The 57,671-nt window shown below is 33.3% G+C and carries 49 protein-coding genes and 1 tRNA gene (2 of these 50 cut by a window edge); 29 read left to right on the forward strand and 21 right to left on the reverse strand.

Annotated features, from left to right (window positions below; translation table 11 throughout):
• The 10 genes from IPO86_03615 to IPO86_03660 form a co-directional block, all read left to right on the forward strand.
• Positions 1 to 539, forward strand: the 3' portion of a protein-coding gene (locus tag IPO86_03615) for a hypothetical protein (GenBank protein MBK9727187.1). 151 nt of this gene lie to the left of the window's left edge; only the last 539 of its 690 coding nucleotides appear in the window; its start codon lies beyond the left edge, outside the window; the stop codon is at positions 537 to 539.
• 30 nt (positions 540 to 569) lie between these two features.
• Positions 570 to 1,460 (forward strand): C1 family peptidase, encoded by an 891-nt coding sequence (locus IPO86_03620; protein ID MBK9727188.1) that lies wholly within the window; start codon positions 570 to 572, stop codon positions 1,458 to 1,460.
• A 330-nt stretch (positions 1,461 to 1,790) separates the two neighbouring features.
• Entirely contained in the window at positions 1,791 to 4,925 is a 3,135-nt protein-coding gene (locus IPO86_03625; GenBank protein ID MBK9727189.1) for a CHAT domain-containing protein, read from the forward strand.
• Between the two features lie 279 nt (positions 4,926 to 5,204).
• Positions 5,205 to 5,867, forward strand: coding sequence for a PorT family protein (locus tag IPO86_03630; protein MBK9727190.1), 663 nt, complete (start codon positions 5,205 to 5,207; stop codon positions 5,865 to 5,867).
• Positions 5,868 to 5,965: 98 nt separating this feature from the next.
• Positions 5,966 to 6,379, forward strand: coding sequence for a hypothetical protein (locus tag IPO86_03635; protein ID MBK9727191.1), 414 nt, complete (start codon positions 5,966 to 5,968; stop codon positions 6,377 to 6,379).
• A 257-nt stretch (positions 6,380 to 6,636) separates the two neighbouring features.
• Entirely contained in the window at positions 6,637 to 8,580 is a 1,944-nt protein-coding gene (locus IPO86_03640) for a T9SS type A sorting domain-containing protein (GenBank protein MBK9727192.1), read from the forward strand.
• A gap of 68 nt (positions 8,581 to 8,648) precedes the next feature.
• Complete coding sequence (locus IPO86_03645; protein ID MBK9727193.1) at positions 8,649 to 8,987, forward strand: hypothetical protein; 339 nt, start codon at positions 8,649 to 8,651, stop codon at positions 8,985 to 8,987.
• 134 nt (positions 8,988 to 9,121) lie between these two features.
• On the forward strand, positions 9,122 to 9,697 hold the full coding sequence (locus IPO86_03650) for a DUF1566 domain-containing protein (protein MBK9727194.1): 576 nt from the start codon (positions 9,122 to 9,124) through the stop codon (positions 9,695 to 9,697).
• Positions 9,698 to 9,730: 33 nt separating this feature from the next.
• Complete coding sequence (locus tag IPO86_03655; GenBank protein ID MBK9727195.1) at positions 9,731 to 11,191, forward strand: ankyrin repeat domain-containing protein; 1,461 nt, start codon at positions 9,731 to 9,733, stop codon at positions 11,189 to 11,191.
• 39 nt (positions 11,192 to 11,230) lie between these two features.
• Positions 11,231 to 11,815, forward strand: coding sequence for a hypothetical protein (locus IPO86_03660; protein MBK9727196.1), 585 nt, complete (start codon positions 11,231 to 11,233; stop codon positions 11,813 to 11,815).
• 38 nt (positions 11,816 to 11,853) lie between these two features.
• Here IPO86_03660 and frr read toward each other — a convergent pair whose 3' ends face one another.
• The 3 genes from frr to serS all read right to left on the reverse strand — a co-directional run bounded on the left by frr (position 11,854) and on the right by serS (position 14,592).
• Positions 11,854 to 12,417 (reverse strand): ribosome recycling factor, encoded by a 564-nt coding sequence (gene frr, locus IPO86_03665; protein MBK9727197.1) that lies wholly within the window; start codon positions 12,415 to 12,417, stop codon positions 11,854 to 11,856.
• A gap of 43 nt (positions 12,418 to 12,460) precedes the next feature.
• A complete protein-coding gene (locus tag IPO86_03670; protein ID MBK9727198.1) occupies positions 12,461 to 13,141 on the reverse strand; it encodes a zinc metallopeptidase in 681 nt (226 codons plus the stop codon).
• A 140-nt stretch (positions 13,142 to 13,281) separates the two neighbouring features.
• A complete protein-coding gene (gene serS, locus IPO86_03675) occupies positions 13,282 to 14,592 on the reverse strand; it encodes a serine--tRNA ligase (protein ID MBK9727199.1) in 1,311 nt (436 codons plus the stop codon).
• Positions 14,593 to 14,875: 283 nt separating this feature from the next.
• On the opposite strand from serS, the gene rho reads away from it, so the two are divergent.
• The 3 genes from rho to rnpA all read left to right on the forward strand — a co-directional run bounded on the left by rho (position 14,876) and on the right by rnpA (position 17,321).
• Complete coding sequence (gene rho, locus IPO86_03680; GenBank protein MBK9727200.1) at positions 14,876 to 16,660, forward strand: transcription termination factor Rho; 1,785 nt, start codon at positions 14,876 to 14,878, stop codon at positions 16,658 to 16,660.
• 94 nt (positions 16,661 to 16,754) lie between these two features.
• A complete protein-coding gene (gene rpmH, locus IPO86_03685; protein MBK9727201.1) occupies positions 16,755 to 16,910 on the forward strand; it encodes a 50S ribosomal protein L34 in 156 nt (51 codons plus the stop codon).
• An 18-nt stretch (positions 16,911 to 16,928) separates the two neighbouring features.
• Entirely contained in the window at positions 16,929 to 17,321 is a 393-nt protein-coding gene (gene rnpA / locus IPO86_03690; protein ID MBK9727202.1) for a ribonuclease P protein component, read from the forward strand.
• A 139-nt stretch (positions 17,322 to 17,460) separates the two neighbouring features.
• Here the strand turns inward: rnpA and IPO86_03695 are convergent, their stop codons facing one another.
• The gene (locus tag IPO86_03695; GenBank protein MBK9727203.1) at positions 17,461 to 18,306 is read right to left on the reverse strand and encodes a GntR family transcriptional regulator; all 846 of its coding nucleotides are present in this window, start codon (positions 18,304 to 18,306) and stop codon (positions 17,461 to 17,463) included.
• A 366-nt stretch (positions 18,307 to 18,672) separates the two neighbouring features.
• Entirely contained in the window at positions 18,673 to 20,091 is a 1,419-nt protein-coding gene (locus IPO86_03700) for a hypothetical protein (GenBank protein MBK9727204.1), read from the reverse strand.
• A gap of 150 nt (positions 20,092 to 20,241) precedes the next feature.
• Here IPO86_03700 and IPO86_03705 point away from each other — a divergent pair, with 150 nt between their 5' ends.
• Positions 20,242 to 22,452, forward strand: coding sequence for a T9SS type A sorting domain-containing protein (locus IPO86_03705; GenBank protein MBK9727205.1), 2,211 nt, complete (start codon positions 20,242 to 20,244; stop codon positions 22,450 to 22,452).
• 855 nt (positions 22,453 to 23,307) lie between these two features.
• Here IPO86_03705 and IPO86_03710 read toward each other — a convergent pair.
• From IPO86_03710 to IPO86_03720, 3 genes are all read right to left on the reverse strand, one after another.
• Complete coding sequence (locus IPO86_03710) at positions 23,308 to 24,864, reverse strand: T9SS type A sorting domain-containing protein (GenBank protein ID MBK9727206.1); 1,557 nt, start codon at positions 24,862 to 24,864, stop codon at positions 23,308 to 23,310.
• 48 nt (positions 24,865 to 24,912) lie between these two features.
• Complete coding sequence (locus IPO86_03715) at positions 24,913 to 25,419, reverse strand: hypothetical protein (protein ID MBK9727207.1); 507 nt, start codon at positions 25,417 to 25,419, stop codon at positions 24,913 to 24,915.
• Positions 25,420 to 25,611: 192 nt separating this feature from the next.
• Complete coding sequence (locus IPO86_03720; GenBank protein ID MBK9727208.1) at positions 25,612 to 27,042, reverse strand: hypothetical protein; 1,431 nt, start codon at positions 27,040 to 27,042, stop codon at positions 25,612 to 25,614.
• 45 nt (positions 27,043 to 27,087) lie between these two features.
• Between IPO86_03720 and ftcD the strand changes: the two genes are divergently transcribed.
• The 8 genes from ftcD (at position 27,088) to IPO86_03760 (ending at position 37,494) form a co-directional block, all read left to right on the forward strand.
• Positions 27,088 to 28,776, forward strand: a complete 1,689-nt coding sequence (gene ftcD, locus IPO86_03725; GenBank protein MBK9727209.1) for a glutamate formimidoyltransferase — start codon at positions 27,088 to 27,090, stop codon at positions 28,774 to 28,776.
• Between the two features lie 33 nt (positions 28,777 to 28,809).
• Positions 28,810 to 30,486 carry an MFS transporter gene (locus IPO86_03730; GenBank protein ID MBK9727210.1) on the forward strand — a complete coding sequence of 559 codons (1,677 nt, stop codon included), beginning with the start codon at positions 28,810 to 28,812 and terminating at the stop codon, positions 30,484 to 30,486.
• Between the two features lie 35 nt (positions 30,487 to 30,521).
• Complete coding sequence (locus tag IPO86_03735) at positions 30,522 to 31,529, forward strand: outer membrane beta-barrel protein (protein ID MBK9727211.1); 1,008 nt, start codon at positions 30,522 to 30,524, stop codon at positions 31,527 to 31,529.
• Positions 31,530 to 31,814: 285 nt separating this feature from the next.
• Positions 31,815 to 32,300 carry a macro domain-containing protein gene (locus IPO86_03740; protein MBK9727212.1) on the forward strand — a complete coding sequence of 162 codons (486 nt, stop codon included), beginning with the start codon at positions 31,815 to 31,817 and terminating at the stop codon, positions 32,298 to 32,300.
• Positions 32,301 to 32,412: 112 nt separating this feature from the next.
• The gene (locus IPO86_03745) at positions 32,413 to 32,808 is read left to right on the forward strand and encodes a hypothetical protein (GenBank protein ID MBK9727213.1); all 396 of its coding nucleotides are present in this window, start codon (positions 32,413 to 32,415) and stop codon (positions 32,806 to 32,808) included.
• A 248-nt stretch (positions 32,809 to 33,056) separates the two neighbouring features.
• Positions 33,057 to 33,392, forward strand: coding sequence for a hypothetical protein (locus IPO86_03750; protein ID MBK9727214.1), 336 nt, complete (start codon positions 33,057 to 33,059; stop codon positions 33,390 to 33,392).
• Between the two features lie 164 nt (positions 33,393 to 33,556).
• Positions 33,557 to 36,493, forward strand: a complete 2,937-nt coding sequence (locus IPO86_03755; protein ID MBK9727215.1) for a DNA polymerase III subunit alpha — start codon at positions 33,557 to 33,559, stop codon at positions 36,491 to 36,493.
• 464 nt (positions 36,494 to 36,957) lie between these two features.
• Complete coding sequence (locus tag IPO86_03760) at positions 36,958 to 37,494, forward strand: GNAT family N-acetyltransferase (protein MBK9727216.1); 537 nt, start codon at positions 36,958 to 36,960, stop codon at positions 37,492 to 37,494.
• 130 nt (positions 37,495 to 37,624) lie between these two features.
• On the opposite strand, the gene IPO86_03765 is transcribed toward IPO86_03760, so the two are convergent.
• Together IPO86_03765 and IPO86_03770 are read right to left on the reverse strand one after the other, a co-directional pair.
• Positions 37,625 to 38,185, reverse strand: a complete 561-nt coding sequence (locus IPO86_03765) for a hypothetical protein (protein MBK9727217.1) — start codon at positions 38,183 to 38,185, stop codon at positions 37,625 to 37,627.
• A 10-nt stretch (positions 38,186 to 38,195) separates the two neighbouring features.
• Positions 38,196 to 39,056, reverse strand: coding sequence for a hypothetical protein (locus IPO86_03770; protein MBK9727218.1), 861 nt, complete (start codon positions 39,054 to 39,056; stop codon positions 38,196 to 38,198).
• A 228-nt stretch (positions 39,057 to 39,284) separates the two neighbouring features.
• On the opposite strand from IPO86_03770, the gene IPO86_03775 reads away from it, so the two are divergent.
• Together IPO86_03775 and IPO86_03780 are read left to right on the forward strand one after the other, a co-directional pair.
• Positions 39,285 to 39,695: an OsmC family protein gene (locus IPO86_03775; protein ID MBK9727219.1), complete on the forward strand. Its 411-nt coding sequence runs from the start codon at positions 39,285 to 39,287 to the stop codon at positions 39,693 to 39,695.
• A 27-nt stretch (positions 39,696 to 39,722) separates the two neighbouring features.
• Positions 39,723 to 40,922, forward strand: a complete 1,200-nt coding sequence (locus IPO86_03780; GenBank protein ID MBK9727220.1) for a hypothetical protein — start codon at positions 39,723 to 39,725, stop codon at positions 40,920 to 40,922.
• A 193-nt stretch (positions 40,923 to 41,115) separates the two neighbouring features.
• On the opposite strand, the gene IPO86_03785 is transcribed toward IPO86_03780, so the two are convergent.
• A complete protein-coding gene (locus IPO86_03785) occupies positions 41,116 to 41,802 on the reverse strand; it encodes an alpha/beta fold hydrolase (protein MBK9727221.1) in 687 nt (228 codons plus the stop codon).
• A gap of 137 nt (positions 41,803 to 41,939) precedes the next feature.
• Here IPO86_03785 and IPO86_03790 point away from each other — a divergent pair, with 137 nt between their 5' ends.
• Positions 41,940 to 42,869, forward strand: a complete 930-nt coding sequence (locus tag IPO86_03790) for an isoaspartyl peptidase/L-asparaginase (protein ID MBK9727222.1) — start codon at positions 41,940 to 41,942, stop codon at positions 42,867 to 42,869.
• 15 nt (positions 42,870 to 42,884) lie between these two features.
• Here IPO86_03790 and trmB read toward each other — a convergent pair whose 3' ends face one another.
• Entirely contained in the window at positions 42,885 to 43,580 is a 696-nt protein-coding gene (gene trmB / locus IPO86_03795) for a tRNA (guanosine(46)-N7)-methyltransferase TrmB (protein MBK9727223.1), read from the reverse strand.
• A gap of 10 nt (positions 43,581 to 43,590) precedes the next feature.
• Positions 43,591 to 44,400: an alpha/beta hydrolase gene (locus IPO86_03800; GenBank protein MBK9727224.1), complete on the reverse strand. Its 810-nt coding sequence runs from the start codon at positions 44,398 to 44,400 to the stop codon at positions 43,591 to 43,593.
• A gap of 264 nt (positions 44,401 to 44,664) precedes the next feature.
• On the opposite strand from IPO86_03800, the gene IPO86_03805 reads away from it, so the two are divergent.
• Complete coding sequence (locus tag IPO86_03805; GenBank protein MBK9727225.1) at positions 44,665 to 44,814, forward strand: hypothetical protein; 150 nt, start codon at positions 44,665 to 44,667, stop codon at positions 44,812 to 44,814.
• A 67-nt stretch (positions 44,815 to 44,881) separates the two neighbouring features.
• Here IPO86_03805 and IPO86_03810 read toward each other — a convergent pair.
• Positions 44,882 to 44,956: transfer RNA gene (locus IPO86_03810), tRNA-Val, on the reverse strand.
• 778 nt (positions 44,957 to 45,734) lie between these two features.
• Between IPO86_03810 and IPO86_03815 the strand changes: the two genes are divergently transcribed.
• Both IPO86_03815 and IPO86_03820 read left to right on the forward strand, forming a co-directional pair.
• Entirely contained in the window at positions 45,735 to 47,654 is a 1,920-nt protein-coding gene (locus IPO86_03815; protein MBK9727226.1) for a T9SS type A sorting domain-containing protein, read from the forward strand.
• Between the two features lie 238 nt (positions 47,655 to 47,892).
• Positions 47,893 to 48,237 carry an Hsp20/alpha crystallin family protein gene (locus IPO86_03820; GenBank protein MBK9727227.1) on the forward strand — a complete coding sequence of 115 codons (345 nt, stop codon included), beginning with the start codon at positions 47,893 to 47,895 and terminating at the stop codon, positions 48,235 to 48,237.
• Between the two features lie 156 nt (positions 48,238 to 48,393).
• On the opposite strand, the gene IPO86_03825 is transcribed toward IPO86_03820, so the two are convergent.
• The 5 genes from IPO86_03825 to IPO86_03845 form a co-directional block, all read right to left on the reverse strand.
• Positions 48,394 to 49,857: an aminoacyl-histidine dipeptidase gene (locus tag IPO86_03825; protein ID MBK9727228.1), complete on the reverse strand. Its 1,464-nt coding sequence runs from the start codon at positions 49,855 to 49,857 to the stop codon at positions 48,394 to 48,396.
• A 202-nt stretch (positions 49,858 to 50,059) separates the two neighbouring features.
• Positions 50,060 to 50,293 carry a (4Fe-4S)-binding protein gene (locus IPO86_03830; GenBank protein ID MBK9727229.1) on the reverse strand — a complete coding sequence of 78 codons (234 nt, stop codon included), beginning with the start codon at positions 50,291 to 50,293 and terminating at the stop codon, positions 50,060 to 50,062.
• Positions 50,294 to 50,346: 53 nt separating this feature from the next.
• Positions 50,347 to 51,219 (reverse strand): pirin family protein, encoded by an 873-nt coding sequence (locus IPO86_03835; GenBank protein ID MBK9727230.1) that lies wholly within the window; start codon positions 51,217 to 51,219, stop codon positions 50,347 to 50,349.
• 364 nt (positions 51,220 to 51,583) lie between these two features.
• Positions 51,584 to 51,790, reverse strand: coding sequence for a DUF2892 domain-containing protein (locus tag IPO86_03840; GenBank protein MBK9727231.1), 207 nt, complete (start codon positions 51,788 to 51,790; stop codon positions 51,584 to 51,586).
• A gap of 404 nt (positions 51,791 to 52,194) precedes the next feature.
• Entirely contained in the window at positions 52,195 to 53,682 is a 1,488-nt protein-coding gene (locus IPO86_03845; GenBank protein MBK9727232.1) for a catalase, read from the reverse strand.
• A gap of 100 nt (positions 53,683 to 53,782) precedes the next feature.
• Between IPO86_03845 and IPO86_03850 the strand changes: the two genes are divergently transcribed.
• A complete protein-coding gene (locus IPO86_03850; GenBank protein MBK9727233.1) occupies positions 53,783 to 54,718 on the forward strand; it encodes a LysR family transcriptional regulator in 936 nt (311 codons plus the stop codon).
• Positions 54,719 to 54,822: 104 nt separating this feature from the next.
• On the opposite strand, the gene IPO86_03855 is transcribed toward IPO86_03850, so the two are convergent.
• Entirely contained in the window at positions 54,823 to 57,330 is a 2,508-nt protein-coding gene (locus IPO86_03855; protein ID MBK9727234.1) for a cation-translocating P-type ATPase, read from the reverse strand.
• Between the two features lie 267 nt (positions 57,331 to 57,597).
• Positions 57,598 to 57,671, reverse strand: the final stretch of a protein-coding gene (locus IPO86_03860; protein MBK9727235.1) for a divalent metal cation transporter. The gene runs 1,195 nt beyond the window's last position; the window shows 74 of its 1,269 coding nt (coding positions 1,196–1,269); its start codon lies beyond the right edge, outside the window; the stop codon is at positions 57,598 to 57,600.

The raw sequence follows: 57,671 nt of genomic DNA on the forward strand, positions 1-57,671 counted from the left end.
AACACGCTGCAAAGAATGATATTCGTCAAAGAGCTGAAGCAGTCCGAAATGCATATCATAGTAGTAATGGATTTCAAAAACCCAGGTTTAATTGGTGGATGGTTGTTGGATTGTTTATGATTGCCGGACTTTTGTGGTTCGGTTATTGGTATTTTGGGAAATCTCAAATTGCTGAAACAGATAAAACAACGCCAGCAAAATCAACTCCTATTTTAGCAACTCAGACTCCCACAAATCAAGATGACAGTTTAAGTATGACTGGAGATAGCCCACTTTTTTCCAAGCTTGTCCAATTTGTAAATAATGATGGAAAGGCCATAGGGGAAAGTATTCAAGTTAACATCTTTCGTGACAACTCCTTGAAGCAAATCCATTTCCTTTACCAGAATGAATTACTCAATCTTTATTTACCTGCAGGAATTGAATTTCCGTTACCACCCATGCTAATTGGGCAAGGCAACGATCGATTTTTAAAAATTTCTAATGAAGAATATCTCTTGATCGATAGTGGAGCCTTGCAAATGTTAAATCATCAATAAATTTACTGACAAGAAATTATTTTGATTCAAATGAGAAAAGTCAAATTCCTGTTTTTAATATTATTAATACTTCAAATTGATGTGTTATTATCACAGGAAATAACGATGTCATTTGGCCTTGAAGAAAGTGATACGAATTACATTTCATTTGGACAAATAGATACGTCTGATTTAAATAGAGATGGAGAAGCTCATTTACCATCTGTTGTTAATTATCGCAATAAAATTTCAGTCCAGGTTTTTGATCAGGGCTTTGTTCCAGCTTGTGTAGGTTATGCCATTGCTTCTGCTGTTACCATTCGAATGAATTTATACTGTAATGTAAACTGCAGTTGTAAAAAAACGCAGCCTCCTTTTTCTGCAGCGTATCTCTATAATCAAATTTCGGGAGGAAAGCTTTGTGGCATATCTTTAGCACGAGCACTCGATACTTTAGAAAAACAAGGTATTTGTCCTGAACGAAACTTTCAAAACGACCGGTATTCAGCTTCCAAGCAACCCGATCGATCCGTTCGCAATACTGCAAGCAAGTTTAATTTTTGGAAAGGAGAACGCATTTTTTTCTTGCCATATGAATTACAAAATAATGATGAAAGGTATGTTTTAGTGTTGAAAATACTTAAAGCCTATATCTTTAAATCCAAACCTATAATTGTTGGTTTGCGTTGTCCCGAAGATTTCAAAACCTTTAAAGGCAAAGTTTATAAACCAGGCACATTGCCCGTCAATGCCAATCATGCTGCATTGGTTGTAGGCTATGATGATGAAACTAAAACAATCGAAATTCTCAATTCCTTTGGAGAAGATTGGGGTGATGATGGTTTTGCCAGAATTGGTTATGAAGATTTTTGTGAAATGGTGCGATATGGATATGTGACGAGATTGAATGGAGACATTGGTGATTCGTGTAGAATGAAATGATATATACTTTTTACAAATTCGCACTTTGTAGAAAAAAAATTCATCTTTTTCTTATAATTTGTACTTTGCGTTTTGTAATTATAAATTTTTTTGCATGGATTACTATTTTTGACTTTAGATGTAAAAAAAATAGAGTTCAAATAATCCAAGTTATTTTACGAGAAAAATATTTTTTATCATGATTTTAAAAAATCTAATCTTGTATTTAGGTTAATGCAGCAATTAATTTCCATTCATTTAAATGAGTTCGGCAATTTTAAACTTAAAATTTGCTGCAACCAAATTATCTTTTTATTTTTGTTAAGAAACCTCCAAAACAATTTCTTTAGTATGAAAATATGGGTTATATTAGTCACTTTAATTATTGGAATATCACTTAACATAAATGGTCAGAAAATAGATACAGCACTTCTTATTAATGACTTAGACAGTTTGTATGATTTGGCTGACGAACTTCAAAAAAATGGAAAGGCATTGGAAGCTTTACCAATTGCAAAAAATGCTGCCAATGAGACTGCACAAAAATTGGGAAAATTTCATCCTAAATATAGTCCCTTACTAAATTTGGTTGCAGTCTGCCATTATCGTTTAGGTCAATTAAATGAGGTTGAACCATTATTTATTGAAAATTTGGAAATTCAAGAGCGGATATCTGGTAAACAAAATGCATTTTATGCAATGTATCTAAATAATCTCGGTGTACTTTATCTTGATTTAAGGAAATTCGAAAAAGCTGAAGTTAATTTGATAGGGTCAAAGATAATTAGGCAAGATCTTTTAGGTAAAAAAAATTTAGATTACATTGGATCACTTAAGAATCTTGGCGCGTTGTATGATGCAACTGGAGACTATAATAAAGCAGAAGCTTATTATTTAGAAGGACTATCAATTTTGGCAGATTCATTAAAAATGAAAAACAAAGAATATGTATCTTTCTTAGGTAATTTAGAAAATTTGTATTCCCACATGGGATTATATTCTGAAGTTGAAAAAATTTGTATTCAAGACTCTTCAATTCGTTTTGATTTATACGGAAATAATCACCCCGAATTTTATAGATCTCTAAAGACTTTGGCAAATACATACACTGACCAGGGTAATTTTTATGAAGCAGAAAAACTGATTATTAGAATTATTAATTTCCAAAAAAAACAATTTGGAAGTCAACATCCAAATTATGCTGGGGCACTTATGAATTTAAGTGTCTTATATTCAAATATGTTATTACATGAAAGCGCAGAACCAATTTATAATGAAGTCAAGGAGATTTACTTTAAAGTCTTTGGCGCTATGAGCTCTAAATATGCAGATTGCTTAAATAATTTAGGTATTTTATATTTAAAGACAAATCGATTAAAGCAATCAAAATTATTTCTTGAAAAAAGCATAAACATTAGGGCCAAAATTTTTGGTAAATTAAGTCTAGAATATGCAAAAAGTTTGAAAACGTTAGCAAATACTTTTCTAGAATTAAAGGATTATAGACGTGCAAAAAGCAATTATATTAAAGCGTTGAGCATAGAAAAGAAAGTTTTGGGAATTAATCATCTTGACTATGCATCTACTCTTGGCAATTTAGGAACATTATATTTACGACTGGGTAAATTTAAAGAAGCAGAACAATTCTTTTTACAAAGTAAAAATATTAAAAAAGAGATGCTAGGAACGCATCATTATAGTTATATAATAAGCTTAATTAATTTGAGTGCCTTATATCAATATTCTGAAAATTTTCAAAAATCAGATTCATTCTCACTTTATGCTTCAACAGAAATCAATTGGCTTTTCACCCATGCAGTTCGATTTCTTTCAGAAAAAGAACTGTATAATTTCAAACAATTTTTTATAAATGAACTTGATAATCAACTATCATATGCTCTTTTTAGATCAAAAAATATTGAGCAACTTTCACCAATCATTCTTGATAACATACTTTTTTATAAAGGTTTAGATCTTCAAAAATACATTTTTAATAGAAACAGAGCTCAATTAAATCCTTCAACGGCTAAGATATTAGATCGAATCACTTTTTGTCATCATAGGCTTTATAATGAATATGTTAAACCTATTACTTCTAGAGATTCTAATTCCTTAGCAAATTTAGAACAGGAAACAAATGACCTTGAAAAACTACTTGCCCGAGAACTCGTGGATCTTGGAGAAGTGAATAAGTCTCCAAGATGGCAAGAGATTCAAAACAAACTTAAGGACGATCAGTCAACTATTGAATTTATTCGGTTCGAAAAGACTTTTCCTAAAACAACCGACAGCATATATTATGCAGCTCTCATCCTTCGCCCAGATTATGTCCATCCCTATTTCGTCCCCCTCTTTGAAGAAAGAAAACTAACTCAATTACTAGATTGTAAAGGTCTTGATATTAACGAATGCTTATCTAGAACTTTTCCAAATTCGAAAACTTCTTCACTTTACAATCTTATAATCCAACCGTTGGAACCTTATTTAATTGGAGTAAAAACTTTAATATTCTCCCCTGCAGGACTATTGTATAAGATTAATTTAGGAGCTTTTGGTTTTAATGGCGATAGTATTTTATCCCAAAAATATAAGCTAGTACAACTTGGTAGTACCCGTCAATTGATCGGTCGGGACTCCATCTATGCGGATAGTACTCAATCAACTGCATACCTATTCGGTGGAATTCAGTATGAAATGGACAGCACCGCAATCTCTAATGCAAATGCTAAGCTGGATACAGTTGTCGCTTTTGCTACCAGGGGATCGTCAGAATTGCAATTTAGATTCGCTGATTCAACATTGCAGTTTAAAGGATTCAATTATCTCCAGGGGACTGCAGAAGAAATAAATAACATTCAAGCGCTCATCCGAAAACAAGGCTTAAGTGTAAACACTTTTTCTGGATTCGAAGCAACTGAAGAAGCTTTCAAACTTATCGGATTAAATTCTAAACCGCCAAGAATTTTGCATCTGGCTACACACGGTTTTTTCTTTCCTGATCAAATAAATAAAAATGACGGGCGCCTCGCAGAAAATGATCAACCTGTTTTCAAAATGAGTGATCATCCAATGATTCGTTCTGGATTGATTATGGCTGGAGGTAATCAAGCCTGGAAATCAGTGATCCCAAATAATTCAAGGATGGAAGATGGCATACTCACAGCCTATGAAATAAGCCAGAGCAATTTACGTGGGACAGAACTTGTTGTTTTATCTGCCTGCGAAACCGGGCTTGGTGAGATAGAGTCAAACGAAGGAGTATATGGACTGCAGCGTGCTTTCAAAATAGCCGGGGTGAGATACCTCATGATGTCACTATGGTCAGTACCCGACCAAGCTACCCAAGAATTTATGACCTTATTTTATCAAAAATGGCTTTCCGAAAAACTACTTCTGCCAGATGCTTTTAGAAACACTCAATTGGATATGAGAATAAAATATCCCTCCAAGCCATTAAACTGGGCGGGATGGGTGCTAGTGGAATAGTTGAATTTAGTCTTCATCATCACTACAATTAATTTAGGGACCACCATCTGATGATTATTCCTAAGGTCTAGTCATTTACACTTTGGTTAATTTCTTTCTAAGTGTCTTTTCCCGGGGAAACTCAGGATGCTTTTTTATTTTAATAAAAGCAGGTTTACCTTTTTTACTTATCTCCGATAATTAAGTATCAGGTATAGAAAATTCTCATTCTAATCTTTTAAAAATTAAATGAAATTATTCAAACTGAAATTTTTTTCTTAACCATTAAAATTTTAAAACATGAAAAACTTAATCCTTTACACAATTCTTTTCACAAGTTGTCTGATAACACCTGAATTGAAATCACAAAGCAATGTGGGTATCGCAGTTGGTTATACGAGTATGCATTGGAATATACCTCATACTGGCGCGTATCAAGAACTCGGTAACTGGACATCAACAGGCGGCTGGGCTATTTCAATTCCCTTTGAGCATGCTTTATCAAAAACACTAGCTTTTCAAACTGAATTTACATGGATCCAAAAAGGAGCTGAAGTAAATTCAACTGAATACATATCTAGAACTCTTGTAAATAGCAATGTCTCCATAACTATAAATTATATTGAAATACCGATGTTGCTAAAAGCATCTATTCCATTGCATAAAATGGATTTACAATTCCTAGGAGGAGGGTATGCCGCAATAGGTATTAGTGCCAAAATGAAAGCAACTGCGGCAGCAGGAACGCAGACTGCGAGCGCTACTCAGGATTTGGATTTCGAGGAGAACATGATGAATCGATTTGATGCCGGTTTGCTTATAGGCACAGGAATTCAATTCTCGAATAAATTCTTTATTCAAGCGAAATACAATTTAGGCTTATCAAATATTGATCACAGTGGTGACCCGAATTCTGCGATCTATAACAGAGGTCTTGTTTTTTCAATGGGTACATTCTTTTAGAAAAATTATCATATGAATATTAACCTTAAGAAGTCGAATACATCAAAATCTTTCAAACATTAAAAAATTATTTTCTAATCCATTCAAAATTAAAAAAAATGAAAAACTTATTTCTTACGCTCAGTATTCTATTTTCAATCCATACATTGGATTCCTTAGTAGCACAAACGCAGTTGCTCAAACCTATTGAAATTAAAAAGAACAAATTTTACCAAGAAGGAATCCGTTTGAAACCCGGCAAACCTCTCGAATTTGCTTTAATGAAAGCAAATAACAAAGAGATCAATGACTTATTCAGGAAAGGAAAAAATACCCAAACATTAGGAACTATTATTGAAAGTCTTGGCCTTTTAGTAATGGGCGTTGGGCTTTTATCTGGAGGTGATTCTGTTGGAAGTTATGCATTGGGAGGTTCAGCTATCCTGCTAACAGGCGTGGTTGTTTCTTTACCTGGGTTCTCGAAGAAAAAGAAAGCTGTGGTGAAATACAATGAAGTCATTGCTAAAATGTAATAATGGATTTTAGAAGCTTTAAATCAAATGATTGTATAGCTTGCATCTGGACTGAAGACTACTCATGTAAGCTATCCTTCAATTTCAATTTATATTGAGTATTGACAAATAATTTTCAATCCTCAGCCAATTTGATTACATTTGATTTTAAAGGAATTACCAAAAACCTTTTGATTATTTTCAAGATATTTGCCTTATTAGTTATTTTGAAAAATTTAATTAAAACATTGCTATTCTCTACTTTAAACCTTTAAAAAATGAAAAATAAACTTTACCTAATTCTGTTATACTCTTTTTTTCTTATTGGACCTGCTATTACACAATCAATCCCGATCAATTATTCTGATTGCTTGACTGGAAAAATCACTTCCCCTTCTCAAATAATAGTATATACTTTACCGAATGTGGAGATAGGAGATAGTATAATTGTTAGAGTTTCCAGCCTGCAAATTTCATCTATATCTCCATGTGTCAAAATGTATTTTCCAGGAAATATCATCCCAGACACGAGAGGATGTGCTACTAATTCACAAAACAAAGAAATTGTATATTTTGCAACTTCTAAAGGGACATATACAATCACTGTAGAGGATAATGTTCATTTCTTTACTGGAGAATTTAAAATTTATGTTGAAAGAACTAGTATGCCTGTTGGTGCAATTAATATAAAATGTGGAATTCCCGTAGTCTCAAAATTTGACTGCCATCCAGAAATGCTAGTTTGGAATTTTGGCGCCATGCCAAATTCACTAATCGCTATTAATGCCACAGGTTCTCCTGTTTCGGCGTGCATTATAGTAAGAGACCATCTAGGTAAAATTGTAGCTTCGGATGTAGGAATTCACACGAATGCTACTCTTTCTTTTAATACAACAAGTACATATGAATGCTACTCAGTATTTGTGTTTGACTATAATTCGCATACAACCGGGAATGTAACTTTGACTGTAGCTTCTATTATTGGAGGTTGCACCAGCGTAAACATTGAATCCAATTTGAATAAAAGTTCTTTTTGCACAGGCGAAAATATCACTTTGACAGCAATGATCCCAACTACGATCCCTAATGCCACTTATTCCTGGACTGGACCAAAGAATTTTAAATCCAATAAAAAAACAATAAATATTAATAATGCGATGCCTGGGCAATCTGGTACATATACCGTAATTGTAGATGATCCAACTAATTGTTCGAGCTCAGATAGTGTTTCTATTGTAATAAATAATCGTCCAACAATTATACCAAGTGTTGATCCAGTCAAAGCAATGGTTTGTGCTGGTGATAGTATCAAGCTTAATGTCAATACCAATGCAACAATTCCGATTTATATTTGGAATGGACCTAATGAATATTTAAGTTCCATACAATCTCCGTTAATTTTAGTGCCCGACACATCGAAATCGGGACGATGGGAATATTTGGTTACTGTTACTGATGACTCCACACATTGCTCAAGTACAGATACCATTTCTGTTCAAATAAATACCAAGCCTTCCGCGAATATTACATCCCCGGCAACTGGAGTAATTTGTAAGGGAGAAACGCTACTGTTGAATGTTGAAACAAATACTTCGGCAAATTCATTTTCATGGATCGGGCCAAATTTATTCACATCTATAATTCAAAATCCAAGTATAACTAATGTGGATAATTCAAATCAAGGAAATTATTTTGTAACAGTAACCGATACGAATGGCTGTCATCGAAACGACACAGTTGATGTAAGCATAGAAGAAATAGTCCTTCAGGCAATACCTATAAATGATGGCATTATAGCATCAGCATCAGGAGGTGCCCGTCCATATACCTACACCCTTTTTCCAGGTGGTCAGACAGATACCACTGGTGTTTTTACAAAATTGAATCCCGGTATATACACGATTTCAGTTTCTGATAAGTTTAATTGCAATGACTCTATAACTTTAAATATAGTTGTCGGTACTGTTAATCCTAAAACAGAATGGAGTTTATCGATATCTCCTAATCCTAGTAATGGCTTGTTTCAAATATTGCGCAAAGAAAACAACAAAAAAGAATTGCATTTAACTGTCTTTGATGCATATGGAAAGATGATTACTAGCTTTATTATAAATAACGAATTGAAAACTTTGGATTTGAGCAATCAATCAAATGGAGTTTATATGATTCGTATTTCAGACGGCGACAAAGTTGGAGCAATGAAAGTTTCAATTGTGAAATGAATTTTAGAAATTAACCAGATCATTCATCAAATGCACAACCTTATCTATATCTAATAAATATTAATAAAATGAAAATTTCAATCTTTATCTTTTTTCTTTTGATAATTACTGGATGCAGTAAAGACAATGACTCAAATTCAAACTGCGAAACAGTATTCAACCCCAATGGCCCGGCCTTTATTAAAGTAATTAATAATCGATCAGAAACTGTTCAAGTCTATTTTGGTGATTTCAATTTATCAATAGGCGCGCAGCTTAGAAGTGGTGTTTGTGAAATTTATGGCGTCCCTGTAAAAAACCGTGCGGTTGAAATTTCCACACTCGATGGTACTAAATCCAAAGACATATTTGTGGATGCAAAAGAAGGAGAGACGACAACAATTACTGTAGGGGCTGATTTTTTTTGAAAAATAATATTAATAAAATGCTAATTGGATAAAATATTTTATTACAAAATTTCAAGTATACTTTAAATGTATTTTTCCATGAATGGAGCAATGACCATAAAAAAAATTGAGTCCTTAAATAAAATTATTATCAAATGAAAAACAAAAATTTGTTGTACATATTGCCATTGATGTGTTTTACATTAACGCTAATCAATAGTTGTAAAAAAGATGACATATCCTCTTCATTAATTATTGGCCAAAGTTATCAAGGTGGCAAAATCGCCTATATTTTACAACCAGGAGATTCTAATTATATCCATAATACACAACATGGATTAATTGCAGCTCCAAACGATCACAGTAGTGACATTCAATGGTATGATAAACATATATACAACCATATTGGTACAACATCATCGAAAATAGGCACTGGAAGTGCAAATACAAATACTATTGTAAATCTTCAAGGTGAAGGCACCTATGCAGCTAAGTTGTGTTTAGATTTAGTTTTGAATGGTTACGACGACTGGTATTTACCAAGTTATTATGAATTAACCACGCTAAACTCCAATAAGCTTAAAATAGGAAATTTTGACCCTTTTGGATACTATTGGAGTTCAACAGAAAACAATGAGTACTATGCTTGGGGATTTGACTTTGATTTAGGTAAGAATCATATTAATCTAAAAGACGGATTTGGAAAAGTACGAGCTATTCGTTCTTTCTAAAAAGTTGAATATTAATAATAATATAATTAACTTATGCCTCAGTTTAAATTTCTTAGTTATTTTTTATTGTATTTAATTTTCACTATTCCACATGGAAATTCACAGGATAATCCATTAATTGAGGCATTCAAAAAAAACAACTACGACCAAGTCAGGCAATTATTAAATGAAAATAAATATATAAATGTTCCTGATCCTTATAATAATTGGACCCCGATTTTTTATGCTACCACTCAAGCTGGTTTGGAATCATATTTAAAATCGGAAAAGAAAAATAAGAATTCTGAAGGTCAAAGTTTTATTGAATATAAACAGCAATTTCATGAAATAGTAAATATGCTCTTAGAAAAAGGTGCCAGGATAAACGTGTTTGATAAAATTGGAAAAAGTCCACTCTACTATGCAGTATTTAATGATGATAGTATTCTTGTAAATCAATTTTTGGATAAAGGTGTGGGAATTGAAGATTCTGAAGAGTTATTTCTGTTAGCTTCAAAATACGGATTTATTAGGATTGTATCTAATTTGCTAGAAAATAAATTGGATCCATGTGATGCCAATAAAGAGGGGTTTGGGGCTTTACATCTTGCAGCAATGAATGGGAAATTAAATACTTTTAGCATATTGTCGTCCAACACCACAAACATTGATTGTAAAACAAAGCCATCTTCAGGTTATTTTTCAGAACTCACTTCATTGCAACTTGCTTGTATGAATGGCCAGGTTCAAGTCATTCCCAATCTTTTATCAAAAGGAGCATTATTAGAAGTAAAAATGAAGGATGGCAAGAATTTGCTCCATTTAGCAGCTATGGGTGCTAGATTCGAAGTGTCCAGTTATTCCAAAAAGGGTGAAATAGAAATGGAAGATATTGTACTTGGGGGCAATATTAATTTAGTCCAATTCATAGATTCAGTCAAACCTAATTTACATGAATACGACCAGATCGGAGCCAACCCATTACATTATGCATGCTATTACAGGAAGTTGCCGCTTGCTGTAGAATTATTTAATCAAGGAGAATTGCCAGTGATTATCAAATCAACTTGCGAGCATTCATTTGCCTCAGCCTTATCACAAATTCTTTTTAAAATAGAAAAAGATACGAACTCATTTGTGAAAAGTGAATTTGATATCGCCAAGAATTTGATTTTGATTGCGAAAAAGAAATATCAGGATAGCTTAACCAAAGTGAATAATAAAATTGTGAGTAGCGATTTACTCAATATTCTTACCGTGGCTTTGACATTTGCCGGAGGTGGTTTGATAGGTTTGGCTTTAACTTATGGTGATATATTCTCTGAAATTGAGTGCCCAGTTATTCATTCTTATGATTTAAAAAGTATTAAAAAATATCTAAAAGCTCAAATAACGATTTGTGATAACTTTTTAGTCTTAATGGACGACAAGGATGCCATTCAAAACAAAAATATATTTTATGAAAAATTAATTTCAATTCTCAATGTAAAAGAATTAATGAGTAAGGAGCAATAAACATTCACAATTTACAATAGTCAATTAAAAAAAACAATTATGAAAAAATCAATCGTATCTGCATTCTTTTTACTATTAACATCTGGTTTTATAAATTCACAGTCGGCCGTTATCCTGGATAAAGCACAAATAAATTTTCCAGTTCAGGATAAATTATCCGCAGTTGTTTTTATTCCAATTGAAACGTTTTCAATAGATGCAAAAGATCATCTTGAAGAAACAAATTGGGACTTTGATTATTATAATGTAACAAAAGAACAGATTCGGATTCTGTGCAGGTCACTTTTCTTAGAAGCAAAATTTGAAGCTATACAAAGCGACTCTAGTAATGCTTCCTCTTATACATTAAGTTTCGGTATGGAGGGCACAACGACAGGAAAAATAAGTACTGCCTATAGCGATGTTACAACAAATCTAGAGTTGACCTGGAAGTTGGCGTCCAACAAAGATTCAAAAATACTTTTTAGAGAGAAAATTACCGGATCATTTACTAACAAAATTGGTAATTTATTTAATGGGAAGAAAAATGCAAGAAAAAGAATGGAAGGAGCACTAACTGATGCTTTTCTTAAATCATATACTTTATTATATACAAAGATTAGTGAAATTCAAAAACAAGAATGATCTATAATTATACTTCACAACGGCAATAACGAGAATTTTTAAACCGTCATTATTTCTTTATCTTTTAGTTCCACAATTTTATCAATTTTGGAACTATAATCGTTGACAGAATTTTGAATTTCTTGTTCTTTACGTTTTGCAATATCTTCAGCAAGTCCGTTTTTTTGTTCCTTTTTAATAGTGTCAAGTATTTTATGTCGGGTTGCTCGCACACTTACTTTGGCTTCTTCACCATAATGTTTGATTTGTTTGACATATTCTTTTCTTCGTTCTTCTGTTAAAGGTGGAATGGAGATGCGTATTAATTCTCCGTCGTTTTGTGGAGTAAGTCCTAAATTGGATGCAAAGATTGCTTGTTCAATGTCTCCAATAATTTTCTTTTCCCAAGGTTGAATTGCAATGGTACGGGAATCAGACAAACTGAGATTTGCAACTTGAGTAATGGGTACCGGGGAGCCATAATAATTAACCAAAATTCCATCTAAAACAGAAGTAGATGCCTTTCCAGTTCTGACTTTTGATAATTCTTTATGTAAATGATCGATCGCTCGGTCAAAATCTTCTTTTGCTTTTTTAAATTGTAATTCTAGTTCTGCCGACATAAAAGCCTTATTAATAGTTATATATAATACAGTTTACGCTAAATTAGTCCCTGTTGATCCCTACGTAGCGCAAAACTAAATAAATCAGCATAACTAATGAAGATAAAGCTGCAGATACATAAGTGAGTCCTGCCCAGGTAAGTGCATCTTTTGCCCCATCATATTCAGCACCAGAAACAATTCCCCGTTCATTAATCCAGACTAATGCACGTTTAGAAGCATCAAATTCGACAGGTAATGTGATAAAACTAAATAAAGTGGTGACTGCAAAAACGATAATCGTGATCAATAATAAAGAAGGAAAGGTATTTGCTAACATAAATGCAGCAATCAATAAAAACTGCTGAGCCATGGAAGCAACCTTTACGACGGGCACCAATCGGGACCTTAATTGTAACATAGCGTAGGCAGTATCATGTTGAACAGCATGTCCGCATTCATGAGCAGCAACCGCTGCAGAAGCAACACTTCTTCCATGATAAACATCGTGACTTAGGTTTACCGTTTTGTCTAAAGGATTATAATGATCACTTAAAAAACCATTGGATTCCAATACCTTGACTTCATGGATACCGTAATAATTTAACATTTCTTCTGCTATTTCCTTACCCGATTTATTAGAGCGAAGACCCATCAAAGAATAGGTTTTAAACTTAGACTGTAAACGGTTTGAAACAAACATCCCAATCAGCGATAAAACAATCGTGAGTATATAGTAAATCATGTAATCTGCATTAAATATCATAGTAATAGTTTTTGTAAATAAGACTAACAGTAAAAATGGAAAAGAGATTCAAAAATAGGAATTAAAATTTTCTTAAAAAATAGTAAAGTTTAATTTGAAAAAAACAGGGATTCAACTATTTAAAGACTTCTGGATTGGAAAAAACGAGTTTCCTTGATGAATTCAAAACCAGTATAAGGTCTGAGTGCTTCCGGAATGCGGATACCTTCCGGAGTTTGATGGTTTTCAAGTAAAGCGGCTACAATACGCGCTAAGGCAAGTGCACTTCCATTTAAAGTGTGCGTAAATGCAGAATCCCCTTTTTCATTTTTAAAACGAAGTTTTAAACGGTTTGCCTGGAAACTTTCAAAATTAGAAACCGAACTGACTTCCAACCATCGTTGTTGTGCGGCGGAATACACTTCAAAATCATAGGTCATCGCTGCTGTAAAGCCCATGTCACCACCACATAATCGGAGGATTCTATAAGGGAGTTCTAATTTCAGGAGCAAGCTTTCAACGTGTTGGATCATTTCATCGAGCACGGCATACGAATTGTCGGGATGCTCAATTCTAACTAATTCAACTTTGTCAAACTGATGTACTCGGTTTAAGCCTTTCACATGTGCACCATACGAACCCGCTTCCCGCCTAAAGCAAGGGGTATATGCACAAAGTTTAAAAGAGAAATCCTGGGATTTTAAAAGGATATCTCTATAAATATTAGTAACCGGTACTTCCGCTGTTGGAATTAGGTATAGATTATCTTTTTCAGCAAAATACATCTGCCCTTCTTTATCTGGCAATTGGCCAGTTGCCCGAGCAGAATCGGCATTGACTAAAAGGGGTGCTTGAATTTCTTCATATCCAGCTTTGGAAGCTTCATCCAGGAAAAAATTAATTAAAGCGCGCTGCAATTTAGCACCTTGATTCCTGTATAATATGAATCCGGAACCTGCAATTTTTACGCCTAGTTCCATATCAAAAAGATCGTATTTTTTAGCCAACTCCCAATGAGGCAGTGCATCTTTTGGCAATTCAGGAAGTGCTTGAACCCAAGGTTTATAAACCAGATTGTCTTCAGCGGATGTTCCTTCAGGTACCAAATGAAATGGAATATTTGGAAGCTGAATCAGTTTTTCTTCAAGTTGGACTTTAGCCAAAGCTAGCTGATCTTCCAGTATCTTATTTTGTTCCTTTAAATCTGCAACGCCTTGTTTTAAGGCTTCTGCAGCCGATACTTGCCCTGATTTAAACAAATCACCAATCTCTTTAGCCAATTGGTTTAATTTCGCTAAATTATCATCGACAAGACCTTGGGTGGCTTTCCGGGTGTCATCTAAGGCAATTATTTCCGGAACCAGGGAAATGAGATCTTTTGATAAATTTCGTTTCTTGTAACCTTCAATAACCCTTTCGGTTTCATTTCTTAGAATCCTGAGTTCTACCATATTATAAATCTTCTGTTGGGCAATGTTACATCAAGAACTGGAAATTTTTAAAAAAAAGATGAAAAATCAATTTGAGATATCATATATTTGCATGGCAAAACCGAATGGTTTTCAAATCTATCGCATCTCCAGAGTTTTTCCTGTTAGTCTATTTCAAATAAATATTCAGATCTAATTTGATATATAGATTGACTGAAACTCTGAAAATCGAACCGTATTAGAACCCGTTTTTATTTCAAATCTTTAATTTTTGACCCTTTTTCCATCCGTCCAATTTTAGTTTATGTACGATATTTTGCAATTAAATGATATGCTGGTTCCAGAACTTAGGGAATTAGCTGAAAAGAATGGCGTAGTAAATCCTAAAAAACTTAGTAAACAGGATTTAATCTATAAAATTTTAGATCAGCAAGCTCTAAATAAAAGCTCAGAAACTGCTGATGAAACCAAAGAAGGAGCGCCTAATGTAGGAGATAAAACACCTGCTTATGATATTTTGGAAGATGAAAATAACGTGCGACATCGCCGAAGACGAGTCGTTAAAGCTGCAGATCAGAATGAAGAAGCAGAGCTGGTTCAAGATTCAAAAATAGAAAAAATGGAGGCTGAAGCTCCAATCACAGAAGCTGAAGTAATACCAGAAGTGGTTGCAGAAACTTCAGAAAAAATTGCAGAAATGCCACAAGAAGATACACGTCAAAGGTTTCAACCAAGAGATCGCAGACAAAGTGGAGGTGATTTTAGACCAAATCCAAACCCGAATAGAAGATATAATCCAAATCAAAACCCAAATCAGAATCCGAATTCAAACCAAAATCTAAATCCAAACCCGAATCCAAATCGGGAACCTGGAAATCAAGAGGAAAGAACAGAAACACCAGGACAAGAAGTGGAAGAAAATTTCGAACAACCAAGACGTCCGGAACCTTTATTTATTGTTGAATTAGAAGGGGTTATTGAAGGTGCAGGTGTTTTAGAAATGATGCCGGATGGTTACGGTTTTTTAAGAAGTTCGGATTACAATTATCTTTCTTCTCCTGATGATATTTATGTGTCGCCATCTCAAATAAAATTATTTGGATTAAAAACCGGAGATACCGTTGTCGGACCAATTCGCCCACCAAAAGAAGGAGAAAAATATTTTGCTTTATTAAAAGTTTCAAGAATCAATGGATTAGAGCCTGCTATGATCCGGGATCGGGTACCTTTTGATTATTTGACACCATTGTTTCCAAATGAGAAATTTAAATTGACTACGAGTCCTGCAGGTAGAGATTATGGAAACCGAATGATCGATTTATTTACACCCATCGGTAAAGGACAGAGGGGATTGATTGTTGCACAACCGAAAACCGGAAAAACCTTCTTATTAAAAGATATTGCCAATGCAATTTCTACAAATCATCCGGAATGTTTTTTATTGATTTTATTAATTGATGAAAGGCCAGAAGAGGTTACAGATATGAGGAGAAGCGTGAATGCAGAAGTGATTGCTTCGACTTTTGATGAACCAGCTGATAATCATGTACGCGTTGCAAATATCGTCTTAGAGAAAGCAAAGCGAATGGTAGAATGTGGACATGACGTAGTCATTCTGTTGGATTCCATTACCCGTTTAGCCAGAGCATATAATACAGTAGCTCCATCTTCAGGTAAAGTATTATCAGGAGGGGTGGAAGCAAATGCTTTACAAAAACCAAAGAAATTTTTTGGAGCTGCCCGGAAAATTGAAAATGGAGGATCCCTTACTATTATAGCGACTGCTTTAATTGATACGGGTTCCAAAATGGATGGGGTTATCTTCGAAGAATTTAAAGGTACTGGTAATATGGAATTACAACTCGACAGAACCTTATCCAATAAACGTTTATATCCATCCATTGATCTAACGAAATCCAGTACCAGAAGGGAAGACTTACTTTTAGATGATCAAATCATCCAGAAAATGTTTGTATTGAGAAATCATTTGGCTGATATGAAACCTGAGGAAGCCGTAGAATTTGTGAAAAAGCATATGGTAGGTACTACTACTAATGAAGAGTTCTTGATTTCTATGAATAGTCGATAATCCTTTGAAAATTAAAAAGCAAAAGATTTTGAATAAATAAAATAAAATGTATCTTTGCAGTCCTTTTTAATAAGGCATTGAAAATCATCTTGTTATGAAACGTACCTTTCAACCTTCCAGAAGAAAAAGAGCCAACAAACATGGCTTTAGATCCCGTATGAAAAGCAAAAATGGAAGAAAAATTCTTGCTCGCAGAAGATCTAGAGGCAGACTTCGTTTGAGCGTTTCAGATGAAGGCGTAAGCAAATAGGCCATTTTTCGCTGAAATGTGAGCCCTAATAATAAATTTCCAGCCAGGCTCCGGATTAAATCCAGAAAACAAATTGAACTCCTTTTTGAGAACAAGCTATCTTTATTTGCCCATCCATTTCTATTAAAGTATCATTTTACTAAATTGGAAGGAGATCAATTAGCAGCTCCAAAATTTGCAGTTTCCGTTCCTAAGAGAGCTTTTAAAAAAGCACATGATCGCAATTTATTGAAACGGCGTATTCGCGAGGCATACAGACTACATTGGAAATTGTATTTACCTGAAATGAGTAACTATGAGGCTTTATTCATGTTTATTTATATAGGAAAAACTATTGCCGATTATCAGGAGATCGAGCACGGACTTATTCAGGTTTTTAAGAAGTTAGAAAAGTTAAATGATGGAACTTGAATCCAAGGAATCTTTATTGTTTTAAATGTGCCAGGCTTTGTAAAAATTAATTATTCAGAAATTTTAGAATCTAATTCTAAACGTTAAACTATTTAGAACATTTTATTCTTGGCCCTGATTCTTTTAGATGCGTTCCTTTTTATTTGCCTTTACCAGCCACTAAACGTATGCCATCTACTTCCAATTGAATACTCCGTTTTTTATATAAATCGCCAATTGCTTTTTTAAATGTTTTTTTACTAATACCTAATTGATCATAAATTAAATCTGCCTCACTCTTATCGGTGAGTGCTAAAAATCCATTATTATTTGTTAATTTTTCTAAGATCATTTGTGCGATATCTGGTATTTTTTGATGTCCACTACTTTGCAGACTTAAATCAATTTTTCCATCCGGGCGAATTTTTTTAATATAGCCAGTACATTTCATCCCAACATCAAGCCTGGTAAATACTTCATCTTTATACAAAATACCAGTATAGGTATTATTGATTATTGCTTTATAACCTAATTCTGTAATATGGTAAATAAGTAAATTGACTTGTTCATTAATGTCGAGATTGGGTATGCTCGTATTAAAATACTTATCTATTTTATTCGAAGCAAATATCCGGTCTGATTCAGGATCCACCAGTACATAGACTACATACCAACGACCTTCTTCCATATCTTTTCGTTGTTCGCGAAAAGGGACCATCAAATCCTTATTTACACCCCATTCTAAAAAAGCACCAACATTATTTACAGAGTTACATTTCATAAATGCAAATTCTCCAACTTGGGCTAAAGGAATTTCGGTAGTTCCGATAATTCGATCTTCAGAATCAAAATAGATAAAAGCATCTATATCATCGTTAGGCATAGCATCTATAGGAACATAACGCTTAGGCATGAGAATTTCACCGTAGCTACCACCATCTAAGTAAATTCCAAAATCTACTTTTTTAACGATTCGCAATGTATTAAACTTGCCTATTTGTATCATATAGCAAAGATGGTGTCTTTTTTTATTAGTTTCGAATGAATGCGGGTGTTTTTATAGGATAATACCTATTTGCAATTTAGTTGCTCGATTCGTTTATACTAAATAGAAATGAAAAAGAATGCCTTTTTCTTTATTTATAAGAGGTGAAAATTATTTTTATTCCAATTCTAAATTTTAATTCAAAGCAACAAATCTGAGTTATTGTAAAACAATTGAACAAATTTTAAAACTATTTTAAGCAGGATATTCATTGCATAGATTTGAAATCAATTAATTTTTTAAATTGTTTTCTATTATAATTTTTGGTTTCCTTCAAATAGATCAAGGCGTTTAGACATTGATTTTAATTAAAAAATAATTTAGAGTTTAATTCCCGGTGCTCTTTATTCGATCCACCATATTATACAACCATGTTTTTTCTATTAATCGGTTATCAGCCCGGATGTCGATGAGCCATTTTTCTTGTTCTGTTTTAGTAAGTTGGCGAGTAGAAAATAGTCGATTTGCAGTATTTAAAAAGTTGGTATAATATTCCCGATGATATCCAAGTTTTTTAGATCGTTTAATTAAATTTCTGGTAGCCTGAATTTGATTATGCATCAATTCATCCTCCTTGATTTCATAATAAATTTTAATCATTTCAACCCGTGCATTTAATTCGATGAGTGGATCTTTAAATACACTGGTATTTAATAAATAAAGAGCCTTTGAATATTCTTTTTGTTCTTTGTAAATTTTAGCAAGGTTAAAGCTATAGATGGTATTTCGCTCTTTTGGATTTACAAGATTTTTGTATTCTTCCAATAATTTTATTGCTAATTTTAAATCATCCATTCGAATACAAAGGGCAATAATGTTTTTATAAGTTAAGGAGCTCATCACCCCGTAATCCAACAACCAACCAGATTTTACACAATGTTGAAATAGTTCCAGTGTTTGTTTAAAAAAACTTGTATTATTTTGGTTGATCTTACGGATACAATAATTTAATGCAGTAAGATAAATTTCCCGGCCCCTTTCGAAATCAAAATCAACTTCATATTGCTGAATCCTCTTTAAGTATTCCACAAAATATTCTTCTTTTTCTGGATGTTGATACATTTTTAAAGCCAGCAGGTAAATTTGTACTTCCGGATATTTTGACCAATTCTTGGATTCGGCATATTCTACCCAGGAGTTAATTAATGGATATTCTAAAGTGGTGGCACCAATGGATTCATGGGAAAGTTGTTCAAGATAGATTCGTAAGCGTTTAAGCATAGATGAAATTTCAAGAATTTCAGAGCTTTCGGCAAAATCAAAATAACTAAAACGATTTTTAAAAGATTCATAAGACAAGAGCTCCATATCTACCTGATACCTCAATTCGAATAGGTCGGGATTCCATTCCTTTTTATTTAGGATTTGTTGTCTGAAAGCAGTTGCTTGATTTTCAAAAAGATTAATATGTTTTGCTTTGCGCAGAAACCGAATAAAGGAGAGTTCGCGTTCTAATTCTGAGTTTTGTTTTTCTTCAACATAAATATAGTTTTTCAAATGTTTTAAGAGCTCAGAGAATAGCAAGCGCAGTTTAACATCTTCAAAAGTTAGTTTTGGATAGAGAAATTGAAACAAGTTATTTTTCAATTCTTCTATATCCTCATCGATCATTTCATCTATTTTTTCAAGGCTTTTTAGTAGTTTAGGCTTGGTATTAAATAAAGGAGATGCTAAATATTTCTTAAAACCTTGTTTTTGACGAGGGATTAGTGTTAAATAAAGATCAATGAATTGAGGATTTTTCATAATATATACTACAATATAAAATTATAATATGTTGATAGTCACATATATAAAATTATTTATTACAAATTACAAGCTACAAATTACAAATTTTTTATTTCCCAAGCGGTTATTAGCGAAATACATTTGTATTGTAAAATTAAGGCCAGAGCCATGAATAGATTTATCAGAAACGGAATGCTAGCCTTTGTAACCCTCTTTTGGGTCTTAGGTTTTGTATCATCCGTCCAAGCACAAAATGCAGTTACCATGTACCTGGTAGATCAGGGATGGGTAGGAGATACCAATATTATTGAATTGCGTTGTACGCAATTTCAGAACATATCGGCTATGCAGTTTTCATTAAAAGAAGAAAATAATCTTGGCCGTTTTATTTCCATGGATCAAATAAATATACCAAATTTTTCAGTTGGCAGTAATACTTTTTACAATACCAGTAACAGTACCTTAACGGTAACCTGGGATGTTCCGTTTATATTTGGTTTAAGCATTCCAGACGGACAAGTGTTATTCCGTTTTAGATGGCAATCGAATCCAGCTTTAAAGCATTGTTATAAAATGGTGGAATCTCCAACTCCGGTTGAAATTATTGATGCCGCTACAAACACACTCAATGTTAAATTATTTTCTTCTTGTGATCCATTTCTTGCGATCCCAAGTTTTTTCAATGCATACTATGATATTAATAAGTCCTGTACCTATGAAACCCAGGAACCCATTTTTTCGCACTATACTATAATTGATAGTTTCAATAATCAGGTATTTATTTATAAAAATCCGCAGCAATTATTTTATTCAAAATCAGAATTTGGATTGCATCATTTTTCTGTAATTCCTGAAACGCCTGTTTGGTCGGCATGCAATCAGAATCAAATCCAGTTAATCGATTCTACTACTAAGTTTTTAAGTTTTAATTATGGTATTCAATCTATTATTTCATGCCCTCTGTTACAGGTAGAAATTCAAACCCCTGTGGTGCGAAGGTGTATAGATTACCAGTATTACATACAGTATAGCAATAAAGGTACGATCCCGGAATTAAATACAAAAATAAGGATTAAGTTAGATCCTTATATGCAATTTATTAGTTCCAGTATCCCGGTTTCTTTAGTTCAATTGCCCTATGTTGAATTTAATGTTGGAAATTTGGATGTGTTTCAATCTGGTAATTTTTCAATTACTGTAAATATTGATTGTGCTACTACACAAGTTGGCCAAACGCATTGTGTTTCAGCTGAAATTTTACCAAAATATGATTGTTTTACATCTCCAAATTGGTCTGGTGCCAGTATTAAATTGGATGCTCGTTGTGAGAATGGGAAAGCAAAATTCAGGATTCAAAATACAGGCGCGCAGAATATGTTAGAATCTACACAGTATTGGATTGTAGAAGACGATATTATGCCTGGATTAAAAAAGGATATAAAATTAAATGCGGGACAATTTCAGGATTTTGAATATCCTGCAAATGGAACCTGTTATCGTTTGATAGCAGATCAGGTAAAAAATCACCCAGGCCATTCCCAACCGACACTTGCCTTAGAAGCCTGTGGAAGAAATACTTCTGGTACATTTAGTACCGGCTATTTTTTAATGTTTGCAGAAGATGAAGAAGATCCCAATATTGCCATTGACTGCCAGGCTTCCAGAGGTTCATTTGATCCAAATGATAAAATTGGTATGCCATTAGGTTATGGTCCTGAACAATTTGTGGATTTACAAAGATCCATTGATTATAAAATTCGATTCCAGAATACTGGAAATGACACTGCGTTTAGAGTTGTAATTGTTGATACTTTGAGTGAATGGATGGATTTAAGAAGTTTAAAGATTCTGGATGCATCTCATCCTTTTAGTTTTAGTTTGATAAATCGGGTATTGAGCTTCCGCTTTGACCCGATTTATCTTCCTTACAAATCCATTGATGAAGAAAAATCAAATGGTTATGTAAATTATTCAATTCAAAGTAAAGTAAATGCACCCTTGAAATCAAAAATTCTAAATGAAGCCTCTATTTATTTTGATTTTAATGCGCCGATCCTTACAAATACCACCATACACACACTGGCCAAAGATTTTATTATAGTATCTGTAGAGCCAGCCGATCCTGAAAACACGATTGTGAACATTTATCCAAATCCGGGGACCGATTTTATTACGATAGAATCTGAACACCTGTCTCCGGAAAAGGATTTCATACTTTATGATCTTTTAGGTCATGAAGTTATGCATCAAAAATTATTTGAAAAATTTAGTAAGATTAAGCTTTCTAAATATTTAAAATCCGGAATTTATTTGATAAAAATTGTGGATTCAAAAAATACCATCTTTAATAGCAGAATTGAGATCTGCACTAAAAATTAAGGGCTGGCAAAGAACGCTTACGCTGTGCCTGTAAACCTTGTGACGAGGTAAGATTTCTAATCCCGGTATTTCGAATTTGGAGTATCGGGATTTTGTTTGGAGCAGTGCTTAGAGATAGTTTGTGAATGTTTTTAATTGAATTGTAATAAACATTCCGAATTGAATGTACGCAGAAATAAATTGGAGGTTTTTATATTAAATGTTAGTTTGGATTTGAATTGGAGTTATCTTATAATATTGGAATTTTAATTATGAATACTTTAGTTTTTATTATTAACAAATAAATTTTTGTAAACTATAATTAATGCTATTTGGAAATAAATAGAACATTCTGAAAAGCATCTATTTTTCAAAGCTGTATGTATTGAACTATGGGAATTCCTACATATTGTGAACGGAGCCGGTCGATTTAACTATTGACCGGTTTTTTAATTTTATGGAATTGAGTTTTGAAAAGTGTTTTGAAAATTTGTAAAGGATAAAATTAAATTCATAGTCATTAATAGGTCCCTAATGAACCCCCAACCCCTTAAAGGGGGATTTAATTTTTACTTTATTTTTTTGATCCTTTTTACTAGAAAAGTGTGAGTAGTTAAAATTTAACCCAGGAGTAAAAATTTGAATTTATTACAAATCAAAAGCCCCCTGCCTACCGCAGGCAGGCTTTCAAGGGGAATGGGGTTCAGATGCACATGGGCTGGGAATTAGACTTCATTTAGAATTGCTTATTCTAATTTTTGAATTTGGACCACTCCTCAACTTTTTATCCTGACCCATTTAATTTCTTTTAGCTATTAAATAAATGGAGAATATAAAAACTATTTTTTAGTTTTCCTACCCTATCGAATTCAATACCTATAATTTTTGTATCAGTAACTTTTGAGTCCAGCTACCTACTTTAGTTTTGAGTTGAATCATATATACTCCATTTTCAAGTTTAGGAGTTTTTATTGTTAGAATATGTTGTCCTTGAAGATACATTTGCTTATCAACCAAACAAACAATGGATTTACCCATAAGATCTAATAAATTTATTTGAATTTGTTGATCCCCATTCAAAACAAATGGAATATTTAATTCGTCCGTAACCGGATTTGGAAATATAGGATTTAATTCTGTTTTGATATTTACATTGGAAGCACCATAACCCGTAATATCTTCATCCGCTAATAAAATACTTTCATCTCCTGCTTGATAAAGCACATACGATAAAGGAAGATAAAACATTTCATCTTTGGTACTTTCACCCCAGGTTATTGCTCTGGGCGGAGAATATGGATTCACTGGATTATCAACGGTATTGTCGTATGTTGCAAATGCATGGATTTCTGAACCAGTCGGTAATACAATTAACTTTTGAAAATAATAACCTCCTTGCCAATTAAAATCCCAATCTCCAATTTTTATTAATGGAATTTTAGTGCCATTTGGTAATAAAGCATACACTTCCCAATCTTTCCCAAGCATATGGCAATGTGGCCAAATTCCTAAAAGACTTACTTGCGTTGGAATTTTATAGACCGCATGGAATTGTTTCACTGTATTTGCAGGTATGATAAAGGGTCCATTTACCAAATCTGTTGGCAATAGGATTTTGCTATAAACGGTTCTTTTGGAAGCTTGCTTTGCAAAAAATAAATTTACAGAAGAACTGTCCTCCTGATCAACTGAACTCGGTGCAAAATGCATTTGTAATACTAAGTCAGAACCTTTTGGTATTTTTTGAGACATACCATTATTGTATTGATTTGGTTTTTGACCAGGCACATAACCTGGTAATTGTTCGCCAAAAGTTATAGCGGATCCTCCTGAATATCCATATTCCGGAGTTTTGGCATCTTCTGCGCGTGCTTTACCTGAATTATCAGCCCAAAATAAAGTATGGTGTACAATCTTTGGGTTACCAGGTCTCATTTCGAGTGCTACAAGTTCTTTATCTTCAGTCAAATTGGTGGGGAGGACAAAATATCTATATTCATCATAACCCGTCCCAAGATGTGTGTACTTTTGAGTAAAAGACACTACCAAATCCGGAGTCCCAATTTGAGAACCTTTGGGAAAATTAGGAAAAGCAGGTTCTTTTGAAACATCTCCACGCGGCATTCCAGCATCTACCCATTTTCCAATATCTGAAATTTCTTCATCAGACAGGAAATTTTCATGTTGAAAATTTCGATAGCCAGGGTCTGGTTTCCAGGGTGGCATGTATCTTATTTCTGTTACATATTTAATGGAAGCTGCCCGATCCTTAACTTCTTCGTAATTCGTTAAAGGAAAAGGACCTATTTCGCCGGGTCGATGGCAATTGCTACAATGCGTATAAATAAGACTCGCAATTTTATCAGAATAATTTTGCGATTGTAAAGTAAATGTAAAGATTAAAACAAGCAATAAAAGGTAAAAATATTTCATATTATTTTGCATTTCGAATACTAAGGTAAGGCTATAAAATTACAATTTTTATAATCGGGTTAAATAACAACCGAAGGCTTCTGTTTTTCTTGGTAGGATCGTTTCTGCTTTTTGAATTTTAAGCAAACAATCTCTCAGATCATATTCAGTAGCTTTTGATCGTCTTTTACCTATGGCTGCAAATAGATTATCAATCCGACCCTGATAGATAATTTTGTCTGTTTTCTCTGCGTATACGACAACTTCTGGCATCACGGTAATATCAAATTTTTTGGCCATCAACTGTTGCGCGTCCAACATGCAATCCATTCCCGGTTTATATATCCTAACAAATTCATTTACAAGTGTTTGCTCTGAGGATGGATTTGGAAAGTAGGCTTTAAAGTGAATACTATCACATTCAAACTCCTTTATTAATTTCCGGATTTCCGGAATATATGCTTTGCTTATTTTACAATCCTCTAACAAAAAGAAATAAACCTTAAATGGGCTCTGACCATAAAGTTTTATAAATATCGACAAGGATACAATGATAAAAGCTAAAATCCGGATCATGAAATGGTAATCATCTAGTTTAGACTTATGATATTATTTAAAGTTTAATTTAGAAAAGCCGGAATTCTTTATTGTTTTGAAAACTTCAATATATAAGTAAAAATCAAAGGATCCCTTTTTAATACAAAGTATCCTGGAAGTTCCTATTTTTAATTTACAAATGAAGATCCCAAAAAAATGGATACCTTAAAATTAATCAAAGATAATTTTAACTAAATTCAACTTTCCATTATTTTCACTGGGTACTAATACACTTTGAGCATCTAATTCGATTGCATCTTTAAAGCGTAAATTCAAATTTTTATAACTCGTATTTAGGATACTCTTTCGAATATGATCACCATTTGGTTTTAATAAATATTCTGAAACTGTTCCTTCCGAACTGATCGCATCATTAAATAATATTCGCAAAATAGCATTTGTGCGGAAAATAAAAAACGAACTAAATAAACCCTCGTCATCTTGAGAATATTGACGTTTATGAAGGACTCTGTCCCAATTCAATTTGCCATTTTTATCAAAAGAAGCAATTACAATATCATCAAAATAATAATCAAACCATTTTGATGCATACGCTCCTGTTGGATCTGAAGAACTAAAATAAGGACGTCTGCTTAATTCTTTTGTATTTTCATAAAAAATCAAACAGCCACTATCTTTGCTAAATTCAATTTGACGGGTATTCAATTCACTATTTGATAAAATCGATTTTTTACTATTTCCATTCCACTCTTTTAATAATTCAGTGCTAAATGGAACAAAGGCCGGTTCAGATAAACTATAATCTGGTTTCAAATAGCAAATTACATATCCTTTTGGCGTTTGATTATTTTTATCTGAATACAATCCGCCAATACTTAAATATTTTGTTACATCATCAATTTTCGCATAACCATTCATAAAATAGATATCTTCAAAAGGCAGGATGACATTCGGAAATTTAATTCCTAGTAAGTCAATTTTACTAACGATCGTTTGGTTTTTTTTCTTGCTGAATGTGGATTCATTGAGTCTTCCAAATACATAAATAATTCCTTCATTGCTAAGTTCTACTTCGTGAATACTGATATTATCATCTTTAGCAATTTTAGCCAGACTGATGGCATAGTAAACGGAGTCTTGAAGTCTATTATACAGGAGTAGATGTTTTTCATTATTCAAATCATTGAAGCCAATGGCAATCCAATTTTTATCAGTGGAATTCTGAATTTTTAAATTTTCATTTATAGAAACAGTAACACCTTCAAAAAGAGGCCGATGATTCAGAATTTCAGCTTGAGCATTATAGGTAATTTTATTTAAATTGTATTCTTCATCAGTTTTTGAAACATAAAAAATATCGATGTCATTTTGATTTTCGAAGAAATCCAGGAGTCTCCATTTTTTTCCTGGTAATTCAATATTTTTTTCTATACTCCATTCAAAATTTTGGAAAAGTGTTTGAAAACTAATTTTAAATGACTTATCTCTTAATAAAGAAAAGCTGCCATTTGGATGTGCAAGTACAAAATATGAAAAATCATTTTTGATAGATATATCGGGCGAGATTAAAATGGATTGTGTTGATAATCTCGTTAAGATGAAGAGTGAAAGGACTATAAAAGAAATTTTCTTGATAGGCATATTAAAAAATAAGCGATTATTTTCGCACATAATTACGAAGAACGAATGAAAGCTCAAAGAATTATTGAATGTGTACCCAATTTTAGTGAGGGTAGAAACGAATTAATTATTCAAGCCATTGCTTCCGAAATAGAACGAACGGAAGGTGTTAAACTATTGCATGTGGACCCAGGGAAATCGACCAATCGGACAGTAATTAGTTTCGCAGGTGAGCCAGAAGCTGTGATTGAAGCTGCTTTTAGGGCTATTTCAATGGCAGCTCAGAAGATCGATATGCGAACCCATCAAGGCGCTCATCCCAGGATGGGAGCTACCGATGTTTGTCCTTTAATACCAATTTCAGGAATCAGTATGGAAGAAACCATAGGATATGCCAAAAAATTAGCAGAACGCGTCGGGGATGCATTGGAAATACCTGTATACTTATATGAAGCTTCAGCTACTGTAGATGCCCGCAGAAATTTAGCCGATATTCGCAGTGGAGAATATGAAGGTTTTGAAGAAAAGATGAAGCTTCCGGAGTGGCAACCTGATTTTGGTCCTGTAAAATTTAATCAACAGGCAGGTGCTACGGTTATTGGTGCGCGGGATTTTTTAATTGCTTACAATGTAAATCTGAATACCAAATCTGTAAAACTGGCCAACGAAATTGCCTTTGATATTCGAGAAAATGGTCGCCCGGTAAAGGATTTAATTACCGGAAAATTAGTAAAAAATGAGGCTGGAGAAATAGTTCGAAGTCCGGGAAGCTGTAAAGCATTAAAAGCAATTGGATGGTATATTGAGGAATATGGATTGGCACAAGTTTCTATGAATCTTACCAATATGAATGAAACTCCATTGCATATTGCATTTGAAGCATGCAGAAAAGCTGCTGAAACCTATGGTTTGTTAGTAACCGGTTCAGAATTGGTAGGCTTGGTACCAAAGCGGGCATTGATTGAAGCGGGTCAATATTTTTTAAGAAAACAACAAAGATCATTGGGGATCAGTGAAAAAGAATGCATTCAATTGGCCATTCAATCTTTAGGATTAAATGCTTTATCTACATTTGATCCGCAGAAAAGAATTATAGAGTATATGCTAGAAGAAAAATCAACTAAACTTATAAATTTAAGCCTTCTTGACTTTGCAGAAGAAACGGCTTCGGAAAGCCCAGCTCCAGGAGGTGGCTCTGTATCGGCTGCTGTTGGAGCATTCGGCGCTTCTTTAGGAGCTATGGTGGCAAATTTGACTGCCCATAAAAAAGGTTATGAAGATCAATTTGAATTCTTTTCAGAAACCGCTTTAAAAACCCAAGCTAAAATCGCGGAATTATTATATTTAGTAGATGAAGATACAAAAGCTTTTAATGCGATTATGGATGCATTTCGATTGCCAAAATCAAGTCTTGAAGAAAAAGCAAATCGGAAGAAGGCGATTCGGAAAGCAAATCTTTATGCAATTGAAATTCCTTTAAAAACAATGGAAGTTGCAGCATCTTGTGTACCTTACATGAAGGCCATGGCGGAGCGCGGTAATCCAAATTCAATAAGCGATGCTGGTGTTGGTGCAATTTGTATTCAGGCTGCTGTATGCGGGGCTGGGTTAAATGTCCAGATAAATGCAGCTGGATTAGAAGATGGAGATAAAAAATCAAAATATTTGGAAAAGGCATTAAAAATTGAATTGGAAACGATTGCTGAAGTTCAAAAAATTCTCATTTATATTAAAAATAGCATTCAAACAAAATAAGTAGATTTAAACTTCTTAAACGAAAACAAACAAATGAATCAAACCACTAAAATTCAAACAAATTATGGGGCTTTAAGTACCCTAATAACGGTATTTTTTTTCTGGGGATTTATTGCATCCGGAAATGGTGTATTTATACCTTTTTGTAAAAATTATTTTAGCCTGGATCAATTTCAAAGTCAGTTAGTTGACTTTGCTTTTTATGGTGCCTATTATATTGGTGCGTTATTTTTATTCGTCTTTAGTGCATTTAAATCAAAAGATCTGGTTTCAAGCTGGGGATATAAAAAAAGTATTGTTTATGGATTGTTATTTTCATTGTTGGGTGCCATTGCCATGATTATTTCTGTTAAAACCGGATCAAAAGAAAACGGTTTTGTGTTTTTTCTGATTTCATTTTTCATTTTAGCCCTTGGTTTTTCATTACAACAAACTGCTGCCAATCCTTTTGCTATTACATTAGGCGATCCTTCTACAGGATCCCATCGGGTAAATTTAGGGGGAGGTATTAATTCCTTTGGCACAGCGATTGGCCCTATAGTAGTGGCACTTGCATTATTTGGCGCCACACATTACGATGATACAGCAATCCAATCTTTAAGTTTAGATCGGGTGACTGGTTTATATATGGGTGTCGGACTCTTATTTTTAATGGCGGCCTTATTGTTTGCTTTTTCTAAAAAAGTTCCGGATGGAATTAATCTTGCAGTCATTGAACCGGAACGCAAAGCAGTAATAACCATGGTTTTGATCACCATTGGATTAATTGCTTGCTTTGTGCCTGTATTTAATAGTTATCGAAATGTTTCTGATACCATTTCAGCGGAAGCATTGCAAGCTATCGAATGGAAACGAATGATCTGGTTGATTTTGGCTTTGTTAGTCGTTATCATTGGCTTATCCTATGCATATTTAAGATCGCGAAAAAACACAATAGGTTGGGGTGCGTTACAATATCCGCAATTGATTTTAGGGATGTTTGCCATTTTTGTATATGTAGGCGTGGAAGTGACCATCCAAAGTAATCTGGGTGGATTGCTTAAAACACCCGCGTATGGGAGTTTGCAGACTTCGGCTATTACACCTTATATTTCCATGTTTTGGGGTAGTTTAATGATCGGCAGATGGACTGGTGCAATTCCGGTTTTTAATCCGGGATCAACCTGGAAGCGTATCCTAATGATCCTAATACCCTTACTGGCATTCGGCATTGTAATTTTAGTCAATACGATAGCTGCTAAAGATATGAGTCCGTTATATTATTATGGATTTTGTGTAGTCGTTTTAATTTTTGCATTTTTTCTTGCTGGAGATAAACCCGTATTTACATTGATGCTGTTTAGTTCTTTAGCTATGGTGTCTATGATTATTGGATTAATGACAACAGGTACTATTTCTATCTATGCATTTCTTAGCGGTGGTTTGTTTTGTTCAATTATGTGGCCCTGTATTTTTTCTTTATCCATTGCTGGATTGGGTAAATATGAAACGCAAGGTGCAGCATTTTTGATTATGATGATTTTAGGAGGAGCTATCATTCCACCACTTCAAGGTAAATTAGCCGATCTGGCAAGTGTAGGTATTCATAAATCATATTGGATAACGGTTGTGTGTTTTGCTTATTTAACATTTTTCGCATGGGCTGTTAAATCTATTTTAAGAAAACAAGGAATTGATTATGATCAACAAATTAGCAGCAGCCATTCATAGGAAATTCATACCTTTAAGGCAATAAAATAGTTTATATGAAAATGATCGTTCGACTTTTTTTACTACTTACCTGTAGTTCTTTATTTGGTCAAAATCCGGTACAATCTTTAAAGGTAGCTAATAAAGACCTTTACAATCTATCAGATAGTTTACAAATGATTGAGCAATTATTAAGTAATGGCCGAATAGATACCGCAAGTTTTATAGAGCTGAATGCAGAAATTCTTAATCAATTAAGTGCTTTGGCATATTCAAATTTTGACAATTATGCACGTGCTGAATATTTTAATCCCGCAGAAAGTTCCGACCAAAGTATGGGCGAAAATACAGGTGAATTGTCATTTAATATGGATAGCATACCGGAAGAAAATCAAACTACGGAGATGCCAGAATTTACGCCTCCTTCAAATCCAATTAATTTAATTACCGGCGCAGGAAGAAGAACTAGTTTTAAATTGCGATATGGCTTATTTTGGAATGGCTTAGCAGAAAATAATACAGTAGCATCTGTAAGTTATCCAGAATTTAAAATTGGGAAATCATTTAATTGGTTTGGTGAGTTTGATATTTTATTACAAACCAAATTGGGTAAAAACAGAGGTCCATTTTCAATATATTATGGTATTGGCTTCGACCGTAGACATTTTACACAGGATGGAAAGGTACAAGTGCTCAGTTTGCAAAATGATTTACCAACTTTTAATTTGATTGATAGTATTGAAACCTCAACATTGCATATCGGGTATTTTAAATTTCCAGTAGGGTTGCAGTATAAAGGAAAATCATTTGTATTCAATGTTGGAGCTTATTTTGGTTTTTTAACGCAACATGAACAATCCTTAGAATACAAAACACCCTTAGGCGAAGAAGCAGAATTATTTTTGGATAAGAATTATAACTTTGAGAAAACAATGTATGGCGTGAGTGCATCGATTGGTTATAAAAGAGTTCATTTGGCATTTAATTATGATTTAAGTAAACTTTTTAAAAATTCTGATATCTATGATTACAATCCCTGGAGAGTTGGAATTATGATATTTTAGTTATTACAATTGGAATATCGAATGCGTATTAGATGCAATTTTAGAATTGTATTTCCAAAGTATATATAGTCATAGTACTTTTCTAAAGAATTTCGTTTTTTTTAATTTTCTTATTAATTTAGATCAGGAATTTCTTTCATCTGATTTTATGGATTGTTTTATTTATCCTTTTCAAGGAATCAAAATAAATAGAATGTAATTGAATGATTCATATCATTTGTTTTCATGATTCGGATCAACGTAATTGTGTTATTTAATTTGAAATCTTGTGGAAAATATGAATTTATGATTAAAGAAGTTGAAGGCGATATCTTATTAAGTAAAGCCGATGCGATAGCACATGGTGTTGCGCCAATGGATCATTTTGATAGCGGGCTTGCATTAAGTATGCGGGAGAACTATCCATCTATGTATAAGGATTTTAGGCATTTTTGTCAAACCTTTCATCCGAAGCCAGGTGAAGTATGGTATTGGCGAAGTGCAGATCAGCATAAAATTTTTAATTTGATGACACAAGAAGCGCCACAAAGCGCATCTGGCCATCCAGGCAAAGCCTCCGTTGTTTCTTTACGACATTGTTTAAAAAATCTTGTAAAACAACTTGAAGTTGAGCAAATAAAGAGTTTAGCAATTAGCAAATTATCAACAGGTGTTGGTGGATTAGATTGGAAAGAAGTTAGACCAATCCTTGAAGAAATTCTGGGTCCCATTGATATCCCTGTTTTTGTATACAGTACTTATAAAAAGGATTTTGCTGCAATTGAACTTTAATTTTTTGCAGTTTGATCATCATTTTTAAATAATTTGATAAGAATTCCAGGTTTATTTTAATAAAATCTGGAATTCTTTGTCAATTGTCAAATGCGCATTAATTTAGCTTCTGATGAAAAAACCGGAATCGTTTTACGAAAAATTAGCCTATTTATTTTATGCAGTCGCGGATGCGGATGGCAATGTTACGGAACGCGAATTGGAAACCTTGCATGAAGAGGTCAATCAGATTTGGAAATCAGTGGATGATCCTGTAGATGAGTTCAATACGGATTTAGCATTTGAAATAGAAGCCGTTTTTGAATGGTTAGAAGATAATGATTACTCCTATAAAGATGCTTATAATGAGTTTATAGATTACGCTAAGGAACATAAGCATTTATTTGATACAGAAACGCAATCCAAAATTCGACATACCTGTAATGGTATCGCCAGTGTTTTTAAGAGTATCAATCACAAAGAAGAAAATCTACTTCATAAATTGGATGATTTTTTAAATACTTTATAATAAGTATCCTTTCATTTATTTCATTTTTTGTTTAATGGGTTCTTTAAGGAACCATGGAGTGTCGGTATATTCGACCAATCGAATATTTTTTCTACTTGATTATCAAATCATTAGCGCAGTTTACAAAAAATAAATTTGCAATAGACGAAAATACGTTATACATTTGACGAATAAACCGACATTTATATACATATGGGTTTGTGTTGTTAGGTCGCGTAATTGAATTGTAAAAATTTAAATAATTGAAAATGTATAGAATTAAACATTTTGAAGGTCATAAAAGCTGGAATTTAGCTCGAAAACTACCTATTTTAGGAATTCGCCTGGTCCAAATTTCTGAATTAGGACTTTCGTTTTCTAATTTCAAACAATGGAAACACAATTCAACATCTATTGTGAATTTACTAGTGGATGGATTTTTCAGGTTTTCGAAACGGGAGTTTTTTGAATTTTCAGAATTATCAAATAATTCATTCTCAACAGCAAAATGGAGGACATATATTGGACAAGATCTGCCGGTACCTTCAACAAAACAGACGTATGATTTCCGTCAATTTATGAATAGTAACAGCTATAAATTTTAAGCTGTTGATGACCTTTCGTTCGGCAATCTATGATCCTGATTTCAATTTAATTATCGGAAGCATATTTAGTATAGAAAAGATGGTGTTTAAATATTGATTATGCTTTAGATAGTATTTACGACAAAAAGGATTCTATTAAACCTAAGCAGCCAGAAGCCATTTAAATGTTTCTCTCCGTCCACTCTTACTTTTCTCTTCGCTACGGAACCTTATCTCCGGAGCAGCTTGCCGAAGAGGCGGCCCGGTTGGGGATTGCAGTGTTGCCTTTAACAGATATTAATAATTGTTCGGCGGCATATGCATTTGCAGGAGCGTGTGAGAAACTAGGAATCAAGCCGGTTTATGGATTGGAATTCAGACAAGATCACAAGCATCGATTTACAGCTTTAGCCCGAAATGCGGAAGGTATTCGGGAAATCAATGAACTGTTGACCCGCTGTTCTTTTGAAAAGCTAGAAATCCCTGAGCGAGCTCCTGAATGGCAGCATTGTTTTGTCATATACCGGAAGCTATCGTGTCCCATAGAACATCTCAAATCCTTTGAATATATAGGAATTAAGCCTGCGGAAGTTCCTGCCCTCTTTTCTTCCCCCTTGCGTCCTCATTTGGATAAACTCGTAGTTTTCAGCCCAGTTAGTTTTCTTAACGGGCAGGGCTTTCGCATCCATAAGTTGCTTCGTTGCATTGACCTTAACATCATGCTCGGTCAACTAGAACCTACCGATTGCGCAGATCCGGACGAATTATTTCTCAGTCCGGACGCAATCCGGGAGGCCTTTTCTCAGTATCCAAAAATTATAGCTAATACAGAAGCTATTCTTGATCAATGTGTTTTCGAAATGCCATCTCACGACGATAACAATCGCAAATCATTTACGGGTAAATCAGAAGGAGACTATAAACTCCTTGCAAAACTAGCATTTCAAGGTTGCCGCCGTCGCTATGGAATTCATAATGATCGGGCCATGGATCGGGTGCGAAAAGAATTACAGGTAATCCACAGACTCGGATTTAGTGCCTATTTTTTAATAACCTGGGACATTGTTCGGTATGCGCAAAGTGCAGCTTATTATCATGTAGGTCGTGGAAGCGGTGCCAATTCCATTGTCGCTTTCTGCCTATATATTACGGATGTCGATCCACTTGAACTCGATCTCTATTTCGAACGATTTATTAATCCACATCGTACCAGTCCGCCGGATTTTGATATTGATTTTTCCTGGAGTGAACGCGATGATGTTACGGAATATATTTTTGAACGATACGGACGAGAATACACTGCATTACTTGCTACCTACAATACCTTCAAAGGAAAATCTATCATCCGCGAATTAGGAAAAGTATTTGGATTACCAAAAGCAGATATAGATTTGATTGTAGATCAACCGAAAGCCAGTCACAAACATCATGCGTATGCAAAGCATATTTTTAATTATGGAAAAGCGATTGAAAAATTTCCAAATTATCTTTCCATACATGCTGGTGGTATAATTATTTCTGAGCGACCACTGAGCTATCATACCGCTTTATTGCAAATGCCAAAAGGATTTCCGATTACTTATTTTGATATGTATGGGGCCGAAGATTTACGTTTTCACAAGTATGATATTTTGAGTCAACGCGGATTAGGCCATATTAAAGATTCCGTAGATCTGATCCGAAAAAATCAAGGAAAAAGTATTGAAATCCATGACATTAAAGCCATCAAGAATAATGAACGCGTTCGTAAACAATTGCGCTCCGGTCATTGTATTGGTTGTTTTTATATTGAATCTCCTGCGATGCGAGGATTGCTTAATAAATTGCGTTGTGAAACCTATGTACACTTAGTAGCAGCCAGTAGTATTATTCGTCCCGGAGTAGCGCAATCTGGTATGATGCGAGAATATATCGAACGATTTCATCAACCTGAAAAAGTAAATTATCTGCATCCTGTTTTTAAAGAAAATTTACAGGAAACATTTGGAGTCATGGTATATCAGGAGGATGTTATGAAAATTGTGCATCACTTTGCAGGATTGGACCTCGATGAATCGGATGTATTGCGCCGCATTATGACCGGGAAAAGAAAAAGTTCGGATACCTTTCGCAATCTAATGGAAAAATATTTTCGCAATTGTAAAGCACGTGGTTATTCAGATGAACTTACACAGGAAGTATGGAGACAAATTGAGAGTTTTAGTGGTTATTCATTTTGTAAAGCACACTCGGCTTCTTTTGCAGTAGAATCATTTCAAAGTTTGTACCTCAAAGCCCATCATCCACTGGAATTTATGGTTGCAGTGATTAATAATTTTGGTGGATTTTATAATACGGAAATATATGTTCATGAGGCGCGTATGTGTGGAGCTCAAATTGAAGCTCCCTGTGTGAATAACAGTCAGTATCTCACAGATATTAAGCTTACTACAATCTGGATAGGTTTTATTCATGTTCAATCGCTGGAACAAACTATTGGAAAACGAATCGTTCGGGAACGAGAACAGAACGGACCGTATCTCGATCTTGAAAACTTTATACAACGGGTGCCTATGGGTCGGGAGCAATTGCAATTATTAATTCGAATCGGAGCTTTGCGTTTTACTGGAATGACCAAAGGCGAGTTGATGTGGGAGAAAAATTCAGTTCCTGAAATGGGTAAACATCATGCGTTGGTATCTTATCTTTTTGCAGATGGTAGCGAACATTTTACGATACCGACACTAGAAGAAGGAGTTTATGATCAGGCATTTGATGAAATTGAATTACTTGGTTTTCCATTATGCAATCCATTTGAATTGCTTGCTACTGAAAACAATACGGCTGTTTTAGCAAATGGTTTAAAAAAATTTATGAATCGGCAGGTTGAAATTCTTGGGTATTATGTAACGCAAAAACCGGTTCGAACAAAACAAGGTAAATTGATGGCATTTGGAACCTGGCTTGATCGTGAAGGGCATTTTTTTGATACCACCCACTTCCCACCGAGTCTCGAACATAACCCATTTCAAGGGCGTGGATGCTATTGGATTCGCGGCAAGGTGGTTGATGATTTTGATTTTGCAAGTATCGAAGTCATCCAAATGAAGAAATTGCCATATGTGAAAGATGCACGATATTAATTTTGCAATATCTATTTTGAAAAGAGCCAAACAGCACTATTCTGAATTTGATGTGGAGATTTTATTATTCTACCTAACTACAAAATTTAATTATAATTAATGTTTGATGGAAATAAAAGAGAGTTTACCATAATTAACCCAATCTCATGGATAGAAGCTGAATTATAGGAGTTACTATACTTAATGATCAATTAAGTTTGAGTATCAAATTTGTTCTTTAAGTGTATTGCACTTACTTTGGTTATAACTTATTGCTTCTTTTACTTTTTAATTTCAGAATTTTTGTATTGTATTGAATTTGCGACCATAATTGAAATAAATTTGTAATATTGAATTTATTGATCCAGAATGTAAAAACAGATTTATAATTCTGGATTTTAAATTATTAAGAGCTAAAACATTATGATAAAATTTTATAAGCAACAAAAAATATCGTTATTTGTGCCTTAAATGGCTAAAACATTATGGAAATTAAAACGAAGCGATTAACATTGATACCGTGCAATAAGGAAATACTTGAAGCGATGTTGATTGGTAAAGAAGCAGTTGCAAAATTATTAAATATAGAAGCTCCTGAACTCTGGACTGAATTTGGCGATGGACCAATTCAGTGGGCACTCACAAAAACTGAAGATGAATCGGAAAATAATTGGATTGCATATTTGCCAATTTTAAATGCTAAAAATATGTTGATAGGCACCTGCGGTTTTAAAGGAAAACCTACTGTAGATGGCGTCATTGAAATAGGATACGAAGTAATTGCTTCTAAGAGAAACCGCGGTTTTGCCAAAGAAATTGCTAACGCATTAGTGAATTATGGATTTCAAGATTCAAGAGTTAAAATTGTAAGAGCACATACATTACCAGTTGAAAATGCATCTGTAAAAGTATTACAATATTGTGGCTTGCGTTTTATTGGTTATGATTTAGATCCTGAAGAAGGAGAAGTGTGGAAATGGGAACTAACACTTGAAGAATTTCAGAAAAATTCAAGCGTTTGAATAAATTAATTTTTAAGAACTAACCATCAGCTTACTTGACTTAGCAGCCTTAATGATAGCATAGTCCAGCCTTTAGGTTTTAGATAAAAATCGATATACAAATAACAGACAGAATGTTAAAACTATGTACTCATTCTTTAACAAAAATAAGATTTACACAAGGAGCAATCACCTGACTATTTGTATTTGATGGAAAGGCATTACAGCCATTTGGTCCACAAATTTCTTCATGAAAGGATTGAATGCTGATATTATCTTTCGTAATCGGAAACATAAAAGTTTCACCACTAAGATTCCTTACTTTGAAAAAAACATCCGCTACAATGGCGAGTCCTAAATCATCACCTGCATTTACTTTTAAATCTGGAATGTCTCCAAAAAATTCACCCACCTCACTGGTAGAATTTATAGATGTTTGAGCGAGCAGCTGATTGTTGGAAAGCTTGTATAATTTCACATTGAAAGAACCGATTACAGGGACTTTCAAACCTAATTTTGTAATAGTACCATTAGCTAAGGGTTTAAATCGAAATCCATATTCCCATACTTCTGTTGCTTTTTTTATAGTATCAATGGCAACACCGGAATTATTAATAAAAGAAGTGAAAGGCTTTTCTTCAATACTGGTATTGTCGTCACTGCAACTTGAGAATGCAATACAAAAAACGAGAATGCTACAAATTTTAAACATAGTATTTAATTTATGAAATGTCTTTTTGTTTCAATTTAATATTTTTAATGGCGGTTTTCATTGAAATAGCTTCAAACATAGCATAGGAATTAAACCAATTAATAAATTGGCTAACAGTGTCTACCTGATTCTCAAAAAATACTGCCTTTTGAGTTTTGTTTGAAAGGATGGTTGGAAAGCTTAAAATTAAATGGCAATCATCCAAAATTAAACAATCATATCCTATTGTTTTTTCCATGTTTTGTACATATCTATGGAAGAAAATATCAGAACCATAATTCTTAAAAATTTGAAATCTCCTTTCAGTTGCTTCAATAAATTGTTCATTCATATCCTCAGGATTAATGCAAATGACAATATCAAACTGAACAGGAAAACCAGCATCGTGTTTATTTTTTAAAATTTCAGCAACACGCTCATTCCAACTATCCGGTGCTTTTGGCGAATTGGCATATACAACAGAACGGATGTTGGATCTTGTTTTTTCAATGAGTTGCAATGAGATATTGTAAATATCGTGATACGTTTCTAATAATTTGTATTGACGATATTCTGATATATGAGCGTCTATAGATTCAAGTATACCGTTTTGCTTTTCAAGTGTGTTGTCAATTCGCGCGATATCTAAGGCTCGTTCTAATCCAAGTACAACACAGATTAAACCGATACAGGAGTAGAAAATGCCTTCGTTAAATTTGTGGATGATTTCTTCGTAAGATTGAAATAAGGTACCCCCTAATTGATCTAAAATTGTTCCAATTAATAATAAGGATCCCATGAATAATATAGACAAAGACAATAATCCTCTCAAGGACTTATTGGTCGTTTGTGTCATTTGTGCTTTGATTATTGATTTGTCATACAATTTCATAATCATTTAAATTAGTTAATTTTAGGGCTATTTAGGTTTAAAATTCTATTCGTGTAATCAGTAAAAATTCTAATTCATTCCAAATCTAATCATTTCCATTTCGTTTCATGTATATTTCTTAATTTTATACGTAAATTATTATTTGTAAATTGATTATAAATCAGGGAAATTTGATCTTTAAATGTATTTAAGCGTTAATCTAGTATTTTAATTTATTAAAATGATTTTATGAAAACAGCGGAAGTGATTTATTTAGGGGATTTACGAACTGAATCCAGACATCTTAAAAGTGGAAATGTGATTTTGACGGATGCACCCATTGATAACCATGGAAAAGGTGCTGCATTTTCACCTACAGACCTTACCTGCACCTCACTTGCAAATTGTATGATTACAACCATGGGAATTGCTGCACAAACCCATTCGATTCAAATGCAGGAAGTACGTGCAGAAGTATTGAAAATTATGGCAAGTGAACCCCGTCGAATTGCTTCCATTGAAGTGGATGTCTACATGCCAAATCATGGTTATACCAATAAAGAAAAAACAATCCTGGAACATGCTGCACATACTTGTCCGGTAGCAAAAAGTCTGCATCCTGAACTTATTCAGGTAATCCGCTTTCATTGGAGCGAATAAGAGATCATCCAATCGATTTAAAGTATAATGGATTCAATTTCAATACATCTTCCGGCATCTAAAAGTATCTCCAATAGAGTACTTATATTAAATGCTTTAACAAACTGGAAACTGAATCTAATAAATCTTTCAGAAGCGCAAGACACAAAAGACTTATATGTGTGTTTGCAATCTGATAAAGAGATTTTAGATATCGGAGAAGGTGCAACAAGCTTGCGCTTTTTGCTGGCCTTTCTGTGTTATGAGAACCAGGTAAAAACAATTTTTTGTGGACCATCCTTAAAAATAAGGCCGATACAAACATTATTAAAGGTTTTAAATGAATTTCATTGTGAATTCGAATATTTAGAAGAGAATGGTAAACTGCCCGTAAAAATAGTGCAAGGAATTCATGGAAATTATCCTGAAGAAATTCAAATTGATACAAGCATAAGTAGTCAATTTGTATCTGCTATGCTACTGATTGCTCCCTATTTGAAAAACGGATTAAAGATACAATTTACGAATCAAATAGTATCTGAACCTTACATCAATATGACTTTAAAATTAATGCAGCATTTTGGAGTCCAATTTATAAAAAACCTAAGTTCTATACAAGTTTTTTCTGGGAAATATCAAATGCTTGATTACAGAATAGATTCTGATTGGAGTTCTGCTTCCTTTTTTTATGCCTGGCTTGCATTGCAAGATTCTGGCAGTATGTATTTTCCTGGATTAAAAATGTCGGGTTTGCAAGGGGATGAAGTGATCGCGAGTTTTTTTTTAAATTTTGGAATTGAATCGATTATTGAAGCGGACGGGATCCATATAATCAAGAATGAATCACTGCTGCCAGATGCTATTGATTTTGATTTTACAAATTGTCCAGATTTATTTCCACCAATTTGTATGTTTTGTGCAATTCGTAAAATAATTTCAACATTCAGGGGTTTGCAGCATCTGGTCCATAAGGAATCAAATCGTTTGAAGATATTAAATGATTTTCTATCAGTGCAATCTGTTGAAATCAAATTGTATGAGAATGATTCAAGACAGCTTACTGGTTTTTATAGAATGGATTTATTTAATTCGAATATTGAAAAAGTGTATTCAGCACATATGGATCATCGCATAGCAATGGCATTTAGTTTATTGAATGTAATTCGTAAAATTGAAATTGTAAATCCAGAAGTCGTGAATAAATCATTTCCTGGATATTGGGAAGCATTTAATAAAGTTTGTAAATAAGACTTATTCATCGTGAATTGTTTGAATAAGCTGAAATATTTATCGATTTGGAATTCGTGTTTTTCTAAAACAAAAGAAAGGAACTCCACTAGATTTTTGTGTTTTTGAAATATTATTAGAAGTGTATATTCAGCACTTTTAAATTTCATTATTTTAAGTAAATCAAGTGTTCCTTAAAACTTAGTTTATTTTTTTAAGAATTGCAAAATTCGATTATTTCAAAAGCCAGGTTATCGAGTTTAACTCTTTCAAATGGATGTGGCGTATCCTTTAATATTTTAAGAGTTGCATTTTGGAGTGCGCTTGCGGTTTGTTCGGATTCTATGAATGTTACCATTTTATCTTTATCTCCGAGGCAAATTAAGCTTGTTGTTTTTATGGTAGACAATGTATTTGGATTTAGTAGATTAGAATCCGCTAATTCGATCATCATACGAGCTGTTTTTTGTACAACATTTGACCATTTGCTGCCATGTCTGATTTCAAGAAGCTCAACAAATGCAGGTATTTGAGTTTGCATGATGTCAGGATTTAATTGATTAGCTTCTTTGGTAGCGGATTCTAAATTCCAGTCAAATTTTGTTGCTAGGGTAATGATCTTTTCTGTTTTGTCTGGAAACAGAAAGGCATGATATAGTGCGACATAGCCGCCCATACTATATCCAAATATAAATGGTTTATCGATTTGCTGGAATTGAATATAATCATTTAATTCCTGAGCCATTTGAGGAATTTTAAATTCATTTTCTGAGTCTTCACTTTTGCCGTGTCCGGAAAATTCTAAAATGTGTACGTTGAAATGAATGGATAGTAAATTTGCAAGCGGACTCATTTGTTCTTTAGAACCTAAGGCTCCATGTAAAAGTATAATTGTTTGCATATGAACCGCAAATATAAGCGTGTTAAATTCAAGACACAATGATAAACTTGAATAGTAATTTTTCAATTTTCAGAAGGTATGCATTTGAAATTTGAAAGTGTTGCATATTCTTTACATTTGTGTTGAAATATTTATTCATGACCAGGACAAAATTTGGGATTGCAATTCATGGAGGGGCCGGAACCATTCGGAAATCTACCATGAGTGCTAGTAAAGAAGCAAAGTATTCAAATGCATTGAGTAAAGCACTTGATAAAGGCTATCAGATCTTGTTAAAGGGCGGTAGTGCTTTAGATGCTGTGGAATCGGCGGTTACTTATTTAGAAGATTGTACCTTGTTTAACGCTGGAAAAGGTTCAGTTTTCACCGCAAATGGTAAAAATGAAATGGACGCATCTATCATGGATGGCAGAAATTTGGATGCTGGCGCAGTGGCAATGGTTCGCACTATTAAAAATCCGGTCAAACTTGCACGTTTTGTAATGGAAAAATCTGAACATGTATTTTTAGCTGGAAAAGGTGCTGAAGATTTTGGAAAAAAATTAGGATTTCTAAAAATGGATCCATCCTATTTTTTTGTTCAGCATCGTTTTAAACAATTGGAATTGGCCAAAAAGAATAATGAAATTATATTGGATCATGTGGATAAAAAATTTGGCACTGTAGGGGCAGTTGCTTTAGATTCACATGGAAATTTGGCAGCAGCTACTTCAACTGGTGGCATGACAAATAAAAAATTTGGAAGAATCGGAGATAGTCCAATGATTGGTTCAGGAACTTATGCAAATAATGATACCTGTGCGGTTTCTTGTACTGGATCCGGAGAGTATTTTATAAGGGCGAATGCAGCATTTCATGTTTCCGCATTGATGGCCTATGCACATAAGAATCTAAAAGATGCAACAGAAGACGTGGTTTATAAGATATTAAAAGATTTAGGAGGAGATGGAGGCCTTATTGCTATTGATAAACAGGGATCCATTTCAATGCCATTTAATACAGAAGGAATGTATCGGGCTTCTCGGATAAGTGGGCAAGAAGCATATATAGGAATTTACGAAAAATAGAAATTTTACAAAACCTTAGCTGGTGCGTTGAAAGCGTATATATTTAATTGTTTTTCCAATTGCAAGATGTTTTAATTCATAATATGTTTTAACATCCATTTCAGGATATTCTTTTCCTGAATTATATATATTATCACTAAAATCAAGAATTTTAAAGTCAGTATCTTGTTGTAAGGTTTCTAAGGTAAAATTATAGAGTGTTGTATCATCCGTTTTTAGATGAAGCATTCCATTGGGTTTCAAAATTTGTTTATATATATTTAGATAAAATGGAGCTGTCAATCGTTTTGCAGTTTTTCTTTGTTTTAGAAATGGATCTGGGAAGGTAATCCAAATTTCATCCACTTCATGAGCAGAAAAAAAATGAGGCAATAATTCAATTTTAGTTCGTAAAAATGCAATTCGTTCATTTTGTGAATCGAGTGCTTTTTTCGCACCCTTCCATATTCGGGCTCCTTTGATATCAATTCCAATATAATTATTAATAGGATACAAAGCAGATAATCCCAAACAATATTCTCCTCCACCGCAAGCTAATTCTAAAACTAATGGATCCTTATTTTTGAAATAACCCAACTTCCAATTTCCCTTAAATTCTATTTGTTCATGCAAAGTTTTATAAAGTACCGGATTTTTGAAACTAAAATTTTCAAAAACATTTGGCAAATTTAAATTTTCTGCAAACTTCTCAAGTTTACTTCGTTTACTCATGAAGGGAATTCTAAAAATTAAACAGTTGATCTAAAGCTCCTTGAAATTGTTCAAGTTCGTGTATAGATTCATTTTTATTATTTTCTAACCAAATTAGTGTATTTGGATCTTTTAGTAAGTCTTGTAATTTTTTTGCATCTGATTGACTACAATTAGCGTTTGATTTTGACTGTAGAATATATACCGGACTAATGCTATTTGGGAGATAGTCATAAGTGTTAAAATCATATTTTAGTTCATACGGTAATGCCAGGGCAGGAAATCGATCCCGCATCCAACGTCTTAATGAATACACCGGATTTTCGAGAACGACAAATCGGCAAGGAAGCATACTCGCTAAATAACAAGCGGCATTTGCAGAAAAATCCTTTGCATAAATAATGATACTATCTTCCCGATATCTTTTTCGAATCCATTCCATTGCCGAAATAGCATCTTCATTCAGGCTACTTTCTGTTACTGAACCTGATGATTTTCCAAATCCTCTGAAATCCGGAATTAAAACAGATGCACCTCTGGATGTAAAATTTTCACAAAAACCAAGATGTTTGTTAATATTACCCTGAGCACCATGTAAATAGAGTACCATTGCTTTTTCTTTTCCGGTAGGTTTGCACAAGGCTGCATAGATGACACTTTGTTCCGGGATACTAATTTGAACTTCTTCTTTGCGTTTAGAATTGGTAAAATTATAGTTGTTGGTTCGTTCTGTACGAAAAAGGATAGAATCGATAAAAATATATAATGAGAGGACCCCAACAATATATAAGATCAGAATTGCTCCAAAACTTAAAATAATATTTCTTATCGTCCAATTCATGAAACGCCAAGATAAAAACTTTGGCTTAGAATAATACTATCAGCTTGCCTTGATTTTTAAAATCGATATACCATCATATCTGTATAATCATCAGGATATAGAAAAGGCTCCTTGTTAGAAATACAGAATTAAATAATTTTGCTATGCATGGATGTAATAATAAAAGATCTAAATAGCTACCAAATGCTTACAATAAAATTAATTTTATCATTCGATTCAAATAATGAAAAAGATTAAATTTAATACTACAGAATTTTCATTTATATGAAAACAACGCAAAAGTTCTACTTGGATCAAAAGGAGATATCCTTGCATCAAATTGAGTATCCAAATCAGAATAAATTAGTGTATGATTTATGTAAAATGAGGGAATATATGCGATTGTATTTATTGCATGAATACCATGGATATTAGCCGGGCGTATTTTTATTATAAAAAAAGGAGTTATGCTTAGTAAAACATAACTCCTTGATTTATTAAGTGGGAGATACTGGGTTCGAACCAGTGACCCTCTGCTTGTAAGGCAGATGCTCTGAACCAGCTGAGCTAATCTCCCGAATTCAGTGATTTGGGTTGCAAAGATACACGAGTGCCTTTTTTTTCCAAAAATATTTTCTTAAAGCTTAAATATTAATATTATCATAATTGAAAATCAGCAGGTTAAACATATAATTAAATATAATATAATGAATGATTCTTTGAAATGGCTTCAGAAACTTAACTTTTTAAGGGTGCAAATCTAATTCGTTGCATTCCTCCCAAATGGAAGTTTTTAAAAGAATACCTTATGCATCAAGTAATGAACCATAAAATTCTAATCTTGTATTATTTAAAACCAAGTTTGAACGAGCCTTTATTTATAGGAAACAACTTTATTATCTTAGTTCATTGGATTGCATATGAATTTTTTAAGTTTAGAAGTTTTATGCAATAAAATTTTTAAAATCAAATTGTTTTAATGATTCGCTTCGTATTTCCAATGAGTTTATAATTTAATTATTTATTCTCCTATTTTTTGTAATTTTGAAGTCATCAGATTTATTTAAGATTTAATTTTCTAAAAGCAGCTTTTTCATTTTTTAAACGTTTAGTTGTAAACAATGAATCATAAAGATTTTCTTCAGTATATTTGTAGTCCGTTTTAACTATACGATGCTGCTGCACAAATAATTTTTTATTTGTTATATTTGTCTAAATATTATGAAGTTTTATCACCTGAGTTTACTTTCTTATTTGGTTTTACTGTATTCCAATTCAATAGGTCTGAAACTTTTTTCTTTTTTTTAAATAAGCTATAAATTAATTTAATGATTTTAAAATCGAAATTCTTACCAATGAAGTACTTTAGTTTGTTAATTTTTACTAACTTTTTAGTTATAGGATTTTCTCAGCAGGCACCCACTAAAGAAGGTTTTCAAAACATAGTAAAGGCAGAACAAAAAGCAAATGCTTTAAAATTGAATGCTTCTGCTCAAATTTTTATTGATGATTATGATGTAATTTATCATCGTTGTGAATGGCAGGTTGACCCAGCAGTGTATTACATCCAAGGCAAAGTCACTACTTATTTAAGTCCTTTGGTTTTAGACTTTCAAAATATTCGATTTAATCTAAGTAATGTTTTGCATGTGGACTCTGTTGAATATCGGGGTACGAAAGTAGGCTTTACACACCTCCTTGATGAACTTACAATTCCTATACAGAATACTATTCAGATTGGAGAAATGGATTCAGTTTCAGTATATTATCAAGGGGCTCCTCCTAAAACAGGATTCGGTTCTTTTGATGCCAATATGCATGCCGGTATTCCTGTATTATGGACGCTATCAGAACCCTATGGTGGAAGTGATTGGTGGCCTTGTAAAGACGGTCTTATTGATAAAGCAGATTCTATTGAAATTCTGATTAAAACACCTGCAATGTATCGCGCAGCGAGTAATGGTGTTTTGATGGATGAAACTTTAGAAGGCAATTTTAAAATTTACCATTGGAAGCATCGCTATCCGATTGCTACGTATTTGATATGTATGGCTGTTACCAATTATATTCAATACTCCCATTTTGTTCCTTATGAAAACACAAATACAGAAGTACTAAATTATATTTATCCGGAAGATTCTGCAAGTGCTGCTTCCCAAACACCATGGATTATTCCTGTAATGCAATTATATGATACTTTATTTGGTGTCTACCCTTTTGCAGATGAGAAGTATGGTCATTGTCAGTTTGGTTGGGGTGGAGGAATGGAGCATCAAACGTTTACATTTGTGGGTGCTTTTTATTTTGAACTTTTAGCTCACGAACTTGCGCATCATTGGTTTGGAGATAAAATAACCTGTGGGTCATGGCAAGATGTTTGGCTTAATGAAGGCTTTGCCACATATCTTTCTGGATTAAGTTATGAGCGCATTTTACCACAATGGTGGAGACAATTTAAAGCCGGGAGAATCGAAGATGTTATTAGTGAACCCGGAGGTTCTGTATGGTGCGATGATACAACTCAAGTTGGACGTATATTTAATGGCAGATTAAGTTATTCGAAAGGTGCTTTAATTTTACATCAATTGCGTTGGATAATTGGTGATTCTGCTTTTTTCAAAGCGGTTCACAATTATGTGAACGATCCTTCTTTAGTTTATGGTTTCGCCCGCACTGGTGATTTAATTGAACACTTTGAATCAACTTCAGGACGTCCGCTGGATTGGTATTTTGATGATTGGTTTACCGGACAAGGATATCCAATTTATCAGTTGCAATGGAGTCAAAATGGAACGATCGTTAATATTCAAATAAATCAAAATCAATCCCACCCTTCTGTACCTTATTTTGAATTGCCAATTCCAATTCAATTTAAAAATCAAAATAGGGATACCATAATTCGATTAGAAAATATGTTTTCTGGCCAAAATTATAGTCTTGAAATTCCTTTTAAAGTGGATACGGTAGTAATCGATCCTGATCTTTGGTTAATACAAAAAAATGATGTGATCACAACAGTAAGTGAGACAGAACTCAAAGATTTAGTTTCAATAGCTCCAAATCCGGTACATGATTTATTGCAAATTCGTTTTGCTAAAACATTTCAATCTATTCAGTTTAAATTGATAGATGATACTGGAAAAGAAATTTTGAACCAGAAAACAACACCATCGAGTTTCTTAGAAATAAATGTTAAAGAATTTAATACTGGAATCTATTTTTTGCATTTTAATATTGAAGGGCAAACCGGAATTATAAGGTTTATCAAAGAATAGTACCCTGAGGAGCTAATATTTGTCATCTAAAACCATAAGCAATATCATTGGTTTTGAATGATTTCTTGTTATAAGTTTGGCATGCAATTTATTTATTGTTTAACATATTAAATTCAAAATCATGACAACTTTAAGTTTTCCAAAAAGGAGTTTGCTTCCAAAAATTACAAGCGACCGTTTTGATGCTGGCAGTTTTTTTTCACCAAGAATTTGGGAATTTGATGGAGATTTTTTTGATATGGAATTGGCGAACCGGCTCCCATTTGTAAATATTATTGACACCGGCAATGCATATAAATTTGAATTAGCTGCACCGGGTCTTGAAAGTAAAGACTTTAAGGTTGAAATAGACAAAGGCATGTTGACTATAAGTGCTGAAAAGAATGAAGAATTTAAAGAAAAAACAGAAGACATTTCCCGCATAGAGTATTCTTATAATAGTTTTAGCCGTACGTTTCGACTTCCTGAGAATTGTGTCGCAGACAAAATGAGTGCAAAATATGAAAACGGAATACTTCGATTAATGATCCCTAAAAGTGAAGAAAACCTAACGAAGACAGTGAAAGAAATTAAAGTGTCTTAATAGTTTATTTTAAATTTTAAAAATATGAAAAGTTCCTGCCTTAATGGTGGGAACTTTTTTATCATTTAAATAATTTTCATGCTATGAAACTAAAATTAGTGCGATTTCTTAACACTGTAATGCGTGTAAAAAAAATTACTAAAATATTCAGATAAATTATTTGATTGGAATAGCATTCAAAGTTGCTTTTAAATACTCCCAAAATTTCTGAACTGAAGAAATGCTTACTTTTTCATCTGGCGAATGTGCACCTCGTATGGTGGGACCGAAAGATATCATTTGCATGTCTGGATAATTGGTACCCAGAATTCCGCATTCTAGTCCGGCATGACATGCATTTACTAAAGCGGGTTCATGGTATCGTTCCTGATATAATTCGCTCATTAATTTGACAATTGGAGAGGATGGTTTTGGTGTCCAACCTGGATAAGATCCTGAAAATTTAACTTCAGCTCCTAAAAGTTCAAAAAGTGCAGAAATTGTAGTTGCTAAATCAAATTTCTCAGATTCAACAGAACTTCTAGTCAGACATTGAATAGAATATGAAGCCTCTTTTACCAACACTCTTGCAACATTATTAGAAGTTTGTACCAATCCTTTAATATCTGGACTCATCCTGTAGATTCCATTCGGACAAGAATATAAACTTCTTAGGAGTTTATATTGAAATTCAGCATTTAATACATTCGGAGTATGTTCTATCGCGCTCAATTCAAAACTAAGTTTTGGATCTGTACTTTGGTATTCTTCTTGAATTGTTTTTTGAAAATGCTGTACTTCAGTATTAAACCAGGTTATTTTTGATTCTGGTATTGAGATTTCTGCAATGCATTCTCTGGGTATTGCATTTCGGAGACTTCCACCATCAATACTTCCAATCTCAAGTTCTAGTTGTTTTGAAATAGAATATAAAAAACGGACCATCAATTTATTTGCATTCGCCCTACCTAAATGTATTTCTGTACCAGAGTGGCCTCCCGTGAGTCCTTTTATTTTTAATTTGAACGCTGTTTTGTTTTTTGATTGCTGATAAGCATAATTTCCGGTGACCGTAACATCCACCCCTCCGGCACAACCGATCGTTAATTCATTATCTTCTTCCGTGTCTAAATTCAACATTATTTTTCCATTTAGCAAGCCACCTTTTAGGGATAAAGCTCCGGTCATTCCAGTTTCTTCATCTATGGTAAATAAAGCTTCCAATGCAGGGTGTGGAATATCTTTGGATGCCAATAAACTCATGATACTTGCTACTCCAATACCATTATCTGCACCTAAGGTAGTTCCTTTTGCTTTTACCCAATCCTCCTCAACGAACATTTCAATGCCCTGTGTATTAAAATCAAAAAAGGTATCTGCATTTTTTTGGTGAACCATATCCAAATGACTTTGCAAAACAATTGGAATTCGATTTTCCATCCCATTCGTGGCTGGTTTCTTGATAATCACATTACCCACTTCATCAACTTGCGTTGAAAGATTTAATCGCTCGCCAAATTCTTTAATAAACTGAATCACTTGATTTTCTTTTTTGGAAGCTCTTGGGATAGCATTTAAATCTGCAAAATGATTCCAAATAAATTGGGGTTCTAGAATTCGAATCGAAGGATTAGTATGCATTTATTTTGTTTTTTAAAAATTTTAAGAATATATAATTTACGATTATTGATTTCCGATTTCGTTTAAAAGTAAAAGTTGGCAATCAAATTGAATATTTAAATTGGTTTTATGAATTTAGTGATCTTTGAATTATAAAATTTATAAATTCAGTTTTTATGAATTTGCAATAATGCAAGACCAAGTTCATTTGTAGGTTTTATGTTTAGACATTTTCATTCATGAAAAAGCTTAAGGCACCACTTGGGCAAGTTTTTATTTGCGCAATTATGGATTCTGTGGAAGCGCCAAAAGGTTTAATCCAGGGCTTTTCGGACGGATTAAATACCGCCAGTAATCCATGTTCTCCTTTCCAGCATTTGGTAGAATGAATACATAAGCCTGGTTTCCATACTATAGTCAAGGAATCATTTTTATATTTTTTAATAATTTCTTTCATCTTGATTTAAAAATTATAAATTAAACTTGAAATGCCGATCCACTCGGTGTGAATTATACATTCATGGGGACTTCCATTAATAAAAATTCAGTATTGGATTCTGCTTTTATAGAAATTTTATCAGTATTCCAAATTCCAAATCCATCTCTAGAATTTAATAACTGATCGTTAATTTTTAAATCTCCATTTAAATTAAAAACATATAATCCATTTCCTTTTGATTTAAAGGTATATTCTGTGGATAAACCTTTATCAAATTTAGCTAAATGAAACCAGGCATTTTGATGAATCCATACTCCGGGATCATTTGGATTCGGGGAAACAATTTGTTGTAATTTATTATATCTGTCTTTTAGGTTTAAGGTGATTTGATCGTACCGTGGGGTAATATTTTTCTTATTTGGAAAGACCCAAATTTGAAGAAATTTTACCTGTTTATCTTTATTTTTATTATATTCACTATGCTGAATTCCGGTACCGGCACTCATTACTTGAATATCTCCATTCTTAATAATTGCCACATTGTTTAAACTGTCTTTGTGTTCGAGGTCGCCTTCCAAAGGAATGCTAATTATTTCCATGTTGTCATGCGGATGCGTACCGAAACCCATTCCGGGAGCTACGATATCATCATTAAGGACTCTAAGTACCCCAAAATGCATTCTTTCAGGATTATAGTAATTTGCAAAGCTAAAAGTATGTTTACTGTGTAACCAGCCATGATTAGCATCTCCACGCGTTTCAGATTTATGTAAAATTGTATTCGCCATTAGCTTTGAATTTGTGTTTGGAATGTGGTTGAAACCTAAAATTTCAAGTTCCTTGAGCTCATCAATATCATTCTTAACAACTGCACCTAGGGCCGAAGAAGCCACAAAAATTCCAGTACCCATTAATCCTTTTTGAATAAAGTCTTTTCGTTTCATAATTTTAAATGTTTTAAACAAAAATAATGATATCTGTTTTCATTCGTTCAAATTGTCGAGCTGTTATCAGTTTTAACAAACCTCGCTTTGTTTACTAAAATAGTAGCCAAATTACCTAACAGGCGGACTTTAACCGTTAGCCTGGGTTTGAAAAACTATATTTCAATAATACATTCATCGAATACTAAAATATTAACAGTCCTATATTCAAATCGTTGAAAATAGAATTATTTTTATTGGCCAGTGAGCGTTTCTGACGATATAGGTACCCCGCTTGGCTTAAGTTGCCTTAATTTAAGGTATAGAAAAGTTCCTAAACTTATAAAATAAAGAGACCTTACTATGGAACTTGCTAAAACTCTATTTAATCTTTCTTTTTGACGGTGGATATACCGAAAGGAAGGTAAAGTGGACAAAATCGAACGATACTTGTTAGTAAGAACACGGTGGCTAGAATGAGTAAAACAATAGCCAGCGTTCCTGAAATTAGTTTAGTAAAATAAAGCACTCCAATTACTAAAGCAACAAAAATTCGGATATTTCTATCCATATTACCCATGTTAGGTTCCATTTGAATGAATTTTAGAATTAAAAAAGTAGAATCTTATAAAGGTAGAAAGTAAATCCTCATTTTTTGTAACTTATGTTACAGTTTAATGGATACCTAAACAGAAATAGGAATGATCTAAGATTCAGAGATACCTAAAATTCCTATTTGAATACTGTGTACGCTAATAAAAGCCAAATCAATCCTTTCGTTAGGAAAAATAAGAAACCAATAAATCCTATTTTTTTAATCCAATTTTTCATTGCTACTATTTTTAAAAATTCAGAATGGATCTTTTTTAAATGAATTATAATATGGGCTAAATTATGTTCAAAATATTTATAAACTAAAATTTAATAAGTCCGGTGTAAATATACCGGACTTATTAAATTTAGCTAGGTTCATTGTTTAAATAAAAAGGCTTTAGATTATTGTGTATGAGCCATTGTTTTTTCATCAATCGATACATTTAAACCAGTTGCGATGGCCATTCCAAGCTTAATGTCAGCTCTAAAAAAATGACATAATTGTCTGTTGATTATTTCATCTTTTTTAGGTCCGCTAATTCCACTCATGGCCCCAACAATATTGTTTATTAAATTCTTTTTGTCTTGATCATTTAATACGTCTCTAAATAAATTTCCAGGTTGGGTATAATGATCGTTATCATTTTCATTGCGGTCAAACCAATCTGCAATATTTGAATCTAAATTCATCGCAGGTTCTTTGTAGGATTCATCGACTTCAATATTGTCAAAACTATTTGGACGATAATTAGGATTTGCGTCCCCATTATCACCTACTTGCATTTGTCCGTCACGTTGATAATTTGCAATCATATAAGGACATTTGTTCACTGGAATATGTTCATAATTAACACCTAAACGATAGCGATGTGCATCAGGATATGATAGTATGCGACCTTGTAACATTTTATCTGGTGAATAACCAATACCATCAACCACATGGGCAGGAGCGAATGCAGATTGTTCAACATCCCGGAAATAATTTTGAGGGACTTCATTCAACTCCATCGTGCCGACATCAATTAATGGAAAGTCTTTCTGTGACCATACTTTGGTAAGATCAAAAGGATTAAAACGAAAGCTTTTAGCTTGATCATCGGTCATTACTTGGATTTTCAATGCCCATTTTGGAAAATCATTATTTTCGATTGAATCAATGAGGTCACGTTGTGCATGATCAGGATCAATTCCGCGCATTTCACTTGCATCACTTCCATTAAAATTTTTAATACCCTGCATGGTTTTAAAGTGAAATTTTACCCAGACACGTTCATTTTTTGAATTTATTAGAGAATAGGTATGACTTCCATATCCATTCATATTTCGATATGAAAAAGGCGTGCCACGATCACTCATTAAAATCATTACCTGGTGCAAACTTTCTGGATTTAGACTCCAAAAATCCCACATCATCGTCGGACTTTTACAATTTGTTTTCGGGTCTCTTTTTTGAGTATGAATAAAGTGTGAGAACTTTTTTGGGTCTTTTATAAAGAATACGGGTGTGTTGTTACCGACCAGGTCCCAATTGCCATCTTCCGTATAAAATTTCATAGCAAAACCACGAGGATCTCGTTCGCTATCAGCACTCCCTTTTTCTCCACCTACTGTACTAAAGCGAATAAACATTTTCGTTTGTTTGCCAACGGTACTAAATATTTTAGCTTTTGTGTATGCTGTGATATCATTGGTGACTGTAAATGTTCCAAATGCACCGGAACCTTTGGCATGCACAACGCGCTCTGGAATTCGCTCCCGGTTAAAATGAGCCATATCTTCATGTAAAAAGTAATCTTGTAAAAGTATGGGCCCACGATTACCAATAGTCATGGAGTTTTCAAACTCATAGAATGGCCTACCACTTGCAGTAGTTAATTTTTTCTTTTCCATATTAATTGATTTATTTTATTTAGAGATAAGCAAATATACAACAATAAAATCATCAATGATATTGATATTATCTATATTTGTATAGATAAAATCTATTTAAATGAATTTCCAACAACTTGAATATATTATTGCAGTCGATACACACCGACATTTTTTAAGAGCTGCACAAAATTGTTTTGTTACCCAAGCTACCTTGAGTATGATGATTCAAAAATTGGAAGAAGAATTGGGTGTTAAACTATTTGATCGAAGCAAAAAACCAGTAAAACCAACAGAAGTTGGAATTAAAATTATTGCACAAGCAAGGAGAATTTTAGGAGAAGTCGCCAAAGTAACTGAACTTGTTCAAGAAGAAAAAGGTGAACTCATTGGTGATTTAAAAATTGGAATTATTCCAACCTTGGCTCCTTATCTTTTACCTTTATTTTTAAAAGATTTTATCGCTGCCTATCCGCAGGTTAAACTAATCATTAACGAACACATTACAACTCAAATCGTCCAGCGTTTAAAGGATGGGCAATTAGATGTTGGTATTTTGGCAAGCCCTTTAAATGATAAATCCATTAGAGAACAGGTTTTATTTTATGAAACCTTTTATTTATTTGTAAATAAACAGGAAAAAGGCTTTAAAAAACACTATGTATTGCCAGAAGATATTGATATAAACCGACTTTGGCTATTGGATGAAGGGCATTGTATGCGAAATCAGATATTAAATTTTTGTGAACTAAAAAAGCAACATGAAATCGAAGAAAATTTGCATTATGAAGCGGGAAGCATTGAGACGCTTAAAAATCTGGTAGATAATAATTTTGGAATGACAATAATACCAGAATTGGCAGCTTTAAATTTAAGTAAATTGCAAAAAAAGAGACTCCGTTTTTTCAAAACACCCATGCCAGTTCGAGAAATAAGTATGATTACGCATCGGCAATATGTGAAACATAAGCTTGTAGCTGTTTTAAGGGAATCCATACTGAAGGCTATACCAATGGAGATAAATAAGGAAAAGGAAGTTCGAATAATTGATTTGTAGTTAACAAAATTTACAGTATTTTTAAATTATATCACTTCTCAATTTCAAGAGATCTACCAGATTTTTCGCGTATTTTATTAATTTTCATGAGCGAGTTGAAAGTATTAGGACATCGAGGCTTTATGACGTTTTATCCATTTTACAATTTCAAACCAAATGACAGATATATAACCAATTCCAAGGGAAAGCATCAATTGAAATGGAGATAATGATTCAAACTGAAAAAATCGAGTTAAAGGTTTTACGAAAAGCAATAAGGCAAGAATCATTAAAGTGATACTAATAATAACTAAGACAAGGCGGTTCTTATATTTTAAAGTTGTCAGGATTGAATAATAAAAGGACCTGTTAACGAGCGTAAGTATAATATTTGCAGAGATCAGGGTGGTAAATACCATCGTTCGTGTAATGGTTTCATTAAGTCCATGAGAACTTGCATATTGATATACGCTTAATGTTCCTATTGTAATGGCCAAACCTTGTAGTATACTTGTTGTCAATTCTTTCCAGTTAAAAAAAGTGGTTGTAAATGGCCTTGGTTTTAATAACATAGTATTTTTTTCCATAGGTTCGTTTTCATAAATAATAGAACAGGTAGGCCCCATAATTAATTCTAAAAATATAATATGAACCGGAGAAAAAATATTGGGATATATCCAACCTAAAATCAAGGGTATGAAAACCGTAAGTACGATTGGTATGTGAATTGAAATTATATATTGAATTGCCTTTTTAAGATTTGTATAGATTTTTCTACCCATAGCTACTGCATCTACCATTTTTGATAAATCATCTTCTAAAAGAATAAGAGATGCCGTTTGTTTTGCTATTTCAGTTCCTTTTTTACCCATAGCTATCCCAATATGTGAAGCTTTGAGTGCAGGACCATCATTTACACCATCACCAGTCATTGCTACAATTTCATGGTTTGATTTAAACGCATTTATAATTTTTAATTTAGCATCTGGAAACATTCGTGTAAAGACATTGATCTCTTTCACTTTTTGATTTAATGCTTCATCGTTTAGTTTCATGAGTTCATCTCCGCTAATACTTTTTTCATATCCTTTGAAGCCGACTTCTTTAGCAATAGCATGCGTTGTAGTGGCATTATCCCCGGTTACAATTTTGAGTTCAATTCCAGCCTTATAAAATTGTTCAAAAACATCCTGTATATGTTTTTTAGGAGGATCATAAAATGCAACAATTCCTTTAAAATTGAAAGTATACTCTTGTTGTTTCTGTTTGAATTCGTTTCCTTCAAATTGAGTTTCGGCTACCCCTAATAGTCTATAACCCTCTTGAGCCAGGGTTTCAATAGCAGTTTCAATTTGAACTTTTTCAGTTTCTGAAATATTGCATACATTCAGAATTGCTTCTGTTGCACCTTTTGCTGCTATGATGCGTTGTCCCGATTCATTTTCAAAAAAATGGGTCATCATCGGGGGTTGTCCTTCTAATGGATATTCGTGGATTATTTTAAAATTAGATCGCTCATCCTTTTCTGTAATTTTTATATACGCATTGTGCAATGCAATTTCCATAGGATCAAATGGTATGGGCTCACTTGCCCACATAGATAAACGAATTAACTCTTTTTCAGCATCTGTTTCAATCTTTTCTGATGATATGATATTATTGGAATCCAGGACATATAACTTTACCAGGCTCATTCTGTTTTCCGTAATCGTCCCAGTTTTATCTATACATATAACCGTTGCACTTCCAAGTGTTTCTACTGTTTTCATTTGCTTCACCACGATACCCATTTTCATTAATCGCCATGACCCTAGTGCCATGAATGTTGTAAATGCAACTGGAATTTCTTCAGGCAAAATGCTCATTGCAAGTGTCAATGCTTTTAACAGGCTATCTAAAATTGAATATGTTTGTAAATAGTTAATTACCCAAACGATACTAAATACAATCGTACCTGCTATCACCATTTTTTTAACGAAATTGTTGATTTGTGTTTCGAGCGGTGTTTTTTCTTCTATGATCGTTTCTAAACTTTTTCCGATTTTTCCTAATTTGGTTTCACTGCCGATGGCATTTATTTTAACAATTGCAAGACCACTTGCTACAGTTGTTCCTCGGTATATACTATTATTTTCCTTTTCCTGATCTTTATAAACAGAAAGGGATTCTCCGGTGAGTAATGATTCGTTTACAGAAAAATCATTTGAATGAATAATAATTCCATCTGCTGCAATCGAGTTTCCTTCTTCAACAAGTAGACAATCATCAACAACTACTTCATCACTGATTATTTCCTGAATAATCCCATCTCGAATTACTTTACATTTTGCTTGCGTAAAGGACTTCAGTTTTTCAAGGGCATTTCTACTTCTGGAATCCTGATATAATGAAATAGCAGAAACTAAAACAATTGCAGATACCATAAATATTCCGTCTCCGAATTTACCACTAATAAAATATATCGTGGAAGAAACCAAAAGCAAAATAACCATGGGCTCTTTTAATAAATTCTTAAAAGCGATAAAAAAGCTATTTTCCTTTTTAAAATCTAATCTATTTTGTCCGAATTTTTCTTTTGATAAACTAACTTGTTCGCTTGTTAAACCGGATATATTGAATTTATTTTCTGCCATAATTTCCTGATGTATGAATCCTTTTGACTTTGTATTTTGTAAATGCTATTGTTAAATTAAAGCAATCGCAGTTTTTCGTATTTTGATTTGTTATTTTTTATTTGTCTTGTTTTTTTAGGGTTATGCTATTTTTCAATCTCTGGTATCGTTTCAATGGAATCATATCGTTTCATATCTATAAATTATAGAAAGGCTACTTGCGTTTTATTCCTTGTTGACTTGTTTGTAATGTTATAAAAATAAATCCTGATAAATTTAAAAGTGCAATTAATCTATCAATTCAAAATATATTAGTAATCCTGCTGCAATTGTCATGATAATCATTGTTATGAAACCTAGAA

The sequence above is a fragment of the Saprospiraceae bacterium genome (assembly GCA_016717265.1).
Lineage (GTDB): Bacteria > Bacteroidota > Bacteroidia > Chitinophagales > Saprospiraceae > Vicinibacter.

Excerpts from the sequence above, each read along its gene's own strand:
- IPO86_03625 (MBK9727189.1), top strand. The coding sequence starts at position 1,791 with ATGAAAATATGGGTTATATTAGTCACTTTAATTATTGGAATATCACTT.
- IPO86_03790 (MBK9727222.1), top strand. The coding sequence starts at position 41,940 with ATGACCAGGACAAAATTTGGGATTGCAATTCATGGAGGGGCCGGAACC.
- frr (MBK9727197.1), bottom strand. The coding sequence starts at position 12,417 with ATGTCGGCAGAACTAGAATTACAATTTAAAAAAGCAAAAGAAGATTTT.
- IPO86_03825 (MBK9727228.1), bottom strand. The coding sequence starts at position 49,857 with ATGCATACTAATCCTTCGATTCGAATTCTAGAACCCCAATTTATTTGG.
- IPO86_03840 (MBK9727231.1), bottom strand. The coding sequence starts at position 51,790 with ATGGAACCTAACATGGGTAATATGGATAGAAATATCCGAATTTTTGTT.
- IPO86_03735 (MBK9727211.1), top strand. The coding sequence starts at position 30,522 with ATGAAAATGATCGTTCGACTTTTTTTACTACTTACCTGTAGTTCTTTA.
- trmB (MBK9727223.1), bottom strand. The coding sequence starts at position 43,580 with ATGAGTAAACGAAGTAAACTTGAGAAGTTTGCAGAAAATTTAAATTTG.
- IPO86_03695 (MBK9727203.1), bottom strand. The coding sequence starts at position 18,306 with ATGATACAAATAGGCAAGTTTAATACATTGCGAATCGTTAAAAAAGTA.
- IPO86_03670 (MBK9727198.1), bottom strand. The coding sequence starts at position 13,141 with ATGATTTACTATATACTCACGATTGTTTTATCGCTGATTGGGATGTTT.
- IPO86_03850 (MBK9727233.1), top strand. The coding sequence starts at position 53,783 with ATGAATTTCCAACAACTTGAATATATTATTGCAGTCGATACACACCGA.
- ftcD (MBK9727209.1), top strand. The coding sequence starts at position 27,088 with ATGAAAGCTCAAAGAATTATTGAATGTGTACCCAATTTTAGTGAGGGT.
- IPO86_03650 (MBK9727194.1), top strand. The coding sequence starts at position 9,122 with ATGAAAAACAAAAATTTGTTGTACATATTGCCATTGATGTGTTTTACA.
- IPO86_03755 (MBK9727215.1), top strand. The coding sequence starts at position 33,557 with ATGTTTCTCTCCGTCCACTCTTACTTTTCTCTTCGCTACGGAACCTTA.
- IPO86_03705 (MBK9727205.1), top strand. The coding sequence starts at position 20,242 with ATGAATAGATTTATCAGAAACGGAATGCTAGCCTTTGTAACCCTCTTT.
- rpmH (MBK9727201.1), top strand. The coding sequence starts at position 16,755 with ATGAAACGTACCTTTCAACCTTCCAGAAGAAAAAGAGCCAACAAACAT.
- IPO86_03765 (MBK9727217.1), bottom strand. The coding sequence starts at position 38,185 with ATGTTTAAAATTTGTAGCATTCTCGTTTTTTGTATTGCATTCTCAAGT.
- IPO86_03820 (MBK9727227.1), top strand. The coding sequence starts at position 47,893 with ATGGAATTGGCGAACCGGCTCCCATTTGTAAATATTATTGACACCGGC.
- IPO86_03775 (MBK9727219.1), top strand. The coding sequence starts at position 39,285 with ATGAAAACAGCGGAAGTGATTTATTTAGGGGATTTACGAACTGAATCC.
- IPO86_03640 (MBK9727192.1), top strand. The coding sequence starts at position 6,637 with ATGAAAAATAAACTTTACCTAATTCTGTTATACTCTTTTTTTCTTATT.
- IPO86_03655 (MBK9727195.1), top strand. The coding sequence starts at position 9,731 with ATGCCTCAGTTTAAATTTCTTAGTTATTTTTTATTGTATTTAATTTTC.
- IPO86_03745 (MBK9727213.1), top strand. The coding sequence starts at position 32,413 with ATGAAAAAACCGGAATCGTTTTACGAAAAATTAGCCTATTTATTTTAT.
- IPO86_03720 (MBK9727208.1), bottom strand. The coding sequence starts at position 27,042 with ATGCCTATCAAGAAAATTTCTTTTATAGTCCTTTCACTCTTCATCTTA.
- IPO86_03805 (MBK9727225.1), top strand. The coding sequence starts at position 44,665 with ATGAAAACAACGCAAAAGTTCTACTTGGATCAAAAGGAGATATCCTTG.
- IPO86_03800 (MBK9727224.1), bottom strand. The coding sequence starts at position 44,400 with ATGAATTGGACGATAAGAAATATTATTTTAAGTTTTGGAGCAATTCTG.
- IPO86_03715 (MBK9727207.1), bottom strand. The coding sequence starts at position 25,419 with ATGATCCGGATTTTAGCTTTTATCATTGTATCCTTGTCGATATTTATA.
- IPO86_03710 (MBK9727206.1), bottom strand. The coding sequence starts at position 24,864 with ATGAAATATTTTTACCTTTTATTGCTTGTTTTAATCTTTACATTTACT.
- IPO86_03730 (MBK9727210.1), top strand. The coding sequence starts at position 28,810 with ATGAATCAAACCACTAAAATTCAAACAAATTATGGGGCTTTAAGTACC.
- IPO86_03785 (MBK9727221.1), bottom strand. The coding sequence starts at position 41,802 with ATGCAAACAATTATACTTTTACATGGAGCCTTAGGTTCTAAAGAACAA.
- IPO86_03750 (MBK9727214.1), top strand. The coding sequence starts at position 33,057 with ATGTATAGAATTAAACATTTTGAAGGTCATAAAAGCTGGAATTTAGCT.
- IPO86_03630 (MBK9727190.1), top strand. The coding sequence starts at position 5,205 with ATGAAAAACTTAATCCTTTACACAATTCTTTTCACAAGTTGTCTGATA.
- IPO86_03740 (MBK9727212.1), top strand. The coding sequence starts at position 31,815 with ATGATTAAAGAAGTTGAAGGCGATATCTTATTAAGTAAAGCCGATGCG.
- IPO86_03660 (MBK9727196.1), top strand. The coding sequence starts at position 11,231 with ATGAAAAAATCAATCGTATCTGCATTCTTTTTACTATTAACATCTGGT.
- IPO86_03700 (MBK9727204.1), bottom strand. The coding sequence starts at position 20,091 with ATGAAAAATCCTCAATTCATTGATCTTTATTTAACACTAATCCCTCGT.
- IPO86_03620 (MBK9727188.1), top strand. The coding sequence starts at position 570 with ATGAGAAAAGTCAAATTCCTGTTTTTAATATTATTAATACTTCAAATT.
- IPO86_03635 (MBK9727191.1), top strand. The coding sequence starts at position 5,966 with ATGAAAAACTTATTTCTTACGCTCAGTATTCTATTTTCAATCCATACA.
- IPO86_03770 (MBK9727218.1), bottom strand. The coding sequence starts at position 39,056 with ATGAAATTGTATGACAAATCAATAATCAAAGCACAAATGACACAAACG.
- serS (MBK9727199.1), bottom strand. The coding sequence starts at position 14,592 with ATGGTAGAACTCAGGATTCTAAGAAATGAAACCGAAAGGGTTATTGAA.
- IPO86_03835 (MBK9727230.1), bottom strand. The coding sequence starts at position 51,219 with ATGAAACGAAAAGACTTTATTCAAAAAGGATTAATGGGTACTGGAATT.
- IPO86_03760 (MBK9727216.1), top strand. The coding sequence starts at position 36,958 with ATGGAAATTAAAACGAAGCGATTAACATTGATACCGTGCAATAAGGAA.
- IPO86_03815 (MBK9727226.1), top strand. The coding sequence starts at position 45,735 with ATGAAGTACTTTAGTTTGTTAATTTTTACTAACTTTTTAGTTATAGGA.
- IPO86_03830 (MBK9727229.1), bottom strand. The coding sequence starts at position 50,293 with ATGAAAGAAATTATTAAAAAATATAAAAATGATTCCTTGACTATAGTA.
- IPO86_03855 (MBK9727234.1), bottom strand. The coding sequence starts at position 57,330 with ATGGCAGAAAATAAATTCAATATATCCGGTTTAACAAGCGAACAAGTT.
- rho (MBK9727200.1), top strand. The coding sequence starts at position 14,876 with ATGTACGATATTTTGCAATTAAATGATATGCTGGTTCCAGAACTTAGG.
- IPO86_03645 (MBK9727193.1), top strand. The coding sequence starts at position 8,649 with ATGAAAATTTCAATCTTTATCTTTTTTCTTTTGATAATTACTGGATGC.
- IPO86_03845 (MBK9727232.1), bottom strand. The coding sequence starts at position 53,682 with ATGGAAAAGAAAAAATTAACTACTGCAAGTGGTAGGCCATTCTATGAG.
- IPO86_03780 (MBK9727220.1), top strand. The coding sequence starts at position 39,723 with ATGGATTCAATTTCAATACATCTTCCGGCATCTAAAAGTATCTCCAAT.